The sequence below is a fragment of the Pseudomonas sp. PDM15 genome (assembly GCF_014851565.1).
Lineage (GTDB): Bacteria > Pseudomonadota > Gammaproteobacteria > Pseudomonadales > Pseudomonadaceae > Aquipseudomonas.
In genome coordinates this window covers 392559-449131 of record NZ_JACVAA010000004.1, presented here as the reverse complement: position 1 = coordinate 449131, position 56573 = coordinate 392559, and the positions used below count along the sequence as shown (strand labels likewise).

Sequence of the window (56573 nt, the reverse complement as noted above, 5' to 3'; positions counted from 1 at the left end):
AGGGCAGCGGCACCCTGGAGCACAAGGCGGCACCCAAGACCACCGAGCAGGCACCGTTCCAGGACAGCAAGGTCAACAAGGTCACCCCAGCCACCGCGCCACAGCCGACCCAGCGCAAGGAGGCGGTCGCCAGCAAGACGTCGCTGACCACCACCAAGCAGCAACAGCAGAAGGCCGCAACCAAACAGAAGGAAGAAGAGCCGCAGCCCGACGCCCAGCCAGCGCCAGTGTTCGACACCGCCCAGCTGTCCGCCGAGATCGCCAGCCTGGAGGCCGAACTGGCCCAGGAGCAGCAGCTCTACGCCAAGCGCCCGAAGATCCACCGCCTCAATGCCGCCTCGACCATGCGCGACAAGGGAGCCTGGTACAAGGACGAGTGGCGCAAGAAGGTCGAGCGGGTCGGCAACCTGAACTATCCAGAAGAGGCTCGCCGCCAGCGCGTCTACGGCAGCCTGCGCCTACTGGTGTCGATCAATCGCGACGGCACCCTGTATGAAGTGCAGGTACTAGAGCCCTCCGGCCAGCCGGTGCTGGACCAGGCCGCCTTGCGCATCGTGCGTCTGGCCGCGCCCTTCGCGCCCTTCACCGGCGACCTGGCCGACATCGACCGCCTGGAAATCATCCGCACCTGGCGTTTCGAGCGCGGCGACCGCCTGTCCAGCAACTGATCGGCACTGCGGCATTTCCGCCCGACGCTTGAAGCCGGCGCCGTCAGGGTCGAAACTAGCGACCATGAAAACCGCCGTCAGCTACCTCAAGCATCACTTCCTGATCGCCATGCCGCACATGGCCGATCCCAACTTCGCGCAGACCGTCACCTACCTGGTGGAGCACAATGAACAGGGTGCCATGGGCCTGGTGATCAACCGCCCCAACGGCCTCAACCTGGCCGATGTGCTGGAACAACTGCGCCCCGACGAGACGCCCCCCGCCCTCTGCCAGAGCCTGCCGATCTTCGCCGGCGGCCCGGTGCAGACCGATCGCGGCTTTGTCCTGCACCCGGCGGGACAAAGCTTCCAGGCCACCCTGGAGCTGGGCGAGCTGGCCCTGTCCACCTCTCAGGACGCGCTGTTCGCCATTGCCGATGGCAGCGGCCCGGCCAAGCACCTGATCACCCTCGGCTACGCCGGCTGGGAAGCCGGTCAGCTGGAGACCGAGCTTACCGACAACGCCTGGCTGACCTGCCCGGCCGACGCCGCCATCCTCTTCGACACCCCCGCCGAGCAGCGCCTGGGCGCCGCAGCCGCACGTCTGGGCATCAACCTCAGCCTGCTTACCGCCCAGGCCGGCCACGCATGAGCGTCACGCCGCGTCTGCTGCTGGGCTTCGACTACGGCACCAAACAGATCGGCGTCGCCGTCGGCCAGGCCATCACCGGCCAGGCCCGCGAACTCTGCGTGCTCAAGGCGCAGAACGGCGTGCCGGACTGGCAGAAGGTCGAGGCGCTGATCAAGGAATGGCAGCCGGACGCCATAGTCGTTGGCCTGCCACTGAACATGGACGGCACCAAGAGCGAGATGAGTGAACGCGCCGAGAAGTTCGCCCGCCGCCTCAACGGCCGCTTCAACCTGCCGGTGCATACCCACGACGAACGCCTGACCACCTTCGAGGCCAAGGGCCAGCGCCTGGCCCAGGGCCAGCGCGGCGGCTATCGGGACAACCCGGTCGACGCTCTGGCCGCCGCTCTGCTTCTGGAAGGCTGGCTGGAACAGAATCTTTCGAACTGATTGCGAGGAACGCCATGACTCTGCCCGATCCCCAACAGCTGCTGCCGCGCATGGCTGGCGACCTGCAGGCGCTGCTCAAGCGTCGCGGTGTCGAGCAGGTGCACTTCATCGGCATTCGCACCGGTGGCGTCTGGGTCGCCGAGGCGCTGCTGCGCGAGCTGGGCCTGGAGCAACCGCTCGGCACCCTCGACGTATCCTTTTACCGCGACGACTTCACCCGCAGCGGCCTGCACCCCCAGGTGCGCCCCTCCGAGCTGCCGTTCGAGATCGAGGACCAGCACCTGGTCCTGGTCGACGACGTACTGATGAGCGGCCGCACCATCCGCGCCGCGCTAAACGAACTGTTCGACTACGGCCGCCCGGCCAGCGTGACCCTGGTCAGCCTGCTCGACCTCGATGCTCGCGAGCTGCCGATCCACGCCGACGTGCTCGGCGCGACCCTCGCCCTGGCCCCCGAGCAACGGGTAAAATTGTCCGGCCCCGCGCCGCTCACCCTCGAGCTGCAAAGCCTTTCCGCCTAGGAATACCCCATGCCCACCGACGCCAAGCGCTCGCTGCAGCTCAACGACCAGGGCCAGCTGCGCCACTTCCTCTCGCTCGACGGCCTGCCCCGCGAGCTGCTGACGGAAATCCTCGACACCGCCGACTCCTTCCTCGAAGTCGGCGCCCGCGCGGTGAAGAAGGTCCCGCTGCTGCGCGGCAAGACCGTGTGCAACGTGTTCTTCGAGAACTCCACGCGCACCCGCACCACCTTCGAGCTGGCGGCCCAGCGCCTGTCGGCCGACGTGATCAGCCTCAACGTGTCGACCAGCTCGACCAGCAAGGGCGAGACCCTGTTCGACACCCTGCGCAACCTGGAAGCCATGGCCGCCGACATCTTCGTCGTGCGCCATGCCGACTCCGGCGCCGCGCACTTCATTGCCGAACACGTGTGCCCGAACCTGGCGATCATCAACGGTGGCGACGGCCGCCACGCACACCCGACCCAGGGCATGCTCGACATGCTGACCATCCGCCGCCACAAGGGCGGCTTCGAGAATCTCTCGGTGGCCATCGTCGGCGACATCCTGCACTCGCGGGTGGCGCGCTCGAACATGCTGGCGCTGAAGACCCTGGGCTGCCCGGACATCCGCGTGATCGCGCCGAAAACCCTGCTGCCGGTCGGCATCGAGCAGTACGGGGTGACCGTCTACAGCGACCTGGCCGAAGGCCTCAAGGACGTCGACGTGGTGATCATGCTGCGCCTGCAGCGCGAGCGCATGCAGGGGGGCCTGCTGCCCAGCGAAGGCGAGTTCTACCGTCTCTACGGCCTGACCGAGCAGCGCTTGAAACTGGCCAAGCCGGACGCCCTGGTGATGCACCCGGGGCCGATCAACCGCGGCGTGGAAATCGAATCGGCGGTGGCCGACGGCCCGCAATCGGTGATCCTCAACCAGGTCACCTACGGCATCGCCATCCGCATGGCCGTGCTGTCGATGACCATGAGCGGCCAGAACGCCCAGCGCCAACTGAATGCCGAGGAGCACAACTGATGCGCATGCGAATCCTCGGAGCCCGGGTGATCGACCCAGCCAGCGGCCTGGACCAGGTCCGCGACCTTTACCTGGACGGCGGCAAGATCGCCGCCTTCGACCAGGCGCCGGCCGGCTTCGTCGCCGACCAGGAACTGGACGCCCGCGGCCTGATCGCCAGCCCCGGCCTGGTCGACCTGTCCGTGGCCCTGCGCGAGCCGGGCTACAGCCGCAAGGGCAATATCGCCAGCGAGACCCTGGCCGCCGCCGCCGGTGGCATCACCAGTCTGTGCTGCCCGCCGCTGACCAAACCGGTACTGGACACCCCGGCCGTGGCCGAGCTGATCCTCGACCGCGCCCAGGAGGCCGGGCACACCAAGGTCTTCCCCATCGGCGCGCTGACCAAGGGCCTGGCCGGCGAGCAGCTTGCAGAGCTCGTTGCATTGCGTGACGCCGGCTGCGTGGCCTTCGCCAACGGCCTGGCGCCGCTGGCCAACAACCGCACCCTGCGTCGCGCACTGGAATACGCGGCCACCTTCGACCTGACGGTGATCTTCCATTCGCAGGACGCCGACCTCGCCGACGGCGGCCTGGCCCACGAAGGCGCCACCGCCAGCTTCCTCGGCCTGGCCGGCATTCCGGAAAGCGCCGAGACCGTGGCCCTGGCCCGCGACCTGCTGCTGGTCGAGCAAAGCGGCGTGCGTGCGCATTTCAGCCAGATCACCAGCGCCCGCGGCGCCGAGATGATCGCCGCCGCCCAGGCCCGCGGCCTGCCGGTGACCGCCGACGTGGCCATGTACCAGCTGATCCTCACCGACGAGGCGCTGCTCGGCTTCTCCAGCCTGTACCACGTGCAGCCGCCGCTACGCACCGCGTTCGACCGCGACGGCCTGCGCGAGGCAGTGAAAAACGGCGTGATCGGCAGCATCGCCAGCCACCACCAGCCCCATGAGCCGGATGCCAAGCTGGCGCCGTTCGGTGCCACCGAGCCGGGCATCAGCAGCGTCGAGTTGCTGCTGCCGCTGGCCCTGACCCTGGTGCAGGACGGCCTGCTCGACCTGCCGACCCTGCTCGCCCGCCTCACCAGCGGCCCGGCCAAGGCCCTGCGCCTGCCCGCCGGCCGCCTGGCCGTGGGCGCCCCGGCCGACCTGCTGCTGTTCGATGCAGAGGGCCAGACCCTGGCCGGCGAGACCTGGCGCTCCAAGGGCGGCAACTGCCCGTTCATCGGCCATTGCCTGCCGGGCCAGGTGCGCTACACCCTGGTGGACGGGCGTCTCAGCTATCAGGGCTGAACGCCCGGCCATGAAAAAAGCCCGCCGATTGGCGGGCTTTCTTCTATGTGAACAACAACCTGCTTGAAGGCTCGCGAGCTAGAGAAAAACAAGGCGGAAGTGGGCTGAGGAAGCGGACTGAGCTCGCACTCGAGTTTACGAAATGGTAAATGAGCATTCCGACCGGGCTGGCGATCCAGGCCACCTCCAACGCAGTTTTTTCCGACGCGCAGCAGGCTTTAAGCAGGTTCTCAGGCGCGCGAGGCGTTCTTGATCGAGACCTGGGTATTCAGGGTCCAGAAGTCGTAGAGCACGCCGAGCAGGAACAGGCCGCCGGTGAGCAGGTAGATGATCCCGGTGATCCACTTGCCCTGGTACATGCGGTGCACACCGAACACGCCGAGGAAGGTCAGCAGGATCCAGGCCACGTTGTAGTCGGTGTCGCCGGCGGTGAAGCGCAGATCGGCCTCGCGATCCATGGCCGGGATCAGGAACAGGTCGATGATCCAGCCGATAAAGAACAGGCCCAGGGTAAGGAACCAGATGGTCCCGGTCACCGGCTTGCCATAGTAGAAACGATGCGCACCGAGGAAGCCGAAGATCCACAGCAGATAGCCGATGACCTTGCTGTGGGTGTCCTGTCGTTGCATGTGAACTCCTTGCGTGATGAAAAACCGCGTTGCCGACAACCGGCCGCCGCGAGCGCTTGCGCCCGCAAGCGATTGAACAAATACTGTATGCAAATACAGTATTTGGCTATCCATGGAACTCATCGACAAGCTAACCGTATTGGCCGACGCGGCCAAGTACGACGTGTCCTGCGCCAGCAGCGGCGCCCCCAAACGTGACTCGCGCGGCAAATCCGGCCTGGGCGCCACCAACGGCATGGGCATCTGCCACAGCTTCACCCCGGACGGCCGCTGCGTGGCGCTGCTGAAAATCCTGCTGACCAACTTCTGCCTGTACGACTGCCAGTACTGCGTCAACCGCCGCTCCAGCGACGTGCCGAGGGCTCGCTTCACTCCCGAGGAAGTGGTGCGCCTGACCCTGGATTTCTACCGGCGCAACTGCATCAGCGGCCTGTTCCTCAGCTCCGGCATCATCCGCTCGGCCGACTACACCATGGAACAGCTGGTGCGCGTCGCCAAGTTACTGCGCGAGGAGCACGAGTTCCGCGGCTACATCCACCTGAAGACGATTCCCGACGCCTCCCCCGAACTGATCGCCGAGGCCGGCCGCTATGCCGACCGCCTCAGCGTCAATATCGAGCTGCCCAGCGAGGCCAGCCTGATTCGCCTGGCGCCGGAGAAGAAGGTCGGCACCATCAAGCAGGCGATGGGCACGATCCGCCTCGGCGTCGACGAGGCCAGCGAGGAAACCCGTGGCCCGGCGTTCGCACCGGCGGGGCAGAGCACGCAGATGATCGTCGGCGCCGACGACACCGACGACCGCACCATCCTCGACACCGCGCAAACCCTGTACGGCGCCTACAAGCTCAAGCGCGTCTACTATTCGGCGTTCAGCCCGATCCCGCACAGCCCAAAGAGCGTGCCATTCCAGGCCCCGCCACTGTTGCGCGAACACCGCCTCTATCAGGCGGATTTCCTGTTGCGCGGCTACGGCTTCAACGTCCAGGAACTGATCGCCACGCCGGGCAACCTGGCCCTGGATATCGACCCCAAGCTGGCCTGGGCGCTGGCCAATCGCGCGCAGTTCCCGCTCGACCTCAACCGCGCAGAGCCGGCGATGATCGCCCGGGTACCCGGCATCGGCATGCTCAGCGCCAAGCGCCTGATCGACCTGCGCCGCCAGCGGCGCATCCGCTACGCCGACGTGGTGCGCCTGCGCTGCGCGATGGACAAGGTCAAACCCTTCATCGTCACCCAGGACTACCGCCCGCAGCAGGCCACCCTGGAGTCCGCCGTGCTGCGCCGCCAGCTCAGCGACACGCCAGCACAGATGGCCCTGTGGTGATGCACGCAGCGCGCTTCGATGGCAGCTTCGGCGGCTGGCGCAGCGAGGCCCGCCGTCTGCTGCAGGCGGGCGTCCCACCGCATGCGGTGAACTGGCAAGCGGGCAAGGATGACGGCAACCTGTTTGCCAGCCTTGTGCCAGAGCCGGTACAGGCTTCGTCGCCGCCCGCACTGCTCATCCCACGTGAGCTGCCCGAGCTGCTGGAAAACGCCGCACGCTTTCGCGCCGAAGACCGTTGGGCGCTGCTGTACCGGATTCTCTGGCGCGTCAGCCAGGGCGACCGCGCCGCCATGCTGGCTGGCGACAGCGATGGTAGCGTGCTGCAGCGCCGCCTCAAGAGCGTGTATCGCGAAGCCCACCATATGCATGCCTTCCTGCGCTTTCGCCAGCGCCCGGCCGAAGCCGGAGCGCCGGCCTTCGTCGCCTGGCACGAACCGGCCCACGACATTCTGGAAATCGCCGTCGAGCATTTCGCCGAACGCCTGGGCCGCGCCACCTGGCTGATCGCCACACCGGATGCCGCAGCGCTGTGGGATGGCTCGCAGATGCGTATCCTGCGCCCCTGCCCTATTGAGCTGCGCGAACTGGCGCGGGGCGCAGAAGACCCCGGTGCCGAGCTGTGGCTGGCCTACTACGGCGCCACCTTCAACCCGGCGCGACTCAACCGCGATGTACTGGAAAGCAACATGCCGGTACGTTTCTGGAAGGACCTGCCCGAGGGCCCGCTGATCCCGCAGCTGATGAGCCAGGCACGCGCCGGCCAGCAGCGCCTGGCACAGACCGCCAGCGTCGGCGAGCGCGCGGGCAAGGAGGTACTGATCGCCAGCGACAGAGCCCAGCCGCAGCGCGCGCCCAGCACCTCACTGGAGGATTGCCGTGGCTGTGACATCTGGCGTGGCGCTACCTGTGTGGTACCCGGCGAGGGTCCGCACGATGCCCGGATCATGCTGGTCGGCGAGCAGCCGGGCGATCAGGAAGACCTGGCCGGGCGCCCCTTCATCGGCCCCGCCGGCCAGGTGCTGCAGCGCGCGCTGGCCGAGGCCGAACTACCTCGCGAGAGGGTCTACCTGACGAACGCGGTGAAGCACTTCAAGTGGCTTCCGCGCGGAGGACCGAACAGCCGCGCCGCCACGCGCCTGCACGCGACGCCGAAACCGGGAGAGATAAAGGCCTGTCGCCGCTGGCTCGGCGAGGAGCTGGAACAAGTGGCACCGCAGGTGGTGGTGGCCCTCGGCAAGACGGCACTGGCAGCACTGCTGCAGACGTATGAGCCGCAACGCCTGCGACTGGCGGACTTCGCCGAGCCGTTCAGGCACGAGGAGCACTGGCTGGTGGTGGCGCCGCATCCCGCAGCAGTGCTGCGGGCGGGCGATGGCGGCGAACAGCGTTTCGATGAGCTGGTCGCCGCCTTGACTCGGGCGCGCCAGCTCGCGCCGGCGGCAGGCTGATCAGCGGAAGCGCCGACCGGGATCTTCCTCGCTCGCCTGCAGGCTGAGGCCTTCGCTCATGCTGGTCAGGTGATCGCCGTCGGTTTCCGAGCCCAGCTTGATCAGCAGGCGCAGGTCGTTCGCTGAGTCGGCGTAGAGCAGGGCGTCCTCGTAGGTGATCTCGCCCTGGGTGTAGAGGTTGTACAGCGCCTGGTCGAAGGTCTGCATGCCCAGCTCGGTGGAGCGCTTCATCAGGCCCTTGAGCTCGTGCACCTCGCCCTTGCGGATCAGGTCGGCAGCCAGCGGGGTGTTGATCAGCACCTCGATCACCGCGCGGCGACCCTTGCCATCCGGGGTCGGCACCAGTTGCTGGGCGACGATGGCCTTGAGGTTGAGCGACAGGTCCATCCACACCTGGTTGTGTCGATCCGGTGGGAAGAAGTTGATGATCCGGTCCAGCGCCTGGTTGGCGTTGTTGGCGTGCAGCGTGGCCAGGGCCAGGTGACCGGTCTCGGCGAAGGCCACGGCGTAGTCCATGGTCTCGCGGGTACGGATCTCACCGATCAGGATCACGTCCGGCGCCTGGCGCAGGGTGTTCTTCAGCGCCACCTCGAACGACTCGGTATCGATACCCACTTCGCGCTGGGTGACGATGCAGCTCTGGTGCTGGTGGATGTATTCGATCGGGTCTTCGATGGAGATGATGTGGCCGCTGGTGTTCTTGTTGCGGTAACCAATCATCGCCGCCAGCGAGGTGGACTTGCCGGTACCGGTAGCACCGACGAACAGCACCAGACCGCGCTTGGTCAGGGCCAGCTTCTTCAGCACCTCGGGCAGCTTGAGGTCGTCGATGGTCGGGATATTGGTCTCGATGCGACGCAGCACCATGCCGGCCAGGTTGCGCTGGTAGAAGGCGCTGACCCGGAAGCGGCCGACGCCGCGGGCGCTGATGGCGAAGTTGCACTCGTGGTTCTCGGCGAACTCGCGGCGCTGCTGCTCGTTCATCACCGAGTGCACGGTCTCGCGGGTCTGCTCCGGCGACATGGGGTTCTTGGTCACCGGCATGATCTTGCCGTTGACCTTCATCGACGGTGGCACGCCAGCGGTGATGAACAGGTCGGAACCGCCCTTCTCCACCATCAAGCGCAACAGCTTTTCAAATTCCATCGTTCCCGCCCCGCATCTCTCGTATGCGGCGACCGCTTAGGCGGCCGCCTCTTTGTTGTTAGAAGTTTTCCGGCGTCTTGGCCTTCTCGCGGGCCGCCTCGCGGCTGACCAGGCCCTTGGACACCAGGCCCTTGAGGCAGTTGTCGAGGGTCTGCATGCCCAGCGCGCCACCGGTCTGGATCGACGAATACATCTGCGCCACCTTGTCCTCGCGGATCAGGTTACGGATCGCCGGGGTACCGATCATGATCTCGTGGGCCGCCACGCGGCCGCCGCCGATCTTCTTCAGCAGGGTCTGCGAGATCACCGCCTGCAGCGATTCGGACAGCATGGAGCGAACCATGGATTTCTCCTCGGCCGGGAACACGTCGACCACGCGGTCGATGGTCTTGGCGGCGGAGGTGGTGTGCAGGGTGCCGAACACCAGGTGACCGGTTTCCGCTGCAGTCAACGCCAGGCGGATGGTCTCGAGGTCACGCATCTCACCGACCAGAATGATGTCCGGGTCTTCCCGCAGGGCCGAACGCAGGGCTTCGGAGAAGCCGTGGGTATCGCGGTGCACCTCGCGCTGGTTGACCAGGCACTTCTTCGACTCGTGAACGAATTCGATCGGGTCTTCGATGGTGAGGATGTGGTGGTATTTGTTGCAGTTCAGGTAGTCGAGCATCGCCGCCAGGGTGGTCGACTTGCCCGAGCCGGTCGGACCGGTGACCAGCACCAGGCCGCGCGGCACGTCGGTGATCTTCTTGAACACCTCACCCATGCCCAGGTCTTCCATGCTCAGGACCTTGGAGGGAATGGTCCGGAACACGGCGCCGGCGCCACGATTCTGGTTGAAGGCGTTGACCCGGAAGCGCGCCACGCCAGGCACTTCGAAGGAGAAGTCGGTCTCGAGGAATTCCTCGTAATCCTTGCGCTGCTTGTCGTTCATGATGTCGTAGATCAGCGCGTGGACCTGTTTGTGGTCCATCGCCGGCAGGTTGATCCGCCGTACATCGCCATCGACACGAATCATCGGCGGCAGACCCGCCGAGAGGTGCAGGTCCGACGCGCCTTGCTTGGCACTGAAGGCAAGCAGCTCGGTAATATCCATGGGACTCCCCAATCACATGCAAGCAGGTAGAATGCCGCAGACCCCTGACGGGCGGGCTATAGAGCGCGAGTAATGTCCACGATAGCAGAGAATATTGCAAAGGTTCGCGAGCGTATCCGTGAGGCGGCGCAAGCCTCGCAGCGCGATCCGCAGGCAATCGGCCTGCTCGCCGTGAGCAAGACCAAGCCGGCGCAGGCAGTGCGCGAGGCGCATGCCGGCGGGCAGATCGACTTCGGCGAAAACTATCTGCAGGAGGCTCTGGCCAAGCAGGCCGAGCTGGCCGACCTGGATCTGGTCTGGCACTTCATCGGCCCCATCCAGTCGAACAAGACCAAACCGATCGCCGAGCACTTCCACTGGGTGCACTCGGTGGACCGCCTGAAGATCGCCCAGCGCCTGTCCGAACAACGCCCCGCCCATCTGCCACCGCTGAACATCTGCCTGCAGGTGAATGTCAGCGGCGAAGCCAGCAAGTCCGGCTGCGCCCCCGAAGAACTGTCCGAGCTGGCACAGGCGGTTACACAACTGCCAAGACTGCGCCTGCGCGGATTGATGACAATCCCCGAACCGAGCGACGATCCGCAGGCCCAGCGCGCGCCCCTGGCCCGTCTGCGCCAGCTGCGCGACGCGCTGAACCCGGACCTCGACACCCTGTCCATGGGCATGAGCCAGGACCTGGAGGCCGCCGTCGCCGAAGGCGCCACCTGGGTGCGCATCGGTACCGCGCTGTTCGGTGCCCGCGACTACGGCTCGTCCTCCCTATAAAGGAAGCATGTACATGACTCATCCGCGTATCGCCTTCATCGGCGCCGGCAACATGGCCGCCAGCCTGATCGGCGGCCTGCTGGCCCAGGGCATCCCGGCCGGCCACATCCGCGCCAGCGATCCGGGTGCCGAGCAGCGCGCCAAGGTCGCCGCCGAATACGGCATCCAGCTGTTCGAGAGCAACGCCGAAGCCATCGCCGGCGCCGACGTGGTGGTCCTGGCGACCAAACCGCAGGCGCTCAAGGGCGTATGCCAGGCCCTGGCGCCCAGCCTGCAGCCGGGCCAGCTGATCGTCTCCATCGCCGCCGGCATCACCTGCGCCAGCCTGAGTGCCTGGCTCGGCGACGTGGCCATCGTGCGCTGCATGCCCAATACCCCGGCGCTACTGCGCCAGGGCGTCAGCGGCCTGTACGCCAACTCGCAGGTTTCCGCCGCCCAGCGCCAGCAGGCCGAGCAGTTGCTGGCCGCCGTGGGCCTGGCCCTGTGGCTGGACGAAGAGCAGCTGATCGACGCCGTCACCGCTGTCTCCGGCAGCGGCCCGGCGTACTTCTTCCTGCTGATCGAGGCGATGACCGCCGCCGGCGAGAAACTCGGCCTGCCGCGTGACACCGCCGCTCAGCTGACCCTGCACACCGCCCTTGGCGCCGCGCGCATGGCCACCGAGAGCGACGTCGAGGCTGCCGAGCTGCGTCGCCGCGTCACCTCGCCCAACGGCACCACCGAGGCGGCGATCAAGACCTTCCAGGCCGGCGGTTTCGAAGCCCTGGTGCAACAGGCCCTGGACGCCGCCGCCAGGCGCTCCGCCGAACTCGCCGAACAACTGGGTCAATAAGGAACTTCCATGTCCGGATTCGCTGAAGCCCTCATCTATATCATCCAGACGCTGGGCAGCCTGTATCTGCTGATCGTCCTGCTGCGCTTCATCCTGCAGCTGGTACGCGCCGACTTCTACAACCCGCTCAGCCAGTTCACGGTGAAGGCCACCCAGCCGCTGCTCAAACCGCTGCGGCGAATCATCCCCGGCTTTGGCGGCCTCGACCTGGCCTCGCTGATCCTGGCGATCCTGGTGCAACTGGTGCTGATGGTGGTGGTCGTGCTGATCGCCGGCGCCAACCCGGTCGCTATCGGCCTGCAGCTGCTGGTGTGGGCAATCATCGCGGTGACCTCGCTGTTCCTGAAGATCTTCTTCTTCGCCATGATCATCAGCGTGATCCTTTCCTGGGTCGCCCCCGGTAGCTACAACCCGGGCGCGCAGCTGGTCAACCAGATCTGCGAGCCGCTGCTGGCGCCGTTCCGCAAGCTGATCCCCAACCTCGGCGGCCTGGATATCTCGCCGATCTTCGCCTTCATCGCACTGAACCTGCTGGACCGCTTCGTGATCGGCAACCTGGCCACCATGACCGGCATGCCGGCAATCCTCAGCCCCTTCATCTGAGGTGGGCTGGTTCCGCTGGGACGGCGACGACCTGCTGCTCGACTGCCATCTGCAGCCCAAGGCGAGCAAGGACGAGTTCGCCGGGCTGCACGGCGAGCGCCTGAAGATCCGCCTCACCGCGCCGCCGGTGGAGGGCAAGGCCAACGCCCAGCTGCTGGCCTTCCTCGCCAGCGCCTTCGGCGTCGCCAAGAGCCAGGTCAGCTTGGAAAGTGGCGAGCTGAACCGCCAGAAGCGCGTGCGCATCCGCGCTCCGCGCCAGTTGCCGGATCTGCCAGGCATGACCGCCCGGTCGTCCTGAGCGACCTTCGGGCCGAAGTTGTGAAGCACAGCGGTTGACGCGAACGCCTCTCATCGCATAATGCCGCCATCTCCGGCAAAGCCGCGGGCTTTTCCTGCCGTTGCGCGCCAACCCAACCGACCTTCGAAGCAGGAGTGCCCGGGATGAGCATGGAACGTCTCAGCCAGCAGGTGGATGCCTACGTCGCGTGGAAGCGCGAGCTGATGCGCGAGATCACCCGCTATCGCAGCTGGCTGGCGCACAACCGCCTCGGCTCCGAGGCGATGGACGCCCGTCTGGAGCGCGCCCTCAAGCTGCTGCGCACCGACCACATCACCCTGGCCTTCGTCGGCGAGTTCTCCCGCGGCAAGACCGAGCTGATCAACAGCCTGTTCTTCTCCGAGTACGGCCAGCGCATGCTGCCGTCCCACGCCGGGCGCACCACCATGTGCCCCACCGAGCTGTTCTTCGACCCGCGCTCGGAACGCTCCTACATCCGCCTGCTGCCGATCGAGACGCGCATGGCCGACGCCAGCGTGGCGCAGTTCAAGCGCATCCCGCGGCACTGGGTGAATATCCCGCTGGACCCGAGCGATCCGGACAACATGGCCCTGGCCTTCGCCCAGGTCGCCAAGACCAAGCCGATGCTGGTCGAGCAGGCGATCCAGCTCGGCTTCCTGCCGGACATGCTGGAGCCCGCCGGCAAGCCCGGCCAGGTACTGGTCCCGGCCTGGCGCCACGCCATGGTCAACTTCGACCACCCGTTGCTGCGCCAGGGCCTGCGCATCCTCGACACCCCCGGCCTCAACGCCTTGGGCAGCGAGCCGGAACTGACCCTGTCGATGCTGCCCAGCGCCCAGGCGATCATCTTCCTGCTGGCCGCCGACACCGGCGTCACCGCCAGCGACATGGCGATCTGGAAGGAACATATCCGTCAGCTCGACGAGGACACCCAGGCCAGCCTGTTCGCCGTGCTGAACAAGATCGACGTGCTGTGGGACGACCTGGCCGGCGAGGAATACGTCAACAAGGCCATCGGCCTGGTACAGAACACCACTGCCAAGCAGCTCGGCATTCCCGCGGCCAGCGTGCTGCCGCTGTCGGCCAAGCAGGCACTGATCGCCAAGGTGCGCAAGGACGAGGAACTGCTCGCCCGCAGCCGACTGGCCAATCTGGAGCAACTGCTGTGCGAGCGCATCGTGGCGCAGAAGGAACGCCTGCTCGAGGAGCGCGTGGTCAACCAGGTGCTGGCTCTGCTCAACAACAGCCAGCACGTGCTCAGCCTGCGCCTGGACAAGGTGCGCGAGCAGCAGAACCTGCTCAACAACCATCAGCACGACAACGGCCAGCTGCTGTTCGAGCTGACCGCCAAGACCAAGGAAGACCACAGCCTGCACCACAAACGGCTGCTCGGCCTGAAGACCAACCAGCGCCTGCTCAAGCGCCAGGGCGATCTGCTGCGCACCGCGGTGCGCCCGGAGCGCCTGGAGGAGCACCTGTCCCAGGCGCGCCACGGCCTGACCGGCAGCTGGACGACCCTGGGCATCAACCAGGCTATCGTGCAGTTCTTCCGCTCGGTGGAGCACGACCTCGGCAACCTGGCTCATGAAGCGGAGATGGCCAACAAGATGGTCGCCGCCATCTACCGCCGGCACAACGAAGAGAACCCGCTGCACGGCGTCGATGCGCCGCAGTTCAACAGCCAGCGCTACCTGCGTGAGCTCAAGCAGTTGCGCGGCAAGGCCGACCAGTTCCGCCTGCACCTGAAGACCCTGCTCACCGAGCAGCGCAGCCTGACCAAGCGCTTCTTCGCCACCCTGGTTCAGGAAGTCATCGGCATGCACCAGCGCCTGCGCACGGACGCCGAGCAGTGGGCCAACGACGCGTTGATGCCGCTGATGCAGCACACCCTCGAACACAAGCAGATGCTGGAAACCCACATGCTGCGCCTCAAGGCCCTGGCCCAGGAAACCCAGCAGGCGCGCCAGCGCGGCCAGCAACTGAGCGGCTACTGCTCGCAACTGGAGACCCAGTTGGCTCAGGCCAACGAAATGCTCCGCGCCCTGCGCCGCCCAGCGCCGATCCAGCGCCAGGGCAAGGTCGTCACCCTGCCCGCGGCACCGCGCCAGCACAGTGCCGCCGACCCGGCCTGAGCCTAGATAAATCAGCCGCTTAGCCACGGCCCCCGCGCTTGCTGCCGGGGGCCGTGCTCTTTAGACTGCTGCACTTTCCTGGATCGAGAGCAGGGTCGATGCCGACTGTTTTCCCCGCCGACTCCGTTGGCCTGGTCACCCCGCAGGTCGCCCATTTCAGCGAGCCGCTGGCGCTGGTGTGTGGCCGCAGCCTGGCCGACTACCAGCTGGTCTACGAGACCTACGGCACGCTCAACGCCTCCGCCAGCAACGCCGTGCTGATCTGCCACGCCCTCTCCGGCCATCACCACGCCGCCGGCTTCCACAGCGCCGAGGAGCGCAAGCCCGGCTGGTGGGACAGCTGCATCGGCCCCGGCAAGCCGATCGACACCAACAAGTTCTTCGTCGTCAGCCTCAACAACCTCGGCGGCTGCAATGGCAGCACCGGCCCGTCCAGCCTCAACCCGGCCAATGGCAAGCCCTACGGCGCCGATTTCCCGGTGATGACGGTGGAAGACTGGGTCAACAGCCAGGCCCGCCTGGCCGACCAGCTCGGCATCCGCCAGTGGACCGCGACCATCGGCGGCAGCCTTGGCGGCATGCAGGCCCTGCAGTGGACCATCAGCTATCCGGAGCGCGTGCGCCACTGCCTGTGCATCGCCTCGGCGCCCAAGCTGTCGGCGCAGAACATCGCCTTCAACGAGGTCGCGCGCCAGGCCATTCTCACCGACCCCGAGTTCCATGGCGGCCACTTCCAGGAACAGGGGGTAATCCCCAAGCGCGGCCTGATGCTGGCACGCATGGTCGGCCACATCACCTACCTGTCCGACGACGCCATGGGCGAGAAATTCGGCCGCGAGCTGAAGACCGACAAGCTCAACTACGACTTCCATAGCGTGGAATTCCAGGTCGAGAGCTACCTGCGCTACCAGGGCGAAGAGTTCTCCGGACGCTTCGATGCCAACACCTACCTGCTGATGACCAAAGCGCTGGATTACTACGACCCGGCCGCGGCCCACGGCGGCGATCTGGCCAAGACCCTGAGCGTGGCCAAGGCCGACTTCTGCCTGATGTCCTTCACCACCGACTGGCGCTTCTCGCCGGCGCGCTCGCGGGAGATCGTCGACGCCCTGCTCGCCGCCAAGAAGAACGTCTGCTACCTGGAGATCGACGCTCCCCAAGGCCACGACGCCTTCCTCATGCCGATCCCGCGCTACCTGCAGGGCTTCAGCGCCTACATGAAGCGGATCGAGGTCTAATATGCGAGCGGATCTGGAAATCATCCAGGAATGGATTCCGGCCGGCAGCCGCGTGCTCGACCTGGGCTGCGGCGACGGCGAGCTGCTGGCCCACCTGCGCGACCACAAGCAGGTGGGCGGCTACGGCCTGGAAATCGACCCGGAGAAGATCGCCAAGTGCATCGAGCGCGGCGTCAACGTGATCGAGCAGAACCTCGACGAGGGCCTGGGCAACTTCGCCGACAACAGCTTCGACGTGGTGGTCATGACCCAGTCGCTGCAGGCCCTGCGCTACCCGGACAAGGTTCTGGCGGAGATGCTGCGGGTTGGCAAGACCTGCATCATCACCTTCCCCAACTTCGGCCACTGGCGCTGCCGCTGGTACCTGACCACCAAGGGCCGCATGCCGGTCTCCGACTTCCTGCCCTACACCTGGTACAACACGCCGAACATCCACTTCTGCACCTTCGAAGACTTCGAACGCCTGTGCCACGCCCAAGGCGCGAAGGTGGAAGAACGCCTGGCCGTCGATCACGAACATCGCCACAACCTGGGTAGCCGTCTTTGGCCTAACCTGTTGGGTGAGATCGGCATCTATCGCGTCAGCGGGTCCGGCCTGGCCGATCACCGCGTAGCCGTCTAACCCGCGACGCACCGGAGGACCTCTCAATGCGCCGTTTCGCATCCCTGCTGCTCTGCCTGCTCTTCGCCCTGCCAGCGTTCGCCGAACGCAAACAGACCTTCGGCGAACTGGACGTGCACTACAGCGTGTTCAACTCCAGCTTCCTGCAGCCGGACATCGCTGCAGCCGCCGGCCTGACCCGCAGCAAGACGGTGGGCGTACTCAACATCGCCGCGCTCAAGGACGGCAAGGGCCAGCCGGCCAAGGTCGGCGGCACCCTGAAGAACCTGCTCGGGCAGACCGTCGAACTGCAGTTCAAGCAAGTGCTGGAGAGCGGCGCCGTGTACTACCTGGCCGAGTTCCCGCTGCGCGAGCGCGAGATCCTCACCTTCAGCGTCAACGTGCAGATCGGCGATGGCGCACCGCACACCCTTACCTTCAATCAGGAAGTGTTCCCGGACGAATGACCATGCCCTTCAAAGAACTGGTGCTGGCCAGCCACAACGCCGGCAAGCTCAAGGAACTCCAGGCCATGCTCGGCGAGCATGTGCGCGTGCGCTCGGTGGGCGAACTCTCCAGCATCGAGCCGGAAGAGACAGGCCTGTCCTTCGTCGAGAACGCCATCCTCAAGGCGCGCAACGCCGCCCGCGTATCCGGCCTGCCGGCGCTGGCCGACGACTCCGGCCTGGCGGTGGACTTCCTCGGCGGTGCGCCGGGCATCTACTCGGCTCGCTATGCCGATGGCCAGGGCGATGCGGCCAACAACGCCAAGCTGCTCGATGCCCTGAAGGACGTGGCGGACGCCGAGCGCGGCGCCCAGTTCGTCTGCGCCCTGGCCCTGGTGCGGCACGCCGACGACCCGCTGCCGATCATCTGCGAAGGCCTTTGGCACGGCAGCATCCTGCGCGAAGCCCGCGGCGCCGAGGGCTTCGGCTATGACCCGCTGTTCTGGGTGCCGGAGCGCGAGTGCTCCAGCGCCGAACTGGCCAGCGACGAGAAGAACCGCATCAGCCATCGCGCCCGCGCCATGGCCCTGCTCAAGCAGCGCCTGGGTCTGCAATGAACACCTCGCCCGGCGGTGGCTTCCAGCTGCCGCCACTCGCGCTGTACATCCACATCCCGTGGTGCGTGCGCAAATGCCCCTACTGCGACTTCAATTCCCACGCCGCCGGGCCGAGCCTGCCGGAAGAGGAGTACGTCGACGCCCTGCTGGCCGATCTGGATGCCGACCGTGAGCACGTCCACGGCCGCGAGCTGACTTCGATCTTCTTCGGCGGCGGCACGCCCAGCCTGTTCTCGGCCAAGGCCCTCGGTCGACTACTGGAAGGTGTGCAGCGGCGCGTGCCGTTCGCCAGCGATATCGAGATCACCCTGGAAGCCAACCCGGGCACCTTCGAGCAGGCCAAGTTCCGCGACTACCGCAGCCTGGGCATCAATCGCCTGTCGATCGGCGTGCAGAGCTTCCAGGAGGCCAAGCTCAAGGCCCTGGGCCGCATCCACGACGGTAATGAGGCCGTGCGAGCCGCCGATATGGCGCGCGCCGCCGGCTTCGACAACTTCAACCTGGACCTGATGCACGGCCTGCCCGAGCAGAGCATCGAGGACGCCCTGTTCGACCTGCGCACCGCCATCGCCCAGGGCCCGACACACCTGTCCTGGTACCAGCTGACCATGGAGCCCAACACGGTGTTCTGGAGCCAGCCGCCCGAGCTGCCCGAGGACGATCTGCTGTGGGACATCCAGGAGGCCGGCCAGGCCCTGCTGGCCGCCGAGGGCTACAGGCAGTACGAGGTTTCCGCCTATGCCCAGGCCGGCAAGGCGGCGCGGCACAACCTCAACTACTGGACCTTCGGAGACTTCCTCGGTATCGGCGCCGGCGCCCACGCCAAGCTGAGCGCGCCGGACGGGCGCATCCTGCGCACTTGGAAGACCCGACTGCCCAAGGACTACCTGGATGCAGCCAAGACCTTCCAGGCCGGCGAACGGGTACTGGACACCGAGGAGCTGCCGTTCGAATTCCTGATGAACGTGCTGCGCCTGAGCGAGGGTGTGCCGGCGGCCCTGTTCGAGCAACGCACCGGCCTGCCGCTGGCCAGCCTGGACGCGGCACGCCGCGAGGCCGAGACGCGCCAGCTGCTACAGACCGACCCGGCGCGCCTGGTCGCCACCCGCGAAGGCCAGCTTTTCCTCAACGATCTGCTGCAGCACTTCCTGCCCTGAGTCGGACCTGGTCGCGCGCAGGCAAATGGCGCTACCTCTGCCGGATGTCCCTTGCCGGGGAGGTCGCGGCCGCCTCGCCTATACTTCCACAGCCCCTCCCATCGACCAGGAGGCAACATGAATCACTCCACTGGTTTGCGTCTCGCGATTTCGGCCCTGCTGCTGGCCTTCGTCGCGCCCCTGCTCAGCCCACCGGCCCATGCCGGCACCTATGGCTCGGAGCGGCGCCAGGACCGGCGCAGTGATCGCTACGATGCCCGCGACAATCGCCAGAGCGGGCGCGAGGAAGCACGCGATCTCAAGCAGGAATGCCTCGACTCGGGGGATAACCGCATGGATTGTCGCCAACTCAAGCGTGGCACCAAGCAGGACACGCGGCAGGAGTCCCGCGAAATCCGCCGGGACGACTGAGATCTGCGCCGGAAGCCGGAAATCTGCTGACCGATGCAACCGCCAGGGCATAAGACGCCCTCTCGATTACGCCACCGCGACCTGTAGCGAAGCCGTTCACCACGCTTTGCATTCGCGCCCGGACTAGGGTGGAATGGCGGCCTCACAATCCGCCCCAAGGACCACCGATGGACCTCGTGCTCGACCTGATCGCCACCCTCTCGCGCTGGTGCCGCGGCAACCTGTACGACATTTCCCTGGCGATCATGGCCACCCTGTTCGTGCTGTTCGGCCCCGGCATCAACGCCTGGGTGCAGCGCTCCATCAGCGGCTTCAACTTCTTCCTGCGCACCCTGGTCTTCGTGCTGGTGTGCGCCGTCGGCTACGGCCTTGCCATCGTCTTTCTCACCCCCTGGCTGGCCCAGGGCCTGGGCTACTTCAACAACTTCACCCTGGCGCCGGTACTGCTACTAGTCTTCTTCCTGATCGGCGTACTGGCCGACCGTAGCTAGAGGCGCCCACGGGGGCGCCCAGGAAGGAGCCCCATGAAGCCACTCAAGCACCTCTATCTGTATTTCCAGGACGGCCAGCGCCTGGCCCTGCGCTTCCCCAAGCAGAGCGAAGACCCGGCGGCCGTCGCCCGCGCCTTGCGCAAACAGCTGGAATCGCCTTTTCTGAGCATCGAGGTGGATGGCGACCTGCTGATGATTCCGCGTGAGAGCATCAAGTATCTGCAGGTCTGTCCGATGCCCGCCGCCCTGCCGGAGCTGACCATCCAGGGCGCAGAGGTGATCGACTGAGCCGTCCGGCTGTCCTCGCTGACCATCAGGAGGCCACCATGAAACGCTTCGCTCCCCTGCTGCTGATCCTCACCAGCCTGCTCAGCCCCGGCGCGCTCGCAGAGTCCGCCGGCCACGACAACCGCCACCTGAATGCCGGTCTGCCATGAAACGGAGCGGCTATTGCCAATCAATCTAATGCACTCCTGCCGTCGAGGATTACAGTAAAGCCAGGCAATTACAGGGAGATGCACTTCTAATGCAAATCAACGGCTACAGCGGCACTCTGCCGCCCTCGACTCAGGTCATCAACAAGTACGGCCCAGCCAATCCCGAACAGGTGAACAAGGTTGTGGACGCTACTTCCGACCGAGTCGCAGAGCGCCAGGAAAGCCGCGAACTGAGCCAGGCCACCAAGCGCGATGCGGCTACGCAGATCTACAGCGCCAACACTCAGCAACGGCAGATCGAAACGTATCTGGCAGTGGCCAGCGAAGGCGAAGTCGAGAGCCAGCCGACACCGTTGGAGACCGCTACGGAGCTACGCGAGGCGCAAGAGCGCAACGACCGGGCACAGAACATCGCAGACATCGCCAGCCGCCCCGAGCGGCCTGAGAACGAGCCGGCCAGGCCGGAGCCCTACGCTGCATCCAGTGCCTGAGCCATCAGGTGGACAGGCACAAAAAAGCCGCCCTCGGGCGGCTTTTTCATTGGCCTGCAGCTTACAGCTGCGGACCGGCGTTGCGGATGGCGTCGGAGACGTCGAACTTCTTGAAGTTGTCGACGAACTGCTGGGCCAGGCCACGAGCGGCTTCATCATAGGCGTTGCCGTCGGCCCAGGTGTTGCGCGGGTTGAGCAGGTTGGTGTCGACGCCCGGAACGGCCTTCGGCACGCTCAGATTGATGATCGGCAGCTGCTCGGTCTCGGCACCGACCAGAGCACCGCTCTGGATGGCGGCGATCACGCCGCGAGTGGTCGGAATGTTGAAGCGCTTGCCGACGCCGTAGCCACCGCCGGTCCAGCCAGTGTTGACCAGGTAGACCTTGGAGCCGAAGCCACGGATGCGCTTGATCAGCAGCTCGGCGTACTCGCCGGCCGGACGCGGGAAGAACGGTGCGCCGAAGCAGGTGGAGAAGGTCGACTTGATGCCGCCGCCCGAACCCATTTCGGTGGAGCCGACCAGCGCGGTGTAGCCGGACAGGAAGTGGTAGGCAGCCTGCTCTTCGCTGAGGATCGATACCGGCGGCAGTACGCCGGTCAGGTCGCAGGTCAGGAAGATCACGGCATTCGGCTCGCCACCGAGGTTCTTCTCGGAGCGCTTCTCGACCAGCTCCAGCGGGTAGGCCGCGCGGCTGTTCTGGGTCAGGCTGTCGTCGGCGTAGTCCGGCACGCGGTTCTCGTCGAGGACCACGTTCTCCAGCACGGCGCCGAACTGAATGGCTTTCCAGATCACCGGCTCGTTCTTCTCGGACAGGTCGATGCACTTGGCGTAGCAACCGCCTTCGATGTTGAACACCACGCCCACGCCCCAGCCGTGCTCGTCGTCGCCGATCAGGTAGCGGCTCGGGTCAGCGGACAGGGTGGTCTTGCCGGTGCCGGACAGACCGAAGAACAGGGTCACGTCGCCTTCTTCGCCAATGTTGGCGGCGCAGTGCATCGGCAGCACGTCGGCTTCCGGCAGCAGGAAATTCTGCACGGAGAACATGGCCTTCTTCATTTCACCGGCGTAGCGCATGCCGGCGAGCAGGACTTTCTTGGCGGCGAAGTTGATGATCACGCAGCCGTCGGAGTTGGTGCCGTCGCGCTCCGGTACGCACTCGAAGTTGGCGACGTTGAGGATCTGCCACTCGGCCTTGCCAGCCGGGTTGTAGGTTTCCGGGTTGATGAACAGGCAACGGCCGAACAGGTTCTGCCAGGCGGTCTGGGTGGTCATCTTCACCGGCAGGTAGTGGGCATCGGCCGAACCTACGTGAACATGGGAAACGAAGTGGCCCTGAGCGGCGTTGAACGCCTCGACGCGATCCCACAGGGCGTCGAACTTATCGGCCGGGAACGGACGGTTGATGTTGCCCCAGGCGATCTTCGCCTCGGTGCTCGGCTCCTGGACGATGAAGCGGTCGGCAGGCGAGCGGCCGGTACGGTGACCGGTACGAACAACCAGAGAACCGTTGGCGGCCAGCTCACCCTCGCCACGACGGATGGCCTCTTCGACCAGTTGGGCAGCGCTGATGTCGGTGTAAACGGTGGTGTTGGCTTGCGTCATTTGGGTCCCCGTCGGCCGGCGGCCGAGTCTTCCGAACATTGTGTAGTGGGCCTGAAGCTTCACTACAGCGATAAAAAAGTCGCGGGAGTATGCCAGAAAAGCCACGAGCTTGGCAGCCTCTTGTCCGCGAATGCCATCAATAGAGTCTGGCTATCACTTTCAGTGCCGAGTCGTCGACGGCGCCTGGCTGTCGCCGGTGGCGAACAGCTGCGCCACGTCGCTGGCATCGAAGAAATAGCGCTCGTTGCAGAACTGGCAGTCGATTTCCACCCGCCCGCCGCTTTCTTCCAGCAGGGCTTCGGCATCGGGCTGACCAACGCTGATCAGGGCGCGCGCCGAACGCTCGCGCGAGCAGCTGCAGCGGAACTGCAGCGGGCTCGGCTCGAACAGGCGCACGGCCTCCTGGTGATAGAGGCGGTGCAATACGGTCTGGTTGTCCAGGCCCAGCAGTTCCTCGGCGCTCAGGGTGTCGGCCAGGGTCAGCACATGATTCCAGCTCTCCTGGCGCTCTTCCAGCTCGGTCTGATGATGCGGCGGCAACTGCTGCAGCAACAGGCCACGGGCGCGCTGGCCGTCGGCATGCAGCCAGAAGCGGGTCGGCAACTGCTCGGAGGTGGCGAAATAAGCGGTCAGGCTGTCGGCCAGGCTGTCGCCCTCCAGCTCGACGATGCCCTGGTAGCGCTGGCCCTTGGCCGGGTCGATGGTCAGGGCCAGCACGCCGTCCGGCATCAGCTCGCGCAGGCCGGCGCCGGCGTCCACCGCCTCGGCACCGTAACGGGCGATACCGCGCACTTCGCGCTCGCTGGAGCACTCGATCATCACCAGCGGTACCGGGCCGGAGGAGCGCGCCTGAAGAATTAGCAATCCCTCGAACTTCAGGGTGCCGACCAGCAGGGCGGCGGCGGCGAGCATTTCGCCGAGCAGCTGGGCCACCGGCTGCGGATAGGGATGCTTGGCCAGCACGTGCTGGTAGCTCTCGGCCAGGCTGACCATCTCGCCGCGGACGTCGTTGTCGTCGAAGATGAAACGCTGGGAATGATCGAAATCGTGCATCGGGGACCGCCTGACGAAGAGGATGACGGGCCACCGACGCCTCTGACGAGTGCGCCGCGCTGGATAGCCCGGGGAATAAGGCGGAATTCTAGGGACAAACGCCGGTGCATCCAAGCCATGCGGCGATGGCCGGCGGCTCAGTCGCCGCGCAGGCCGAGCAGCTGGCGGCGCTGCTTCTTGTTCGGCCGGCCGTCGGTCTGTACACCGAGGGCGCCGGCCTTGCGCAGGGCCGCAGCCTCTTCGCGGCGGGCGATGCTCTCGGCCGTTTCCTCATACAGCAGCTGCGCCTCCGGCGCGCCACGCCGCACCATGGACAGCGCGCGCACCACCACGGTCCGCTCGTCGAAACCGGCGCGAATGACGTACTCGTCGCCGAGCCTCGGCTCCTTGCCCGGTTTGCAGCGCTCGCCGCGGCAATGCACCTTGCCGCCTTCGATAGCCTCCTTGGCCAGGGAGCGGGTCTTGTAGAAGCGTGCGGCCCACAGCCACTTGTCCAGGCGCACCTTGTCGTCTTTGTCGCTCATTTCTCACCCTGGAAAACTCGTCACGCGGCGTGAATCTTGCCTGATGCAGTTGTCACATGGCACATCTAGAATGCTTTCATCGCCGATGGAAACCCGTATTGAAGACCTTCGACCAACTCTCCGTGATCGGTCTGCGCGAATGGATCAATCTGCCCGAGCTGGGCATGATCGGCCTGCGCGCGAAGATCGACACCGGTGCCAGCACCTCGACCCTGCATGCCAGCGACATAGTGCCCTTCGAGCGTGACGGCGTGCGCTGGGTACGCTTCACCGCGCACTTCGGCACCCTGGTGCAGCGCCGCCACCCGTGCGAGGCCAAGGTGGTGACGGTGAAGACCATCAAGAGCTCCAACGGCCAGGCCCAGGCCAGGTACGTGATCAGCACCGCCCTGACCCTGGGCGACCGCAGCTGGCCGGTGGACTTCACCCTGGCCTGCCGCAAGACCATGCGCTATCGCGTACTGCTCGGCGCCCACGCCCTGGTCGACGGCCAACTGGTGGTCAACCCGGCGCTGACCTACGTGCAAGACAAACCGCAGCTCCCCATTCTCTCCGGTGCCCAATGAAGATCGCCATCCTGTCGCGCAATCCGCGCCTGTACTCGACGCGTCGCCTGATCCAAGCAGGCGAGGAGCGTGGCCACGAGGTGGTGGTGATAGACACCCTGCGCGCCTACATGAACATCGCCAGCCACAAACCGCAGATCCACTACCGTGGCCGCCCGTTGGAAGGCTTCGACGCGGTGATCCCGCGCATCGGCGCCTCGGTGACCTTCTATGGCTGCGCCGTGCTGCGCCAGTTCGAGATGCAGGGCGTGTTCCCGCTCAACGAGTCGGTGGCGATCAGCCGCTCGCGTGACAAGCTGCGCTCGCTGCAGTTGCTGTCGCGCAAGGGCATCGGCCTGCCGGTGACCGGCTTCGCCCACTCGCCGGACGACATCCCCGACCTGATTCAGATGGTCAACGGCGCGCCGCTGGTGATCAAGGTGCTGGAAGGCACCCAGGGCATCGGCGTGGTGCTCTGCGAAACGGAGAAGGCGGCCGAGTCGGTGATCGAGGCGTTCATGGGCCTGAAGCAGAACATCATGGTGCAGGAGTACATCAAGGAAGCCGGCGGCGCCGACATCCGCTGCTTCGTGGTCGGCGACAAGGTGATCGCGGCGATGAAGCGCCAGGCCAAGCCCGGCGAGTTCCGTTCCAACCTGCACCGCGGCGGCGAAGCCAGTCTGATCAAGATCACCCCGGAAGAGCGCATGACCGCCATCCGCGCGGCCAAGGTCATGGGCCTGTCGGTGGCCGGGGTCGACATCCTGCGTTCCAACCACGGCCCGCTAGTGATGGAGGTGAACTCCTCGCCGGGCCTGGAAGGCATCGAGACCACCACAGGCAAGGACGTGGCCGGCATCATCATCGAGTACCTGGAAAAGAACGCCATCCCCGGACAGACCCGCACCCGCGGACGCGGCTGAGCAGCTGCCCGCAACCGCTTGCCTATCCGAGAGGCAGGCCAGCTGCTGAGTTAAGTGCCATCCACTCGACAAATTCCCGCTCGCCCAGCGGCAGCCCCAGGAGGAAGCCCTGGCCCAGCGCGCAGTCGTGCCGGCGTAGCCAGTCCAGCTGAACCTCGTTCTCCACGCCCTCGGCCACGCATTCCAGGCCCAGGTTGCGGGCAATCATCAGAATGGTCTCCACCAGCATGCCGCCACTGGCGTCACCTTCCAGGTCGTGGATAAAGCTGCGGTCGATCTTTAACCGGTCCAGCGGCAGGCGCTTGAGGTAAGTGAGCGAGGAGTAGCCGGTGCCGAAGTCGTCGATGGCGAAGCGCACGCCCTGGGCCTTGAGCGCCAGCATGGTGGCGATGCAGTGCTCGACATCCTCCAGCAGCACGCCCTCTGTGATCTCCAGCTCCAGCGCGCCGCTGGGCAGCGCGTGGCGGCGCAGGCAGTCGCCGACGCGCTGGACGCAATCGGCCTGGCGCAGCTCGCGCGGACTGAGGTTGACCGCCAGCACCAGCTGCGGCCAGTCCACCTGCCAGCGCGCCAGGCTGGCACAGGCGTGCTCCAGTACCCAGTGGCCGAGCTCGTGGATCAGCCCGGTCTCCTCGGCCAGCGGAATGAACTGCCCCGGGGGGATATCGCCACGCTCCGGGTGCTGCCAGCGCAACAGCACCTCGGCGCCGGCGATACGCCCGCTGGCCAGTTCCAGCTGCGGCTGGAACACCAGGTACAGCTGGTCGCGGGCCATGGCCAGGCGCAGCTCGCTCTGCAGCTGCAGGCGTTGATCGATCACCGCCTGCATCTCCGGGGCGAAGAAATGCAGGGCGTTGCGCCCGGAATGCTTGGCCCGATACATGGCGGTGTCCGACTGCTTGAGGGCGTCGGCGGCGTCCTGGCCGGCCAGCGGGTGCAGGGTGATACCGATGCTGCCGGTCACCACCAGATCGTGCCCCTGCACCTGAAAACTGCCGCGTAGGCTGGCCAGCAGCTTGTCGCCCACCTCGGCGGCCAGCTCGGCGGCCATGGCCTGGCTCTCGGCCAGGGTCTCCAGCAGCACCACGAACTCGTCGCCACCGAGCCGCGCCAGGGTGTCTTCGGCGCGCAGGCTGTGCCCCAAGCGCGCACTGACTTCGCGCAGCAGGTCATCGCCGACGTGATGGCCGAGGCTGTCGTTGACCGTCTTGAAGTGGTCCAGGTCGATGAACAGCAGCGCGCCGAAGCTGCCCTCGCGGCGTTCGCGGGCCATGGCGTGCTGCAGGCGGTCCTGCAGCAGGCGGCGGTTGGGCAGGCCGGTCAGCTCGTCGCTGTAGGCCAGGCGCTCGATCTCGCGCTGGTAGCGCTGGCGCTCGGAGATATCGGTGACGCTGGCGCGGATCAGCAGCGGCTCGCCGGGCATGCGTACCAGGCGGATCTCGCAGGGCAGCAGGCGACCGCCGAGATCGCGGTGCAGCCATTCGAACACCGGCGTCTCGCCGGCGATGGCAGCATCAACGTGCTGCCGGCCGAGCGGTTCCGACAGGCTGCCATCGGCCTGGTGCGGCGGGCTCAGCTCGGTCGGCTTGCGTCCGATCAGCTCGGCGCGGCTGCAGTGGAACAGGCGCAGGGCGTTGGCATTGGCGTCGATGATGCCGCCGTCGGGGCTGAATAGCAGGATCGCCTCCGGCGCGTGCTCGACCAGGGTGCGGTAGCGCGCCTCGGCCTCGTGGCGCGCGGTGATGTCTTCCACCAGGGCCAGACAGGCCTCCAGCTGGCCATCCGGGTCGCGCACCGCACGCAGGCTGAGACGGGCGTAGACGATGCTGCCGTCCTTGCGCAGGAAGCGCTTCTCCAGCTCGTAGTCGTCGCGCTCGCTGCTGCAGATGGCGGCGAACAGCGCCTCCTCGCGCTCGATATCCTGCGGATGGGTGATCTCCAGCCAGTGGCTGGCGCGCAGTTCGTCGCGGTTGCGGCCGAGGATCTGGCACAGCTTGAAGTTCACCTCCAGCCACTGGCGCTGCGGGCTGACCATGGCCATGCCGATCAGTGGCGCCTCGAAGAACAGGCGCAGCCACTCGTCGCGCTCGCGCAGGCGGCGCTCGGTGCGGCGCCGCTCGCTGATGTCCTGGATCGCTCCGTACAGGCGCACCACCTGTTCGCCGTCGCGCTCGGCGAAGCCCTTCAGGCGCACCCAGCGCGCAGTGCCGCGGGCACCGAGCAGGCGCACTTCGATGTCGAACGGCTCGCCGGTCTGCAGCACCCGTTCCAGGGTCTCGTTCATCAGCTTCTGGCTGGGCGCGTCGTAGCGATCCAGCGAGCCCTGCATGTCCGGCGCGCCGCCAGCCGGATCCAGCTCGTTGAGGCGGAAGCAGCCCTCGGTCCAGTACATGCGCTGGGTCACCAGGTCCAGCACCCAGCCGCCGATATCCGCCACCTCCTCGGTCTGGGTCAGCAGATGGGCCTGGCGCAGCAGTTCCTCGCGGCGCTGGGCCAGCTCGGCGCCGAGGCGCTCGCGCTCGCTGACGTCGTTGTTCAGCGCCACCAGGTGGCTGACCTCACCATGCTCGTCGAGCAGCGGCGCCACCGTTATCTCGTTCCAGAACTGCTGGCCGTTCTTGCGGTAGTTGCGCAGCACTTCCTGGTGCGCCACGCCGTGACGCATGGCATGGCGCACCCGCAGCAGGCCGCTCTGCGACTCGTCCTGGTCGATCAGCAGACGGCTGGAGGTGCCGATGATCTCCTCGCGGGAATAGCCGCTGATGCGCTCCAGTGCCGGGTTGCAGTAGATGAAGGGCACGCCGGGCTGGCGCAGGTCGGAGATCGAGACGCCGAGCGGGCAGGACTGCAGCGCCAGGTTGGCCAGGGCCAGCTCCTTCTGCATTTCCGCCGTACGGCGCAGGGTGCTGCGCAGGTCACCGAGGGCCCTCCCCACCAGGAGCGCGGCGAGCATCATCATCAGCACGCTGAAGTGCACCTCCAGGCGCTGCGGCGCGCCCCACTCCAGCTCGCTGCCGAGGCGCCCGGCCAGCGGCAGGAGGAGCACCGCAAGCGCCGTTAGCGCCGTGCCCCAGAGCGCGCCGGCGAAGCCCCAGAGCAGGGCCAGCGCCAGCAGCATGACGCCGATCAACGGCAGGATCAGCAGCAGCGGCAGGAAGCACAGCGACAGTGGCAGCACGGCCAGCAGAACCGGCAGCAGCCACCAGGGCAGCACGCGCACGCCGACACCCTCCTCATCCAGAGCCGGCCCGACCAGCAGGGCCCAGCCACGCCGCTGCAGACGTCGGGTCAGCAGGCACAACAGCGGCAAGGCCACCGCAAGCGCGGTTAGACTGTCCAGCAACCAGAACTCGAGGATCGCCTCCCGCCACTGGCCCTCCAGGCGGCCGCTGAGCAACAGACCGCCCTGGATCAGCAAGGCACTGAGCAGCGCGGGGGCCAGCAAGCCGAGCAGGACAAAACGCAGCAGACTGGCGACATCCGGCAGCGCGGCATTGCCACGCCGACCGAAGGCCAGCCAGGCAAAGCCGATGGCGAGGGTTTCCGGCAGCGCATGCAGCGGCGCCCACTGCCAGTCCAGGCCCCACAGCGGCGCGCTGAACATGGCGTTGAGATAAAGCGCCAACAGCACGCGCGGCCCCCACCAGAGCACGGCGCACAGGCCGAGGGCGAATGGCAGGTAGCACAGCGCCGCACCCGAGGCGAACTGGGTCGACAGCGACAGCCAGGTGGCCAGGTGCAGCAGCGGCAGTGGCAACCACCAGGTCCATCGCGGCAGAGGAGCGGAATCTACGGCCATGCTGACCTCGTGCGGATCACCAGAGCAGCATAGATCAGGCCTGCTAGAGCGGTCGGCGGAAGCCCGAGGCGCTAAGTCGAGAGACGCCGCGCGCCGTCAGTTGGCGTCGCGCGGCAACAGCAGGCCCAGCGGCAGGCAGATGCGCGCCTCCAGGCCGCCGCCGGAGCGGTTGCGCAGCTCCACGCTGCCGCCGTGCAGGGCGGCGATGCGCTTGACGATGGCCAGGCCCAGGCCGGTGCCCTTGCCGCCACGGGCGCGGTCGCCACGGATGAACGGATTGAAGATTTCGCCCATCTCTTCCGCAGCGATGCCCGGGCCACGATCCAGCACGCTGAGCACCACGTAGGGCGCGCTCTCGTCGCCGGCCACGTTGGCCACCACCTCCACGCCCTGGCCGCCATAACGCAGGGCGTTGTCGAGCAGGTTGACCAGCAGGCGCTTGATCGACACCCGGCGCAACGGGAAGGCCGGCACCTGCTCCACGCACAGGCGCACCAGCGGCTCGTGCTGGTTGTAGGGCGCCACCGTTTCGCGCACCAGCTCGTCGAGCAGCACCGGCTCGGGCTTCTCGTCGCGGCCGTCGCGGATGAAGGCGAGGAACTGGTCGAGGATGGTGTCCATGTGCTCGATGTCGCGGACCATGTCCTCGGTCATCTCGGCATCGCCGCCGAGCATCTCCAGCGACAGGCGCAGGCGCGTCAGCGGCGTGCGCAGATCGTGCGAAACACCGGCCAGCATCAGCTCGCGCTCTCGGGCACCCTGCTCGATGTTCTCCGCCATCTGGTTGAAGGCGCGATACACCTCGGTCATCTCGCTCGGCGTGTCGCTCACCGGCAGGCGCACGCTGCGGCCCTGGCCGAACTGGCGGGCGGCGAACACCAGGCGCTTGAGCGGCGCATTGAGCTGGCGCACGAAGATCCAGGCGGCGGCGGTGGACAGCAGGCCGATGCCGAGGAACCAGCCGAGCACGCTCCAGATCTTCTGTCCGCGCAGCGGGTGCGGATAGAGCGGCACCTTGAGCCAGTCCGGGCCCAGGCTCGGTGCCCGCACCCACAGCGCCGGCGGGCTCTGCACCCGTACCCGCACCTCGGTGTCGGGGCCCAGCTCGGCCTGCATCTGGCGCAGGAAGATTTCCGAATAGGGCCAGTGCTGCTCGGTAGCCGGCACCTTGTCCTGCGCCACCCGGCTCAGGGTCGCCGCCTCGGCGATATGTGCACGGTCCTCCGGCTCCGCCGCCCAGTAGGCGCGCAGGGTCAGCGCCGCGCCGTGGCTGTACTGGCGGTCGACCAGCATGTCCTCGTTCATCATCAGGTAGACCAGGGTCAGCGCCTTGGAAAACAGCACGACGATGAGCACCAGCCAGAGGGTGCGGGCGAAGAAGCTCTGCGGGAACCAGACAGGGGTTTTCATCAGGATTGGGCTTACTTGTTACCGTCCGGCACGAACACATAGCCCACGCCCCAGACAGTCTGGATATAGCGCGGCTTGGACGGGTCCGGCTCGATCAGCCGGCGCAGACGGGAAATCTGCACGTCGATGGAGCGTTCCAGGGCGTCCCACTCGCGGCCGCGGGCGAGGTTCATCAGCTTGTCCCGGGTCAGCGGCTCGCGGGCGTGCTGGACCAGGGCCTTGAGCACGGCGAATTCGCCGGTGGTGAGCATGTGTACTTCCTCACCCTTCTTCAGCTCGCGGGTGGCCAGGGACAGCTCGTAGTCGCCGAAGGTGACGGTCTCGTCCTCGCTGGCCGGCGCGCCGGGTACCACCGGCGCCTGGCGACGCAGCACAGCCTTGATACGCGCCAGCAGTTCGCGCGGGTTGAAGGGCTTGGCCAAGTAGTCGTCGGCGCCGCCTTCCAGCCCCTGAATGCGGCTGGCCTCGTCGCCCTTGGCGGTGAGCATGATGATCGGCATCTGGTTGTTCGCCTCGCGCAGGCGGCGGCAGGCGGACAGGCCGTCCTCGCCCGGCAGCATGAGATCGAGCACCAGCAGTTGGAACAGCTCGCGGGCCAGCAGGCGGTCCATCTGCTCGACGTTCTCCACGGCGCGTACGCGGTAGCCCTGCTCGCTGAGGAAACGCTCCAGCAGGCGGCGCAGGCCGGGGTCGTCATCGACGATGAGGATCTTTTCGCCTTCGACTGCGGGTGTACTGCTCATGTTCTCTCCTGTCCGGGTGGCGCGGCATTATCGCCCAGAGCCGCAGCGCGGCGGCTCGTCCATTGTTAGCAGATTTTTCCCCGAACGGTTCCCAATGCTTTCCGACCCGGTGTTTATAATGCGGCGCTTTCGCGTCGGTACCGGCGTGGTTTTTCTGTCAGGTAGGGTTCATGGATAGCATCAACAAGCGTATCGCCGCCGAGCTCGGCGTCCTCCCGCAACAGGTCGCCGCCGCCGTGGCCCTGCTCGACGAAGGCTCCACCGTGCCCTTCATCGCCCGCTACCGGAAGGAAGTCACCGGCAGCCTGGACGACACCCAGCTGCGCCACCTGGAAGAGCGCCTGCGCTACCTGCGCGAGATGGACGAGCGTCGCGCGGCGATCCTCGCCAGCATCGAGGAGCAGGGCAAGCTGACCCCCGAGCTGACCCGCGAGATCAACGAGGCCGACACCAAGACCCGTCTCGAAGACCTCTACCTGCCATACAAGCAGAAGCGCCGCACCAAGGGCCAGATTGCCCTGGAGGCCGGCCTCGGCGAACTGGCCGATGGCCTGTTCAACGACCCGACGCTCAACCCGGAAGAACAGGCCGCGCGCTTCGTCGACGCCGAGAAGGGCTTCGCCGATGTGAAGGCGGTGCTGGAAGGCGCCAAGTACATCCTGATGGAGCGCTTCGCCGAGGACGCCAGCCTGCTCGACAAGTTGCGTTCCTTCCTGAAGAACGAGGCCACCCTCAGCGCCCGTGTGGTCGCTGGTAAAGAAGCCGAAGGCGCCAAGTTCAGCGACTACTTCGAGCACGACGAAGCCCTCAAGGGCGTGCCGTCGCACCGCGCACTGGCGATCTTCCGCGGCCGCAACGAGGGCATCCTCGGCGCCAGCCTCAAGGTCGGCGACGAGGCGCCGGGTACCATGCACCCGTGCGAATTGATGATCGCCGAGCGCTTCGGCATCGAGCAGCGCGGCCGCGCCGCCGACAAGTGGCTGGGCGAAGTGGTGCGCTGGACCTGGAAGGTCAAGCTCTACACCCACCTGGAAACCGACCTGCTCGGCGAGCTTCGCGAGAAGGCCGAGGACGAGGCGATCACCGTGTTCGCCCGCAACCTGCACGACCTGCTGCTGGCAGCCCCGGCCGGTCCGCGCGCCACCTTGGCGCTGGACCCGGGCCTGCGCACCGGCTGCAAGGTGGCCGTGGTCGACGCCACCGGCAAGGTGCTGGAAACCGCCACCGTCTACCCGCACGCCCCGCGCAACGACTGGGACGGCACCCTAGCGATCCTCGCCAAGCTGTGCGCCAAGCACGCGGTGGACCTGATCTCGATCGGCAACGGCACCGCCAGCCGCGAGACCGACAAGCTGGCCATCGACCTGATCAAGAAGCTGCCCGCGCTCAAGCTGACCAAGGTAATGGTCTCCGAGGCCGGCGCCTCGGTGTATTCCGCCTCCGAACTGGCCGCCCGCGAATTCCCGGACATGGACGTATCGCTGCGCGGTGCAGTAAGCATCGCCCGTCGCCTGCAGGACCCGCTGGCCGAGCTGGTGAAGATCGACCCGAAATCCATCGGTGTCGGCCAGTACCAGCACGACGTGTCGCAGCTGAAACTGGCGCGTTCGCTGGACGCAGTGGTCGAGGACTGCGTGAACGCCGTCGGCGTGGACGTCAACACCGCCTCCGCCGCCCTGCTGGCGCGCATCTCCGGCCTCAACAGCACCCTGGCGCAGAACATCGTGCAATTCCGCGACGCCAACGGCGCGTTCAAGAGCCGCAGCGACCTGAAGAAGGTGCCGCGCCTGGGCGAGAAGACCTTTGAGCAGGCCGCCGGCTTCCTCCGCGTGATGAACGGCGACAACCCGCTGGACGCCTCCGCCGTGCACCCGGAAACCTACCCGTTGGTGCAGCGTATCGCCCAGGACACCGGCCGCGACGTGCGCTCGCTGCTCGGCGACTCCAGCTTCCTGCGTAGCCTTGATCCCAAGCGCTTCACCGACGAGAGCTTCGGCCTGCCGACCGTCACCGACATCCTCAAGGAACTGGACAAGCCGGGCCGCGACCCGCGTCCGGAATTCAAGACCGCCGAGTTCCAGGAGGGCGTCGAGAGCCTCAAGGACCTGCAGCCGGGCATGATCCTCGAAGGCGTGGTGACCAACGTCACCAACTTCGGCGCCTTCGTCGACATCGGTGTGCACCAGGACGGTTTGGTGCATATTTCGGCCTTGTCGGAGAAGTTCGTCAAAGACCCCTATGAAGTGGTCAAGGCCGGCGATATCGTCAAAGTCAAAGTCATGGAAGTGGACATCCCGCGCAACCGCGTCGGCCTGACCATGCGCATGAGCGACACCCCCGGCGAGAAGGTCGATGGTCCGCGTGGCGGGCAATCCCGTGGCGGGCAGAACCGCGGTGGCAACCAGCCACGCAGCGAGCGTCATTCCAGCCAGGACAAGCCGGCCCCGGCCAACGCGGCCATGGCCTCGCTGTTCGCCAACGCCAAGCAGCTGAGGAAGTGAGCCATGAGTGACGCGCCCGTCGGCAAGCAAAGCAACTTCAGCCGCCTGCTCGGCATCCGCATCCTGCGCGCCGAGAACGGTGAATCCGAGCTGCGCATGGACATGCAGGAGCAGATGCTCAACCTGCACGGACGCATGCACGGCGGCGCGCTCTACTCGCTGATCGACACCGCCCTCGGCCAGGCCAGCCACAGCCTGTTCGGCGGCGAGGCCGGCAGCATGACCCTGGAATGCAAGGTCAACTACATCCGCGGTGTCGAGTCCGGCGAAGTGGTCTGCCACGCCCGCGTGCTGAACGGCGGGCGCAAGGTGCATGTGCTGGAGGCCAAGGTGGAACAGGGCGACAAGCTGATCGCCACCGCCCAGGCCACCTTTATCTGCAAGTGATGTCAGCGCGGCGGGCTTCCTGAGCCACCTCGCCCTTCGACTCCCCACCCGCTTTCTCGGGATTGCGCCGAGCACCTCGCTCGGCGCATCCTCCCCTTCCGGTCAGGCGACAGCGTCCGTCCGCGTACCCGACTTGCAGTGAGGCGGCTCCACCCCCATATAGGGGCGACCGTCGAGTGAAGGAACAAGAATCTTGAGCGATCTCCTCTCCCGCCGCCTGGCTCTGCTCGGCGATGCCGCCCACCTGTCCCTGCTCACCCAGTGCCTGCACGGCATCGAGCGCGAGACCCTGCGCGTGACCGAACAGGGTGAGCTGGCACAGACCGGACACCCGGCCGCACTCGGCTCGGCGCTGACCCACGCGCAGATCACCACCGACTATTCCGAGGCCCTGCTGGAATTCATCACCCCGGCCGAGCCGGACCCGGCCGATACCCTGGCCGAGCTGGAGCGCATCCATCGCTTCGCCGCCAGCCAACTGGACGGCGAATACCTGTGGAGCCCGTCCATGCCCGGTCTGCTGCCGGACGAGGCGGACATCCCGATCGCCCGCTACGGCAGCTCCAATATCGGTCGTCTCAAGTACGTCTACCGCCAGGGCCTGGCCCTGCGCTACGGCAAGACCATGCAGTGCATCGCCGGCATCCACTACAACTTCAGCCTGGCCGAGGGCCTGTGGCCGCTATTGCAGCAGCTGGATGGCGACACGCAGAGCGCGCGCGACTACCAGTCGGCCAGCTACATCGCACTGATCCGCAACTTCCGCCGCTACAGCTGGCTGCTGATGTACCTGTTCGGTGCCTCACCGGCACTGGACGCCAGCTTCCTGCGTGGCCGCCCGCACCAGCTGCAGCCGCTGGATGCCGACACTCTGCACCTGCCGTACGCCACCAGCCTGCGCATGAGCGACCTGGGCTACCAGAGCAGCGCCCAGTCCGGCCTGACGCCCTGCTACAACGACCTGGCCAGCTATACCGAGAGCTTGCGCGCGGCAGTGGCCACGCCCTACCCGGCCTACGCCGAGATCGGCACCAAGGACGCCAATGGCGAGTGGCTGCAGCTCAACACCAACATCATCCAGATCGAAAACGAGTACTACTCGAGCATCCGCCCCAAGCGCGTCACCTATTCCGGCGAGCGCCCGATCCAGGCCCTGATGAGCCGCGGCGTGCAGTACGTGGAAGTGCGCTGCCTGGACATCAACCCCTACCTGCCCATGGGCATCGATCTGGACCAGGCGCGCTTCCTCGACGCCTTCATCCTGTTCTGCGCCCTGCAGGACAGCCCGCTGCTGGCCAGCGGCGTGTGTCGCGCCAGCACCGAGAACTTCCTCAAGACGGTCAAGGAAGGTCGCCGTCCCGGCCTGCACCTGCAGCGCGACGGCGAGCAGGTCGAACTGCGCACCTGGGCCGGCGAACTGCTCGACGCCTTCGCCCCGATCGCCGCGCTGCTCGACCGCGCCTACGGCGGCGATGCCTACCAGACCGCCCTGCACCTGCAACGGCGCAAGGTAGAAGACCCGGCGCTGACCCCGTCGGCCCGCGTGCTGGCCGAGCTGAAGGACACCGGCGAAAGCTTCCGCGAGTTCGCCCTGCGCCAGAGCAAGGCCCACGCCGCCACCTTCCGCGCCCAGCCACTGAGCGCAACGGAGCAGGCGCAGTTCGAGGCAGCCGCGCGCCAGTCCCTGGCCGAACAGGCCGAACTGGAGCGTGCACCGGCCGGCGACTTCGACACCTTTGTCGCGGCCTATCAGGCGAGCATTCTCGGCATCAGCGTGTGAGCCGCGCCGGGCCTGCGGCCTAGACCTCGCCGGGCGACCCGGTCAACGAACCGTCGTTTTAGCGGCAATTCGTCACAATTCCGCCACTTCGACCGTTCGCCCCTGACCGACGGCACGCCGCTGACGCCGGCAGGGGCTAGCCTGTGGGGAAACCCGCATTGGCGAACAGCCATGACGCCCGACGCAGACAACCACGACTGGAGTCTGGAAAGCCTGAACAAGGCCTACCAGCAAGGCTACATGGCCGGACTCACCGGCCAGCCACAGCACGCGCAACCCTACCCCATGGAAGTGCTGGCCGCCGCCTGGGAAGCCGGCTGGGACGATGGCAACGAGCAGTTCAAGCTGCACCAGCGGCGCAGCGCCTGATCCCCCCAAACAAAAGGGCCGCAAACGCGGCCCTTTTTTATTGCACCATCCAAAGACGCGCGAGCTAGAGATAAACGGTGGCGAAACGGCTGAGGAAGCGGAGTTTACGAGTTGTAAATGAGCATTCCTAAGCCGTTTTCAACGCCGTTTAGCCGACGCGCAGCAGTCTTTACAACAACTTTTCGAAGATCTTCGAGTTGCGCTGGTAGTTGTACAGCGAGGCCCGCGCCGCCGGCAGGCGTTCGACGCCGCTGGGCTCGAAGCCGCGCTCCTGGAACCAGTGCGCGGTACGCGTGGTGAGCACGAACAGGGTCTTCAGACCCAGCGCCTTGGCCCGCTCCTCGATGCGTTCCAGCAGCTCGTCACCACGGCCGCCATGGCGGTATTCGGGGTTCACCGCCAGGCAGGCCAGCTCGCCGGCGTCCGAGTCGGCGATGCGGTACAACGCGGCGCAGGCGATGATCAGACCATCGCGCTCGACGATGCTGAACTGCTCGATCTCGCGCTCCAGCACCTCGCGCGAGCGGCGCACCAGGATGCCCTGATCTTCCAGCGGAGTGATCAGGTCGATCAGCCCGCCGACGTCCTCGATGGTCGCCTCGCGCAGCGACTCGAACTGTTCCTGATCGACCAGGGTGCCGCCACCGTCGCGGGTGAACAGCTCGGTCAGCAGCGAGCCGTCCTCCATGTAGCTGACGATATGGCTGCGCTTGACCCCGCCACGGCAGGCCTGGGCCGCAGCATCCAGCAGTTCGGCCTGGTAGCAGCTGCCGAGCCGAGCCAGGTGCGCCGGCACCTGCTGCGGACGCAGCTCGCGCACCAGCTTGCCGCTCTCGTCGAGCAGGCCACGCTCGGCGCTGAACAGCAGCAGCTTGTCGGCCTGCAGGTCGATGGCGGCGCGGGTGGCGACGTCCTCGCAGGCCAGGTTGAAGATTTCCCCGGTGGGCGAATAGCCGAGCGACGACAGCAGCACGATGCTGCGCTCGTCGAGCAGGCGGCCGATGCCCTTGCGGTCGACCCGACGTACTTCGCCGGTGTGGTGATAGTCGATGCCGTCGACCACGCCGATCGGCCGCGCGGTGACGAAATTGCCGCCGGACACGCGCAGGCGCGAGCCCTGCATCGGCGAGGCGGCCATGTCCATCGACAGGCGCGCCTCGATGGCGATACGCAGACGGCCGACGGCATCGATCACGCAGTCCAGGGTCGGGCCGTCGGTGATGCGCAGGTCGCGGTGATAACGCGGGGTCAGCCCACGCTCGGCCAGGCGCGCCTCGATCTGCGGGCGCGAGCCGTGCACCAGCACCAGGCGTACGCCGAGGCTGTGCAGCAGCACCAGGTCGTGGACGATATTGCCGAAATTCGGGTGTTCCACACCCTCGCCGGGCAGCATGACCACGAAAGTGCAGTCACGGTGGGCGTTGATATAGGGCGAAGCGTGGCGGAGCCAGTTGACGTAGTCGTGCATGCAGGAGCCTGTGAGCGGGGACGGACGAGCGATGGTTTGCCTCTCCGCAAGCGGAGAAGGAAGGTCGGTCTAGCGTCGTCGCAACATCGGTGCTCCCCTTTGACTGAACGGGTTACAGGCAGTAGTGCTGAATCAGTTGGCGCAGCAGGCTCACCGTCGGCTCGATGCGCGACAGTTCGAGGAATTCCCCCGGCTGGTGGGCGCAGGCGATGTCGCCCGGGCCGAGGACGATGGTCTCGCAGCCAAGCTGCTGAAGATACGGGGCTTCGGTACCGAATGCCACCGACTGCGCCGCATGTCCGGTGAGCTTTTCCGCCAGGCGCACCAGCTCGCTGTCGGCGCTCTGCTCGAAGGGCGGCACATTGGCGAACAGCGGCGCGTAGTCGATCTTCACCTGGTGCCGCTCGGCCAGCGGCCGCAGCTTGCCGCGAATGGCCGCGCGCAGCTGCTCCGGGTCCATGCCCGGCAGCGGGCGCAGGTCGAACTCCAGGGAGCACTGGCCACAGATGCGGTTGGGGTTGTCGCCGCCGTGGATGCAACCGAGGTTGAGGGTCGGCTGCGGCACGCCGAACTGCGGGTTGTTGAACTCGCGCTGCCACTGGCTGCGCAGCTCGCGCAGCGCGCCGATGGCATCGTGCATCGCCTCCAGGGCGCTGTGACCGAGACTCGGGTCGGAGCTGTGGCCGCTCTGCCCGAGGATATCGATGCGCTCCATCATCACGCCCTTGTGCAGGCGGATCGGCTTCAAGCCGGTCGGTTCGCCGATCACCGCGGCCCGCCCGAGCGGCCGACCGGCCTCGGCCAGGGCGCGGGCGCCGGCCATCGAGCTTTCCTCGTCGCAGGTGGCCAGCACCAGCAGCGGCTGACGAAACGGCTGGTCGAGCAGGCCGCGCACCGCCTCGATCACCAGCGGGAAGAAGCCCTTCATATCGCACACGCCGAGGCCGACCCAGCGATTGCCTTGCGCCGTCAGCTTGAGCGGATCGCTCTGCCACAGGGCGGCGTCGAACGGCACCGTGTCGCTATGCCCGGCCAGCACCAGCCCGCCGGGGCCATTGCCGAGGGTGGCCAGCAGGTTGGCCTTGCCTGGAGCCACGTCCTGGATCTCGCAGGAGAAGCCGAGGTCGCTCAGCCAACCGGCCAGCAAGTCGATCACCGCGCGGTTGGACTGATCCCAGTGCGGCTGGGTACAGCTCACCGAGGGCGCGGCGATCAGCGCGGCGAACTGGTCCTGCAGAGAGGGAAGCGGCATGGGGATTCTCCGTGGCATGCGGCCCATCATAGAGAGGCCGGCGCCCGCTGCCTACGCTGCGGCGGGATGACCTTTCGTCCGGCTGACATGACTGGAAACGACCGTTCGAGCAGAACTTGCTGTCATCTGGCATACTTCGCGCCCCTTTTTCCGGTCACGAAAACGTCATGTTCGAGATATTCAGCGGGCTCGATGCCTGGGTCGCCATCGGTCTGGTGCTAGCCCTGGCCTTTGTCCTGACCTTCGAATTCATCAACGGTTTCCACGACACCGCCAACGCGGTGGCCACGGTCATCTACACCAAGGCGATGCCGCCGCACCTGGCAGTGATCGCCTCCGGCATCTTCAACTTCCTCGGCGTGGTTCTCGGCGGTATCGGCGTGGCCTATGCCATCGTTCACCTACTGCCGGTGGAGCTGCTGATCAACGTCAACACGGCCCACGGCCTGGTGATGGTGTTCTCCCTGCTGACCGCTGCCATCGCCTGGAACCTGGGCACCTGGTATTTCGGCATTCCGGCCTCCAGCTCGCACACCCTGATCGGCTCGATCCTCGGTGTCGGTCTGGCCAACGCCCTGCTCACCAACATCTCCCTGGCCGACGGTGTGAACTGGCAGAAGGCGATCGACATCGGCCTGTCCCTGCTGCTCTCGCCACTGGCCGGCTTCGCCGTGGCCGCGCTGATCCTGATCGCCCTGCGCCGCGCCTTCGCCGACTCGAAGATGCACGAGACCCCCGAGAGCCGCATGGAGGTCAAAGGCAAGAAGAAGCCGCCGTTCTGGAACCGCGTGGTGCTGATCGCCTCCGCCATGGGCGTGAGCTTCGTGCACGGCTCCAACGACGGGCAGAAAGGCATCGGCCTGATCATGCTGGTGCTGATCGGCATCGTCCCGGCCAAGTTCGTGTTGGACCTGAACAGCACCACCTACCAGATCGAGCGCACCCGCGACGCCGCTTCGCACCTGCAGCAGTTCTATACCCGCAATCACGACGCGCTGAGCGACTACCTGGCCCTGGGCAAGAACGGCACCACCGAGCTGCCGGCCAAGTTCCGTTGCGATGCCAAGCTGACCGAGGTGACCATCTCCACCCTGCTGCAAGACCTGCAGGGCGTCACCGACTACAACCAGATGGACCAGGAGAAACGCACCCAGGTGCGCCGCTACCTGCTGTGCCTGGACGACACCGCGAAGAAGGTCGGCAAGCTGGAAAGTCTGCCCAAGCGCGAAAAATCGGACCTGGAGAGGCTGCGCAAGGACCTCACCGCTACCACCGAATACGCCCCGCTCTGGGTGATCTTCGCCGTGGCCTTGGCTCTGGGCATCGGCACCATGGTCGGCTGGAAGCGCGTGGTACTGACCGTCGGCGAGAAGATCGGCAAGCAGGGCATGACCTACGCCCAGGGCATGAGCGCGCAGATCACCGCATCCATCGCCATCGGCCTGGCCAACGTCTACAGTCTTCCGGTGTCGACCACCCACGTACTGTCGTCCGGCGTCGCCGGCACTATGGTCGCCAACAAGAGCGGCCTGCAATTCGCTACAGTGCGCAACATCCTGATGGCCTGGGTACTGACCCTGCCAGCCACCGTCATGCTGTCCGCAGGTCTGTTCTGGGTGGGCGTAAAACTGTTCGTCTGAACGCCGCCCGCCGCATGACAAGGCCGCCCACGGGCGGCCTTGTTGTTTCCCGAATCGCTCCGAGAGTCCCGACATGGCCAAAGAAACCGAGATCAAGCTGCGCGCCAGCCGCGAAACCCTCGCTGCACTGCGCGACCATCCGCTGCTGAAGAAGCGCAACAAATCCGGCTGGCAGACCCACGAGCTGTTCAACCAGTACTACGATACGCCTGCCCGCGATCTGGCCGACGCCCGCGTCGCGCTGCGTCTGCGCCGCGATGGTGAGCAGTTCATCCAGACCCTGAAGAGCCGCGGCCAGAGCGTGGCCGGGCTGTCCGAACGCAACGAGTGGGACTGGCAGCTGAAGAAGGCCAAGCTCGACCTCAAACTTCTCGGCGATGATTGCTGGCCGGCCAGCCTGGCCGAGTTGGACAAGAAGAGCCTGCAGCCACTGTTCACCACCGACTTCGTCCGCGAGAAAGCGGAGATCGCCTGGGGCCGCGGCAAGGCCAAGACGGTGATCGAGGCGGCCCTGGACCTCGGCAAGGTGGTCGCCGGCGAGGGCGAGGAAGAAATCTGCGAGCTGGAACTGGAGCTGCGGGAAGGCGAGCCCGCCGCCCTGCTGGAGCTGGCCTGCGAGCTGGCCGCCGACCTGCCGCTGATGCCCTGCGACATCAGCAAGGCCGAGCGCGGCTATCGCCTGTTCGACTCCGGCAGCTACAGCCTCAGCCTGCCGGCGCCGGAGTTGAACGCCGAGATGACGCTGGACGATGCCTTTGCCGCGCTGGCCTGGCACCTGCTCGGCAGCAGCCAGCGTCTGGCCGAACAGTACCGCTGGAACGGTCACTGGAAACTGCTGGAGCAGTGGCTGCAACAGCTGATCGACCTGCGCGCCCTGCTCAGCAGCCTCGGCCAAGCCGCACCGCGCGCCTCCAGCCGCGAACTGCGCGAAGGCCTCGACGCGCTGCTGGCCGACTGGCGTCCACGCCTGGCCGCGGGCCGCGACGACGAGGCACTGCGCCACAACGCGCCGGCCATGTTCGCCGGTGAGCTGCAAGGCAATCGCTGGGGCCTGCTGTCCCTGCAGTTGTCGCGCTGGCTGCTGCAACGCGGCTGGACGGTCGGCCGCAACCCACGGGGCGATCGCCAGGGCGCAGCGACGCTGGGCAACTGGCTGCCGACTTTGCTCAGCGAGGAAGCCGAGGGCCTGCGCCTGAAGCACTACCAGCAGTTTCCCGAAGGGCTGGCCGAGCAGCTGCCGCGCCTCGAGCGCATCCAGGCCTGGCTGCGCCTGGCCCGTCAGGTGCCGGAGCTGCCCGAGCTGGATCGCCTATACGGCGAGCTGGGCAAGCTGCAAGCGTTGTTCGCCCCGGCCAACGACCCCGACGCGCTGGCCGCACGCGTGGCACAGGCCCATACTGTGGCGACGCTCAAACCCTGGAAGCTGCTGCTGAAATAAGCTGCTCACCCCGTCATCCAGAACAAAGGGAGCTCCATGTCCGCCCTCGCCTCGCCCGCCCAGGACCGCTGGCTCGATCTCAACGACATCCTCCGTGAACTGGTGGCCCAGGGCCGGGTCTCCCAGGAAAGCGCGGAGCAATGCATGGTGCTGCGCCGCGCCTCGGCTAACGCGCAGATGCACCCGCTGGAGTTCCTCGCCGCCCAGCAGCTCGACGATCTGCAGCGGCCGGGCAAGAAGCATGATCTGGAAGGCCTCACCGTGTGGCTGGCCAACCATGCCGGGCAGCCGTACCTGCGCATCGATCCGCTGAAGATCGATGTGGCCGCGGTGACCCCGCTGATGTCCTACGCCTTTGCCCAGCGCCACAAGATCCTGGCGGTGGCTGTAGACAGCGAGGCGGTGACCATCGCCAGCGCCCAGCCCTTCGTGCATGGCTGGGAGAGCAACCTGACCCATGTGCTCAAACGCCCTATCAAACGGGTGGTGGTCAACCCGGTCGATCTGCAGCGCTTCACCACCGAGTTCTATCGCCTCGCCCGTTCGGTAACGGGGGCCAATGCTCAGGACATCAAGCTCAGCGGCGTCGGTAACTTCGAGCAGTTGCTCAACCTCGGCGCCAGCGACCAGGAGCCGGATGCCAACGACGCGCATATCGTCAATATCGTCGACTGGTTGTTCCAGTACGCCTATCAACAGCGCGCCAGCGATATCCACATCGAGCCGCGCCGTGAGACCGGCACCGTGCGCTTCCGCATCGACGGAGTGCTGCACAACGTCTACCAGTTCCCCATCCAGGTGACCATGGCGGTGGTCAGTCGCCTGAAGAACCTCGGGCGGATGAACATCGCCGAGAAGCGCAAACCGCAGGACGGCCGAATCAAGACCAAGACCCCGGACGGCGGTGAAGTGGAACTGCGCCTGTCGACTCTGCCCACCGCCTTCGGCGAGAAGATGGTGATGCGTATCTTCGACCCGGAAGTGCTGCTGAAAAACCCAGATCAGTTGGGCTTCTCTCCGGACGACCTGCGCCGCTGGGAGAGCATGACCTGCCAGCCCAACGGCATCATCCTCGTCACCGGCCCCACCGGCTCCGGCAAAACCACCACCCTGTACACCACGCTCAAGCAGCTGGCGACCGCGGAGGTCAATGTCTGCACCATCGAGGACCCGATCGAGATGATCGAGGGCGCCTTCAACCAGATGCAGGTGCAGCACAACATCGACCTGACCTTCGCTAGCGGCGTACGCGCCCTGATGCGCCAGGACCCGGACATCATCATGGTCGGCGAAATACGCGACCTGGAAACCGCCGAGATGGCCATCCAGGCGGCACTCACCGGCCACCTGGTGCTGTCCACCCTGCATACCAACGATGCCCCCAGCGCCATCACCCGCCTGCTGGAGCTGGGTGTACCGCACTACCTGCTCAAGGCAACCATCCTCGGCGTCATGGCCCAGCGCCTGGTGCGCACCCTGTGCCCGCACTGCAAGGCGCCGGTGGAGATGAACGAGGAAGACTGGCAGAGCCTGACCAAACCCTGGAGCGCGCCGCTGCCGACCCAAGCGCACCGCGCCGTCGGTTGCCTGGAGTGCCGCGAGACCGGCTACCGAGGCCGTGCCGGCGTGTACGAGATCATGCTGCTGAACGACAGCATCAAGCCGTTGATCACCCACGACACCGACCTCATTGCCCTGCGCCGGGCGGCGTTCAAGGACGGCATGCGCAGCCTACGCCTGTCCGGCGCGCAGAAGGTCGCCGCCGGCCAGACCACCATCGAGGAAGTGCTGCGGGTCACCCCGCAGAGCGAGCAGAAGTAAGCACCGGGCTGGCGCCGACGCCCGCCCGCGACTGACCAGCAAAAAGGAGTTTCTATGGAAATCGGTGGTGTGATCTTTCTCTTCGTCGCCCTGGCCGTGGCCGTGGTGTTCATGGGCTTCAAGGTGGTGCCGCAGGGCTACGAGTGGACGGTGGAGCGCTTCGGTCGCTACACCAACACCCTCACCCCAGGCCTGAACATCATCGTGCCGGTAATGGACCGCATCGGCCGCAAGCTCAACGTCATGGAGAGCGTGCTGGACATCCCGCCGCAGGAAGTGATCAGCGCCGACAACGCCATCGTGCAGATCGACGCGGTGTGCTTCTTCCAGGTGATCAACGCGGCCCAGGCGGCCTACGAGGTGAACAACCTCGAGCACGCCATCCGCAACCTGGTTATGACCAATATCCGTACCGTGCTCGGTTCCATGGAATTGGACGCCATGCTCAGCCAGCGCGACGCGATCAACGAGCGCCTGCTCAAGACCGTGGACGAGGCCACCGCGCCCTGGGGCATCAAGATCACCCGCATCGAGATCAAGGACATCAGCCCGCCGGCCGACCTGGTCGAGGCCATGGCCAGCCAGATGAAGGCCGAGCGCCTCAAGCGCGCGCAGATTCTCGAGGCCGAAGGTTCGCGCTCTGCCGCCATCCTCACCGCCGAGGGTCACAAGCAGGCGGAAATCCTCAAGGCCGAGGGTGAGCGCCAGGCCGCCTTCCTCGAGGCCGAGGCCCGCGAGCGTGCCGCCCAGGCCGAAGCCGAGGCGACCCGCATGGTCTCTGACGCCATCGCCAGCGGTAACGTGCAGGCGGTCAACTACTTCGTCGCACAGAAATACGTCGAGGCCCTGGGCCAGCTGGCCTCGGCCAACAACAGCAAGGTCATCCTGATGCCGCTGGAAGCCAGCCAGGTGATCGGCGCGGTTGGCGGCATCGGCGAGATCGTCCGCGCCACCTTCGACAAGGGCGGCAAGCCAGCATGATCGCCTACCTACAGCACCTGTCGTTCTGGGACTGGCTGGCCTTCGGCACCGTGCTGCTGATCCTCGAGGTGTTCGGCGCCGGTGGTTACCTGCTGTGGATCGGCGTCGCCGCTGCCGCAGTGGGCGTGCTCACCTACCTGTTCCCCGAACTGCCCTGGGCCTTGCAGTTCCTTATCTTCGCCCTGCTCTCGGTGCTCACGGCGGTGTTCTGGTGGCAACGCCAGCGCAGCGCGGCCAAGCCTTCCGATGCGCCGGGCCTGAATCGCCGCGGCAGCGAGTTCGTCGGCCGCCACTTCGTCCTGCACGAGGCAATCGTTGGTGGGCGCGGCAAGATCAAGGCCGGCGACAGCCTGTGGCTGGTCAGCGGACCGGACCTGCCAGCCGGCAGCGCCATTCAGGTGACCGGGCAGGATGGCGTGCTGCTGATCGTCAAGCCGCTCGACGAAGTCATCGTATAACACTTCGCTCCAGCTCGGCATCCTGCGCCGAGCCTTCCCTGCCCCGCATATGACTAAAATCGAGCATCCTGGCGATTGACAGGGCGCTCGACGCTTGCCAATAATCGATCCATAGTTGTACGACAACATATAACAAGAACAATGAGGCGATTCCGGGTATGGCCACGACCTGCACCTCCTCCCTCCATCGACGCATGATCCTCACCAGCGACTGCCAGGCACCGCCGCTGTCGCGCCACCGTTCCCCCGCCGGATTCGCCGACAGCTAGTCGGCTGATAGCCGGCCGCTGCCCGCAACCGCCGGCTCCCATCCCGCCCTATCACCGCATGCGCGCTCACCGCCCGCAGGGGGGCGGCTACCCCAGAAAAGGAGCACAACAACAATGAAAGCTCGCTACACCGCCCTCAGTGCCGCGCTGCTCGCTGCCGGTTTCACCGCGCTTCCCGGCGCCGCACAGGCCGCCGGCTTCGTCGAAGACGCCAAGGTCAACCTGAACCTGCGCAACTACTACATGAACCGCAACTTCGTCGACGACTCCACGCAGAACTACGCCGAAGAGTGGACGCAGAACTTCATCCTCGACGCCAAGTCCGGCTTCACCGAAGGCACCGTCGGCTTCGGCCTGGACGCCCTGGGTCTGCTGTCGATCAAGCTCGACGGCGGCCGTGGCACGGCGGGCACCCAGCTATTGCCGGTGCATGACGACGGTCGGCCGGCCGATGACTGGGGACGCCTGGCCGTGGCCGGCAAGGCGCGCGTATCGAAGACCGAGCTGAAGGTCGGCGAGTGGATGCCGGTATTGCCGATCCTGCGTTCCGACGACGGCCGCTCGCTGCCGCAGACCTTCCGCGGCGGCCAGATCACTTCCCAGGAGATCGCCGGCCTCAACCTGTATGGCGGCCAGTTCCGCCAGAACAGCCCGCGCAACGACGCAAGCATGGAAGACATGACCTTCGCCGGCGGTGCCTCGGACCGCTTCAACTTCGCCGGCGGCGAATACAGCTTCAACGACACCCGCACTCTGGTCGGCGCCTGGTACGCCGAGCTGGAGGACGTGTATCAGCAGCGCTTCTTCAACCTGGTGCACAGCCAGCCGGTGGGTGACTGGGTACTGGGTGCCAACCTCGGCTACTTCATCGGCGAGGAGGACGGCAGCGCCCTGGCCGGCGACCTGGACAACAAGACCGCCTACGGCCTGTTCTCCGCCAAATATGGCAGCAGCACCTTCTACGTCGGCCTGCAGGACCTCAGCGGTGACAGCGCCTGGATGCGGGTCAACGGCACCAGCGGCGGCACCCTGGCCAACGACAGCTTCAACAACAGTTACGACAACGCCGAGGAACGCTCCTGGCAGGTTCGCCACGACTTCAACTTCGCCGGCCTCGGCGTGCCCGGGCTGACCCTGATGAACCGTTACATCAGCGGCGACAATGTGCACGTCGGCAGCATCGATGATGGCGAGGAGTGGGGCCGCGAGTCGGAGCTGGCCTACGTGGTGCAGTCGGGGCCGCTGAAGAGCCTCGGCATCAAGTGGCGCAACTCGTCCCTGCGCAAGGACTGGGACGGCGCCAAGAGCTTCGACGAGAACCGCCTGATCTTCAACTTCCCGCTGGGCATCCTCTGACTAGCCGGCCCGCCGATTCGCGGCGGGCCGGCTCCTCTGGTCACGTGTGCTATTCCTCGGCTGCTTCGGCAGTCCCTCGGCCCGTCCTCGCGACGGGTCATTTTTTTGTTACCCGGTCCCGCGATCGGCTACCCTCCTGCGCAAGCCGCGCCCGCGGTGCCCGCCCCGGATCGATGAAGCCCCATGCGCCACAGGAACAGCCGCCACACCGGCCTCGAGGACAGCGCCAGACGCTCGCTGATGAGCCTGATCTTCGCCGCTACCGGCCTGACCATCGGCGGCTTCTCGATCCTCCAGTTCTTCGCCGGCAACGCCCTGTTCGCCAGCCTCGAGCTGCTGGTCTGCGCGGCGCTGCTGTGGGCCTCGCGCGGCATCTACAAGACCCATCGCCTGGAGCTGTGGATCTACCTCTATCTGGTGCCGGTGTGCGCCTTCCTGGTCTACATCACCCTGATGCCGCAGGCCTCCTCCAGTGCCTTCGTCTGGACCTACCTGATTCCGCTGCTGTCCTACCTGCTGCTCGGCAAGCAGCGCGGCCTGCGCCTGGCCGTGCCGTTCCTCGCCACCGCCCTGCTGCTGTACTACTGGCGCTATCCTCTGCCGCAGAACGCCCACGAGATGATCGACGCGGGCAACGCCATCCTCTGCGGTGCGCTGATCCTGGTCTTCGTCCATCTCTACGAGACCCGCCGCGCGGTGACCTTCTCGCAGATCGAACACCAGGCGCAGACCGACCCGCTGACCGGCGTGGCCAGCCGCGGCCACTTCAAGCAGGAGCTGCTGCGCGCCCTGCAGGAGGCGCAGCGGAGCGACAGCCCGCTGGTGCTGGTATTGATGGACATCGACCACTTCAAGGCCGTCAACGATCGCTGGGGGCATGAAGCCGGCGACCATGCCCTGCGTCATATCTGCGACCTGCTGCTGGAGCGCCTGCGCGTCACCGACACCCTCGGCCGCCTCGGCGGCGAGGAGTTCGGCCTGCTGCTGCGCGGCACCGACCTCGACAGCGCCAAGCCGCTGGTGGAAGCTCTGCGCGAGCTGATCAGCAGCCACCCGCTGCACTATGGCGAGCAACCCATCGCCCTCTCGGCCACCTTCGGCCTGGCCCAGTGGCCGCAGGATGGCGTGACCACCGACGAGCTGTATCGCTGCGCCGACGCCCGCCTCTATGTCGGCAAGCAGCAGGGACGCAACTGCCTGGTCAGCGGCAACCTGGAGATGCGCATCTCCGACACCCTGCCCTAGCAAAAAAACGGCGCACTCGTGGTGCGCCGCTACTGCAAGATTTCAGTACAACTTCGTGGGAGGCCGGATCGGCGCTTGTGGCGGCGATCCGGATATGGCGGTGCGCCCATGGGGCGAACCCCCATATTCGTCGGGGTCAGAGCGGCGTCAGCAGCTCCCCCTTGTCGATGAAGGCCTGCAGGTTGGCGAGCACCAGCTCTTCCATCTGCAAACGGGTTTCCTCGGTACCACTGCCGACGTGCGGCAACAGCACCACATTGGGCAGAGCGAACAGCGCCTCGGGCACCTGTGGCTCGGCCTCGAATACATCCAGCCCGGCGCCGCCGAGCGTGCCCGCCAGCAGCGCCTCGACCAGCGCCGTCTGGTCGACCACGCTGCCGCGGGCGATGTTGACCAGGATGCCCTGCGGTCCCAATGCGGCCAGCACCTCGGCGCCGATCAGATGGTGCGTGGTCGCACCACCCGGACAGGCCAGCACCAGGAAGTCCGCCCAGCGCGCCAGCGCCAGCAGGTCCGCCTCGTAGCCATGCGGACTGGCCGGATTCTCTTTTCGCTGGTGGTAACGCACCGGCATGGCAAAGCCCTCGGCGCGCCGGGCGATGGCCTGGCCAATGCGGCCGTAGCCGACGATGCCGAGCTTCTTGCCACTGACCTTGCGCGTCAGCGGAAAGCTGCTGCCGAGCCAGCTGCCGGCACGCACGAAGCGGTCGGCCGCTGCCAGCCGGCGCGCGCTGTCGATCATCAGCCCCAGGGCCAGGTCGGCCACGCAGTCGTTGAGCACATCCGGCGTGGTGCTGAGGGCGATGCCACGGTCGCGCAGCAGGTCCAGTGGATAGGGGTCGTAGCCCACGCCGAAACTGCAAATCGCCTTCAGGTTCGGCAGACAGGCCAGCTGCTCGGCGCTGCAACCGAAACGCGCCGACGACACCAGCAGTTCGAACTCGCCGCCATGCTCGCGCAGAAACGCCTGCGGGTCGGCCTGCAGCCACAACGCGACGGCGCCATGGCGCTCGGCCAGGGCGCGGTTGAAGCGCTCGCTCAGCGGGCCGAGGTGCAGGATGCGGGGTGTACTCATCACAGTCTCCAGGTCGACTCAGGTCACCGGTGCCGGATTGAACAGGGTCAGGTCGTTGTGCAGCTTATGCCGTTCGGCCCAGGTCTGCTGCCGGCCGCTGGCCACGTCCAGGTACAGCTGGAAGATGTGCCAGCCCATCTCCTCCAGGCTCATGCGCCCCGAGGTGATCTGCCCGGCGTCGACGTCGATCAGGTCCGGCCAGCGCTCGGCCAGTTGGGTGCGGGTCGAGACCTTGATCACCGGCACCATGGACAGGCCGTAGGGCGTGCCGCGGCCGGTGGTGAAGATGTGCAGGTTCATCCCGGCGGCGATCTGCAGGGTGCCGCAGATAAAGTCGCTGGCCGGCGTGGCGCAGAACCATAGGCCCTTGCCGCGAATCCGCTCGCCCGGCGACACCACCCCGGCGATGGCGCTGGAGCCGGACTTGGCGATCGAGCCCATGGCCTTCTCGACGATGTTGTTCAGCCCGCCCTTCTTGTTGCCCGGCGTGGTGTTGGCGCTGCGGTCCGCCATGCCGCGGGCCAGGTAGGAGTCGTACCAGTCCATCTCGCGGATCAGCGCATCGGCCACTTCCACCGAGGCCGCACGCGGGGTGAGCAGGTGGATGCCATCGCGCACCTCGGTGTTCTCCGAGAACATCACGGTGGCACCGGCGCGCACCAGCAGGTCGGCGGCCACGCCCAGCGCCGGGTTGGCGGTGATGCCGGAAAAGGCGTCGCTGCCGCCGCACTGCATGCCGACCACCAGTTCGCTGGCCGGTACCGTCTCGCGGCGGCGCTGGTCGAGCACCTTCAGGCGCTCCTCGATCATCACCATGATCTGCTCGACCATGCCGGTGAATCCGCTGCCGGAATCCTGCAGGCGGAACAGCCACTCCTCCTCGTCCATGCCATTGGTCAGCGCATCACCATCCATCAGCTGGTTGGCCTGCAGCTTCTCGCAACCGAGGCCGATCACCAGTGCCTGGCCGCCCAGGTTGGGGTTGCGGCTGATGTTGTACAGGGTACGGATCGGCACCACCGCGTCCGGCGCGTTGATCGCCACGCCGCAGCCGTAGCTGTGCGACAGGGCGACCACGTCGTCAACGTGCGGGTAGCGCGGCAGGATCTCCTTGCGCACGCGATCCACGCAGTGATCCAGCACGCCGACCACGCACTGCACGGTGGTGGTCACGCCGAGGATGTTGCGCGTGCCCACCGTGCCATCCGGATTGCGGAAGCCCTCGAAGCTGTAGCCCTCCAGCGGCTCCACCGCGGGAACCGGCAGGGTCGCCTTGGGCAGGTTGTCCAGCGCCGGTGGCTCGGGCATGCGCAGGTGCGCCTCGGTGACCCAGGTGCCGGCGGCGATAGGCCGCAGGGCGTAGCCGATCACCTCGCCGTAGCGCACCACCTCGGCACCCTCGGCGAGATTAAGCAGGGCCACCTTGTGGCTCTGCGGAATCCCCTCGACGGCTTCCAGGCCATCGTCGAAACGGCCGCCAGCGGCCACCCCCTGTTCGTTGACCACCACGCCGACGTTGTCGGCGGGGTGCAGGCGGATGTAGCGCGGCGAATCCTGATGGGCAATCAACTGCATGTTACGTACTCCTCGCGAACTCAGGCCGAGGCCAGCTTCTGCGGCTGTCCAGGCGCCGGTTCGGGCTTGCCCTGCGGGCTCGGACTATCGTCCAGCTCCACACGCTGGATCTTGCCGACGATCACCAGGTAGCTGAACACCGCCACCAGGGCGTTGGCGCCGACGTAAACCAGGGCCCACTTGAACGAGCCGGTGGCGGCGATGATGTAGCCGATGACGATCGGCGTGGTGATCGAGGCGACGTTGCCGAAGGTGTTGAACAGGCCACCGGAGAGACCGGCGATCTGCTTCGGCGAGGTGTCCGCCACCACCGCCCAGCCCAGCGCACCGATGCCCTTGCCGAAGAAGGCCAGGCTCATGAAGCCGATCACCATCCACTCGGCCGACACGTAGTTGCAGAACACCATGCTGGTCGACATCAGCAGGCCGACCACGATCGGCAGCTTGCGGGCGAAGGTCAGCGAGTGGCCGCGACGCAGCAGCCAGTCGGAGATCAGGCCACCGAGCACGCCACCGATGAAGCCGCAGATCGCCGGCAGGGAGGCGACGAAGCCGGCCTTGAGGATGGTCATGCCGCGCTCCTGCACCAGGTACACCGGGAACCAGGTGAGGAAGAAGTAGGTGATGCCGTTGATGCAGTACTGGCCCAGGTACACGCCGAGCAGCATGCGGTTGGTCAGCAGCTGCTTGATGTAGCTCCACTTGGGGCCGCCGCCGGCCTTCTTCTGGTCCATGTCGACCAGGCCGCCGTTGCTCTCGATGTGCGCCAGCTCGGCGGCATTGATGCGCGGGTGGTCCTTGGGGTTGTAGATGGTCTTCATCCAGATCATCGAGAACACGATGCCCAGCGCGCCCATCACCACGAACACGTGCTCCCAGCCGAAGGCATGGACGATCCAGCCCATCAGCGGGGCGAACAGCGCGGTGGCGAAGTACTGCGCCGAGTTGAAGATGGCCGAGGCGGTGCCGCGTTCGGCAGTGGGGAACCAGGCCGCGACGATTCGCGCGTTACCGGGGAACGACGGCGCCTCGGCGAAGCCGACCAGGAAGCGCATGACGAACAGGGTGACCACGGCCCAGGCCATCGGCATCACGCCGACGAAGCCCTGCAGCATGGTGAACAGCGACCAGATGAAGATGCCCGCCGCGTACACGCGCTTGGAGCCGAAACGGTCGAGCAGCCAGCCGCCCGGGATCTGCCCGATTACGTAGGCCCAGCCGAAGGCGGAGAAGATGTAGCCGAGGGTCACGGCGTCGAAGCCGAGGTCCTTCTGCATGCTGGAGCCGGCGATGGAAATGGTCGCGCGGTCGGCGTAGTTGATCGTGGTCACCAGGAACAGCATGAGCAGGATCAGGTAACGCACGCGGGTCTGCTTGAGTTCTTGCATGGTTGTTTCCCCACTTGTTCTTGTCGGGGTGAATACAGGCTAACGGCGCGCGGCCCGGGCCGCGCGCCGGGGCGCTCAGCGCACCAGGGCCGGGCGCTTGTTGTCGAAACTCCAGCCGGGAATCAGGTACTGCATGGCGATGGCATCGTCACGCGCGCCCAATCCCTTGGCCTGGTACAGCTCGTGGGCACGCGCCAGGGCATCCCAGTCCAGTTCCACGCCCAGTCCCGCGCGCGTCGGCACCTTGACCTTGCCGCCGACGATCTGCAGCGGCTCGCGGGTCAGGTACTGGCCGTCCTGCCAGATCCAGTGGGTATCGATGGCGGTGATGCGCCCCGGCGCGGCTGCCGCCACCTGGGTGAACATCGCCAGCGAGATGTCGAAGTGGTTGTTGGAGTGCGAGCCCCACGTCAGGCCCCAGTCGTTGCACAACTGGGCCACCCGTACCGAACCGCTGAGGGTCCAGAAGTGCGGGTCGGCCAGGGGAATGTCCACCGACTGCTGCTGCACCGTGTGCACCATCTGCCGCCAGTCGGTGGCGATCATGTTGGTGGCGGTGGGCAGCCCGGTTGCGCGACGGAACTCGGCCAGCACCTCGCGGCCGGAATAGCCGTTCTCGGCGCCGCACGGGTCTTCGGCATAGGCCAGCACGCCATGCAGGTCGCGGCACAGGCCGACGGCCTGCTTGAGCGACCAGGCGCCGTTGGGGTCGAGGGTGATGCGCGCCTGCGGGAAGCGGGCGGCCAGGGCGCGGATCGCCTCGACTTCCTGTTCGCCAGGCAGCACGCCGCCCTTCAGCTTGAAGTCATGGAAGCCATAGCGCGCATGGGCCGCCTCGGCCTGGCGGACGATCGACTCGGCGTCCAGCGCCGTACGGTTGCGTTCGCGGAACCAGGCATCGTCGGCGTTCGGCTCGTCGCGATAGTCGAGGTCGGTGCAACCCTTGTCGGCGATGAAGAACAGGTAACCGAGCATCTCCACCTCGGCGCGCTGCTGACCTTCGCCGAGCACCGCGGCCATCGGCACTTCGAGGAACTGGCCGAGCAGGTCGAGCAGCGCCGACTCCAGCGCCGCCACCGCGTGGATGGTGATGCGCAGGTCGAAGGTCTGCAGGCCGCGGCCGCCGGCATCGCGCTCGGCGAAGGTCTGGCGCACCTGGTTGAGCACGGCGTTGTAGTTGCCGATCGGCTGACCGAGCACCAGGCTGCGGGCGTCTTCCAGGGTCTGGCGGATGCGTTCGCCGCCAGGCACTTCGCCCAGGCCGATGCGGCCGGCGTCGTCCTTGAGAATCAGGATATTGCGGGTGAAGTACGGGCCGTGGGCGCCGCTGAGGTTGAGCAGCATGCTGTCCTGGCCGGCGACCGGGACCACTTGCAGCTCGACGATGCGCGGGGTGCGCGCAGATGATTCTGTGTTCATTGCCTTTCCCTTTTATTGTTGTGCGGGAGTGGATCAATGCTGGGGTAAACACCCGGCCGGCCGCAGGCACGGCCAGCCGGGGCGACGGATCAACCGATGTAAGTGGTCTTCACCGTGGTGTAGAACTCGGACGCGTAGCGACCCTGCTCGCGCGGGCCGTAGGACGAGCCTTTGCGACCGCCGAACGGCACGTGGTAGTCGACCCCGGCAGTGGGCAGGTTGACCATCACCATGCCGGCCTGGGCGTGGCGCTTGAAGTGGTTGGCGTACTTCAGCGAGGTGGTGGCGATGCCCGCGGACAGCCCGAACTCGGTGTCGTTGGCCATGGCCAGCGCCGCCTCGTAGTCCGCCACGCGCACCACGTTGGCCACCGGGCCGAAGATTTCCTCGCGGCTGATGCGCATGTCCGCCGAGCTGTCGGCGAACAGGGTCGGCGCCAGGAAGTAGCCCTCGGTATCGCAGGTCACCAGACCGCCGCCGCTGACCAGGCGTGCGCCCTCGTCCTGGCCGATGCCGATGTAGCGCAGGTCCTGCTCGAGCTGGGCCTGGGACACCACCGGGCCGACGTCGATGCCGGACTTGAGCGCGTGGCCGACCTTGATCGACTGCATGCGCTCGGCCATGGCCTCGACGAACTTGTCGTGGATGCCGGCGGTGACGATCAGGCGGCTGGACGCGGTGCAGCGCTGGCCGGTGGAATAGAAGGCGCTCTGCACGGCCAGCTCGACGGCGACCTTGAGATCGGCGTCGTCGAGGATGATCTGCGGGTTCTTGCCGCCCATCTCCAGCTGCACCTTGGCGCCACGGACCACGCACTTGGCGGCGATGGTACGGCCGACACCGACCGAGCCGGTGAAGCTGATGCCGTCGATCGCGGCGTTTTCCACCATGGCCTCGCCGACCACGCGACCGGAACCCATCACCAGGTTGAACACCCCAGCCGGGAAGCCGGCGCGGGAAATGATCTCGGCCAGGGCCCAGGCGCAGCCGGGCACGAGGTCGGCCGGCTTGAACACCACGCAGTTGCCGTAGGCCAGGGCCGGGGCGATCTTCCATGCCGGGATGGCGATGGGGAAGTTCCACGGGGTGATCAGGCCGATCACACCCAGCGGCTCGCGAGTGACTTCCACCGATACGCCGGGGCGTACCGACGGCACGATTTCACCGGCCAGGCGCAGGCACTCGCCAGCGAAGAACTTGAAGATGTTGCCGGCGCGGCTCACCTCGCCGATGGCTTCCGGCAGGGTCTTGCCCTCCTCGCGCGCCAGCAGGGTACCGAGCTCCTCGCGGCGGGCAAGTATCTCGCTCCCGACCTTGTCCAGCGCATCGCTGCGCGCCTGGATGCCGGAGGTCGACCAGGCCGGGAACGCGGCACGCGCCGCGGCGATGGCCTGGGCCACCTGGGCGGCGTCGGCCTGGGCGTAATCGCCGATGGCATCTCTCAGGTCGGACGGGTTGATGTTGGCCGAGTAATCGGCACCAGTGACCCATTCACCGCCTATGTAGTTGTCGTAACGCACGGGAATTCTCCTGTCGGCCGCAGCCTTACTGCGGGCCGAGTTTGTCCATCAGCGCGGCGAGCTTCGCGACCTCGTCGGGCAGCAGGTCGGTCAGCGGCGCGCGTACCGGACCGGCGTCGTAACCGGCCAGCTTGGCACCGGCCTTGACGATGCTCACGGCATAGCCGGCCTTGCGGTTGCGGATGTCCAGGTAGGGCAGGAAGAAGTCGTCGATCAGCTTGCCCACGGTGACGTGGTCGTCGGCAGCGATGGCGCGGTAGAAGTCCATGGCGGTCTTCGGTACGAAGTTGAACACCGCCGAGGAGTACACCGGTACGCCCAGGGCCTTGTAGGCAGCGGCATAGACTTCCGCGGTCGGCAGGCCGCCGAGGTAGCTGAAGCGCTCGCCGAGGCGGCGGCGGATGGAGACCATCAGCTCGATGTCGCCGAGGCCGTCCTTGTAGCCGATCAGGTTCGGGCAGCGCTCGGCCAGTTGTTCCAGCAGCGTCGGGGTCAGGCGGCAAACGTTGCGGTTGTAAACCACCACGCCGATGTTGACCGCCTTGCACACCTGCTCGACGTGAGCGGCGACGCCGTCCTGGCTGGCCTCGGTCAGGTAGTGCGGCAGCAGCAGCAGGCCCTTGGCGCCCAGGCGCTCGGCTTCCTGCGCCATCTGGATGGCGACGCGGGTCGGGCCGCCGACGCCGGCGAGGATCGGCACCGACTTCTCGCAGGTGTCCACGGCAGTCTTGATGATCTGGCTGTACTCGCGGCTGTCCAGCGAGAAGAACTCACCGGTACCGCCGGCGGCGAACAGGGCGGAGGCACCATATGGGGCCAGCCACTCCAGGCGGCGCACATAGCCCGCCTGATGGAAATTGCCGGCAGCATCGAAGTCGGTGACCGGGAAGGACAGCAGGCCGGACGAGAGGATGGACTTGAGTTCTTGTGGATTCATTATTCGAACACCCTGATAAAACCGTTGGGGAGAGAAGTCGCCTGGGGCGATCTGAGAGATACGTTATCGTACAACTAACAAGCTTGCCAACCACGAGAAGCACCTTCGGTCGCTGAAGGGTCTTTTGCCCCTTCGCTGCTCGATCTCGTCAAACCGCTCAAGCAAGCAGTGTTTCATTGGAAAAACGTGGCCTGAAAGCATCATACCGGCACTCAATGCGCCGACATTTTCTACTTTAGTCACGTTGACAAGGCGATTGTGTGCTGCTCAAATCGCCCTCCAGTCATACGACAACTAACAACAACGACTCGAGATTCAAGTCATGACCGATCATCCAATCCTGCCTCGCCTGCTGCTCACCGGCGCCGCTGGCGGTCTCGGCAAAGTCCTGCGTCAACGCCTGCG

The 56573-nt window shown here is 66.4% G+C and carries 53 protein-coding genes (2 of these 53 cut by a window edge); 36 read left to right on the top strand and 17 right to left on the bottom strand.

What is annotated here, in order from left to right:
- The 6 genes from IB232_RS13515 to IB232_RS13490 all read left to right on the top strand — a co-directional run.
- Positions 1-668, top strand: partial view of an energy transducer TonB gene (locus IB232_RS13515; RefSeq protein ID WP_192399142.1) — the 3' portion only. 235 nt of this gene lie to the left of the window's left edge; only the last 668 of its 903 coding nucleotides appear in the window; the start codon falls outside the window, past its left edge; it ends in the stop codon at positions 666-668.
- A 64-nt stretch (positions 669-732) separates the two neighbouring features.
- A complete protein-coding gene (locus IB232_RS13510) occupies positions 733-1299 on the top strand; it encodes a YqgE/AlgH family protein (protein WP_192399141.1) in 567 nt (188 codons plus the stop codon).
- A complete protein-coding gene (ruvX, locus tag IB232_RS13505) occupies positions 1296-1727 on the top strand; it encodes a Holliday junction resolvase RuvX (protein WP_192399140.1) in 432 nt (143 codons plus the stop codon). Before IB232_RS13510 ends, ruvX begins: the two co-directional genes overlap by 4 nt.
- Before the next feature lie 14 nt (positions 1728-1741).
- Positions 1742-2248: a bifunctional pyr operon transcriptional regulator/uracil phosphoribosyltransferase PyrR gene (pyrR, locus tag IB232_RS13500; RefSeq protein WP_192399139.1), complete on the top strand. Its 507-nt coding sequence runs from the start codon at positions 1742-1744 to the stop codon at positions 2246-2248.
- Between the two features lie 9 nt (positions 2249-2257).
- On the top strand, positions 2258-3259 hold the full coding sequence (locus tag IB232_RS13495; RefSeq protein WP_192399138.1) for an aspartate carbamoyltransferase catalytic subunit: 1002 nt from the start codon (positions 2258-2260) through the stop codon (positions 3257-3259).
- On the top strand, positions 3259-4530 hold the full coding sequence (locus tag IB232_RS13490) for a dihydroorotase (protein WP_192399137.1): 1272 nt from the start codon (positions 3259-3261) through the stop codon (positions 4528-4530). The genes IB232_RS13495 and IB232_RS13490 overlap by 1 nt, the downstream gene beginning before the upstream one ends.
- Before the next feature lie 230 nt (positions 4531-4760).
- On the opposite strand, the gene IB232_RS13485 is transcribed toward IB232_RS13490, so the two are convergent.
- Positions 4761-5159, bottom strand: a complete 399-nt coding sequence (locus IB232_RS13485) for an NINE protein (RefSeq protein WP_192399136.1) — start codon at positions 5157-5159, stop codon at positions 4761-4763.
- Positions 5160-5271: 112 nt separating this feature from the next.
- Between IB232_RS13485 and IB232_RS13480 the strand changes: the two genes are divergently transcribed.
- Both IB232_RS13480 and IB232_RS13475 read left to right on the top strand, forming a co-directional pair.
- The gene (locus tag IB232_RS13480) at positions 5272-6483 is read left to right on the top strand and encodes a putative DNA modification/repair radical SAM protein (protein ID WP_192399135.1); all 1212 of its coding nucleotides are present in this window, start codon (positions 5272-5274) and stop codon (positions 6481-6483) included.
- Positions 6483-7931 (top strand): UdgX family uracil-DNA binding protein, encoded by a 1449-nt coding sequence (locus tag IB232_RS13475; protein ID WP_192399134.1) that lies wholly within the window; start codon positions 6483-6485, stop codon positions 7929-7931. The genes IB232_RS13480 and IB232_RS13475 overlap by 1 nt, the downstream gene beginning before the upstream one ends.
- Here IB232_RS13475 and IB232_RS13470 read toward each other — a convergent pair whose 3' ends face one another.
- Complete coding sequence (locus IB232_RS13470) at positions 7932-9077, bottom strand: PilT/PilU family type 4a pilus ATPase (RefSeq protein ID WP_192399133.1); 1146 nt, start codon at positions 9075-9077, stop codon at positions 7932-7934.
- A 58-nt stretch (positions 9078-9135) separates the two neighbouring features.
- On the bottom strand, positions 9136-10170 hold the full coding sequence (locus IB232_RS13465) for a type IV pilus twitching motility protein PilT (RefSeq protein ID WP_192399132.1): 1035 nt from the start codon (positions 10168-10170) through the stop codon (positions 9136-9138).
- Positions 10171-10242: 72 nt separating this feature from the next.
- On the opposite strand from IB232_RS13465, the gene IB232_RS13460 reads away from it, so the two are divergent.
- The 14 genes from IB232_RS13460 to IB232_RS13395 all read left to right on the top strand — a co-directional run bounded on the left by IB232_RS13460 (position 10243) and on the right by IB232_RS13395 (position 20689).
- Entirely contained in the window at positions 10243-10935 is a 693-nt protein-coding gene (locus IB232_RS13460) for a YggS family pyridoxal phosphate-dependent enzyme (protein ID WP_192399131.1), read from the top strand.
- Positions 10936-10948: 13 nt separating this feature from the next.
- The gene (proC, locus tag IB232_RS13455) at positions 10949-11767 is read left to right on the top strand and encodes a pyrroline-5-carboxylate reductase (RefSeq protein ID WP_192399130.1); all 819 of its coding nucleotides are present in this window, start codon (positions 10949-10951) and stop codon (positions 11765-11767) included.
- 9 nt (positions 11768-11776) lie between these two features.
- A complete protein-coding gene (locus tag IB232_RS13450; protein WP_192399129.1) occupies positions 11777-12370 on the top strand; it encodes a YggT family protein in 594 nt (197 codons plus the stop codon).
- A 1-nt stretch (position 12371) separates the two neighbouring features.
- Positions 12372-12668: a DUF167 domain-containing protein gene (locus IB232_RS13445; protein ID WP_192399128.1), complete on the top strand. Its 297-nt coding sequence runs from the start codon at positions 12372-12374 to the stop codon at positions 12666-12668.
- Positions 12669-12811: 143 nt separating this feature from the next.
- On the top strand, positions 12812-14800 hold the full coding sequence (locus IB232_RS13440) for a dynamin-like GTPase family protein (protein WP_192399127.1): 1989 nt from the start codon (positions 12812-12814) through the stop codon (positions 14798-14800).
- A gap of 98 nt (positions 14801-14898) precedes the next feature.
- On the top strand, positions 14899-16038 hold the full coding sequence (gene metX / locus IB232_RS13435) for a homoserine O-succinyltransferase MetX (protein WP_192399126.1): 1140 nt from the start codon (positions 14899-14901) through the stop codon (positions 16036-16038).
- A gap of 1 nt (position 16039) precedes the next feature.
- On the top strand, positions 16040-16660 hold the full coding sequence (metW, locus tag IB232_RS13430) for a methionine biosynthesis protein MetW (protein ID WP_192399125.1): 621 nt from the start codon (positions 16040-16042) through the stop codon (positions 16658-16660).
- Between the two features lie 26 nt (positions 16661-16686).
- A complete protein-coding gene (locus tag IB232_RS13425; RefSeq protein ID WP_192399124.1) occupies positions 16687-17106 on the top strand; it encodes a DUF4426 domain-containing protein in 420 nt (139 codons plus the stop codon).
- Between the two features lie 2 nt (positions 17107-17108).
- Positions 17109-17702 (top strand): RdgB/HAM1 family non-canonical purine NTP pyrophosphatase, encoded by a 594-nt coding sequence (rdgB, locus tag IB232_RS13420; protein ID WP_192399123.1) that lies wholly within the window; start codon positions 17109-17111, stop codon positions 17700-17702.
- Positions 17699-18859, top strand: coding sequence for a radical SAM family heme chaperone HemW (gene hemW, locus IB232_RS13415; RefSeq protein ID WP_192399122.1), 1161 nt, complete (start codon positions 17699-17701; stop codon positions 18857-18859). Before rdgB ends, hemW begins: the two co-directional genes overlap by 4 nt.
- A 117-nt stretch (positions 18860-18976) precedes the next feature.
- Positions 18977-19270 (top strand): hypothetical protein, encoded by a 294-nt coding sequence (locus IB232_RS13410; RefSeq protein WP_192399121.1) that lies wholly within the window; start codon positions 18977-18979, stop codon positions 19268-19270.
- Between the two features lie 167 nt (positions 19271-19437).
- The gene (locus IB232_RS13405; protein WP_192399120.1) at positions 19438-19761 is read left to right on the top strand and encodes a DUF3392 domain-containing protein; all 324 of its coding nucleotides are present in this window, start codon (positions 19438-19440) and stop codon (positions 19759-19761) included.
- Positions 19762-19794: 33 nt separating this feature from the next.
- On the top strand, positions 19795-20049 hold the full coding sequence (locus IB232_RS13400; RefSeq protein ID WP_021699018.1) for a hypothetical protein: 255 nt from the start codon (positions 19795-19797) through the stop codon (positions 20047-20049).
- Between the two features lie 238 nt (positions 20050-20287).
- The gene (locus IB232_RS13395) at positions 20288-20689 is read left to right on the top strand and encodes a hypothetical protein (RefSeq protein ID WP_192399119.1); all 402 of its coding nucleotides are present in this window, start codon (positions 20288-20290) and stop codon (positions 20687-20689) included.
- A gap of 61 nt (positions 20690-20750) precedes the next feature.
- On the opposite strand, the gene IB232_RS13390 is transcribed toward IB232_RS13395, so the two are convergent.
- The 3 genes from IB232_RS13390 to IB232_RS13380 all read right to left on the bottom strand — a co-directional run bounded on the left by IB232_RS13390 (position 20751) and on the right by IB232_RS13380 (position 23869).
- Positions 20751-22292, bottom strand: a complete 1542-nt coding sequence (locus IB232_RS13390) for a phosphoenolpyruvate carboxykinase (protein ID WP_192399118.1) — start codon at positions 22290-22292, stop codon at positions 20751-20753.
- A gap of 159 nt (positions 22293-22451) precedes the next feature.
- A complete protein-coding gene (gene hslO / locus IB232_RS13385; protein ID WP_192399117.1) occupies positions 22452-23345 on the bottom strand; it encodes an Hsp33 family molecular chaperone HslO in 894 nt (297 codons plus the stop codon).
- Between the two features lie 137 nt (positions 23346-23482).
- Positions 23483-23869, bottom strand: coding sequence for an RNA-binding S4 domain-containing protein (locus tag IB232_RS13380; protein WP_192399116.1), 387 nt, complete (start codon positions 23867-23869; stop codon positions 23483-23485).
- A gap of 98 nt (positions 23870-23967) precedes the next feature.
- On the opposite strand from IB232_RS13380, the gene IB232_RS13375 reads away from it, so the two are divergent.
- Both IB232_RS13375 and rimK read left to right on the top strand, forming a co-directional pair.
- A complete protein-coding gene (locus tag IB232_RS13375) occupies positions 23968-24435 on the top strand; it encodes an ATP-dependent zinc protease (protein ID WP_225592288.1) in 468 nt (155 codons plus the stop codon).
- Positions 24432-25337, top strand: coding sequence for a 30S ribosomal protein S6--L-glutamate ligase (gene rimK / locus IB232_RS13370; RefSeq protein ID WP_137973662.1), 906 nt, complete (start codon positions 24432-24434; stop codon positions 25335-25337). Before IB232_RS13375 ends, rimK begins: the two co-directional genes overlap by 4 nt.
- Positions 25338-25359: 22 nt before the next feature.
- Here the strand turns inward: rimK and IB232_RS13365 are convergent, their stop codons facing one another.
- The 3 genes from IB232_RS13365 to ompR form a co-directional block, all read right to left on the bottom strand.
- The gene (locus IB232_RS13365; RefSeq protein WP_192399114.1) at positions 25360-29136 is read right to left on the bottom strand and encodes an EAL domain-containing protein; all 3777 of its coding nucleotides are present in this window, start codon (positions 29134-29136) and stop codon (positions 25360-25362) included.
- Between the two features lie 96 nt (positions 29137-29232).
- Positions 29233-30546, bottom strand: a complete 1314-nt coding sequence (locus tag IB232_RS13360; RefSeq protein ID WP_192399113.1) for an ATP-binding protein — start codon at positions 30544-30546, stop codon at positions 29233-29235.
- An 11-nt stretch (positions 30547-30557) separates the two neighbouring features.
- Complete coding sequence (ompR, locus tag IB232_RS13355) at positions 30558-31289, bottom strand: two-component system response regulator OmpR (protein ID WP_192399112.1); 732 nt, start codon at positions 31287-31289, stop codon at positions 30558-30560.
- 170 nt (positions 31290-31459) lie between these two features.
- Between ompR and IB232_RS13350 the strand changes: the two genes are divergently transcribed.
- The 4 genes from IB232_RS13350 (at position 31460) to rmf (ending at position 36326) form a co-directional block, all read left to right on the top strand.
- On the top strand, positions 31460-33790 hold the full coding sequence (locus IB232_RS13350) for a Tex family protein (protein WP_192399111.1): 2331 nt from the start codon (positions 31460-31462) through the stop codon (positions 33788-33790).
- 3 nt (positions 33791-33793) lie between these two features.
- On the top strand, positions 33794-34177 hold the full coding sequence (locus IB232_RS13345; protein ID WP_192399110.1) for a PaaI family thioesterase: 384 nt from the start codon (positions 33794-33796) through the stop codon (positions 34175-34177).
- Positions 34178-34370: 193 nt separating this feature from the next.
- Positions 34371-35957, top strand: a complete 1587-nt coding sequence (gene gshA, locus IB232_RS13340) for a glutamate--cysteine ligase (RefSeq protein ID WP_192399109.1) — start codon at positions 34371-34373, stop codon at positions 35955-35957.
- A gap of 171 nt (positions 35958-36128) precedes the next feature.
- The gene (gene rmf / locus IB232_RS13335; protein WP_192399108.1) at positions 36129-36326 is read left to right on the top strand and encodes a ribosome modulation factor; all 198 of its coding nucleotides are present in this window, start codon (positions 36129-36131) and stop codon (positions 36324-36326) included.
- A gap of 169 nt (positions 36327-36495) precedes the next feature.
- On the opposite strand, the gene argA is transcribed toward rmf, so the two are convergent.
- Together argA and argE are read right to left on the bottom strand one after the other, a co-directional pair.
- The gene (gene argA / locus IB232_RS13330) at positions 36496-37794 is read right to left on the bottom strand and encodes an amino-acid N-acetyltransferase (RefSeq protein ID WP_192399107.1); all 1299 of its coding nucleotides are present in this window, start codon (positions 37792-37794) and stop codon (positions 36496-36498) included.
- Positions 37795-37906: 112 nt separating this feature from the next.
- The gene (argE, locus tag IB232_RS13325) at positions 37907-39046 is read right to left on the bottom strand and encodes an acetylornithine deacetylase (RefSeq protein WP_192399106.1); all 1140 of its coding nucleotides are present in this window, start codon (positions 39044-39046) and stop codon (positions 37907-37909) included.
- 167 nt (positions 39047-39213) lie between these two features.
- On the opposite strand from argE, the gene IB232_RS13320 reads away from it, so the two are divergent.
- From IB232_RS13320 to IB232_RS13290, 7 genes are all read left to right on the top strand, one after another.
- Positions 39214-40686, top strand: coding sequence for an inorganic phosphate transporter (locus IB232_RS13320; RefSeq protein ID WP_192399105.1), 1473 nt, complete (start codon positions 39214-39216; stop codon positions 40684-40686).
- A 73-nt stretch (positions 40687-40759) separates the two neighbouring features.
- A complete protein-coding gene (locus tag IB232_RS13315; protein WP_192399104.1) occupies positions 40760-42124 on the top strand; it encodes an inorganic triphosphatase in 1365 nt (454 codons plus the stop codon).
- A 36-nt stretch (positions 42125-42160) separates the two neighbouring features.
- Positions 42161-43945, top strand: a complete 1785-nt coding sequence (locus IB232_RS13310; protein WP_192399103.1) for a GspE/PulE family protein — start codon at positions 42161-42163, stop codon at positions 43943-43945.
- A gap of 54 nt (positions 43946-43999) precedes the next feature.
- Positions 44000-44926, top strand: a complete 927-nt coding sequence (locus tag IB232_RS13305) for an SPFH domain-containing protein (RefSeq protein ID WP_192399102.1) — start codon at positions 44000-44002, stop codon at positions 44924-44926.
- A complete protein-coding gene (locus tag IB232_RS13300) occupies positions 44923-45384 on the top strand; it encodes an NfeD family protein (protein ID WP_192399101.1) in 462 nt (153 codons plus the stop codon). Before IB232_RS13305 ends, IB232_RS13300 begins: the two co-directional genes overlap by 4 nt.
- 383 nt (positions 45385-45767) lie before the next feature.
- A complete protein-coding gene (locus tag IB232_RS13295) occupies positions 45768-47009 on the top strand; it encodes an OprD family porin (RefSeq protein WP_192399100.1) in 1242 nt (413 codons plus the stop codon).
- Positions 47010-47192: 183 nt separating this feature from the next.
- Positions 47193-48254 carry a GGDEF domain-containing protein gene (locus IB232_RS13290; RefSeq protein WP_192399099.1) on the top strand — a complete coding sequence of 354 codons (1062 nt, stop codon included), beginning with the start codon at positions 47193-47195 and terminating at the stop codon, positions 48252-48254.
- Between the two features lie 136 nt (positions 48255-48390).
- Here the strand turns inward: IB232_RS13290 and IB232_RS13285 are convergent, their stop codons facing one another.
- From IB232_RS13285 to kdgD, 6 genes are all read right to left on the bottom strand, one after another.
- Positions 48391-49329: a 2-hydroxyacid dehydrogenase gene (locus tag IB232_RS13285; RefSeq protein WP_192399098.1), complete on the bottom strand. Its 939-nt coding sequence runs from the start codon at positions 49327-49329 to the stop codon at positions 48391-48393.
- A gap of 18 nt (positions 49330-49347) precedes the next feature.
- The gene (gene garD, locus IB232_RS13280; protein WP_192399097.1) at positions 49348-50904 is read right to left on the bottom strand and encodes a galactarate dehydratase; all 1557 of its coding nucleotides are present in this window, start codon (positions 50902-50904) and stop codon (positions 49348-49350) included.
- Positions 50905-50924: 20 nt separating this feature from the next.
- Entirely contained in the window at positions 50925-52292 is a 1368-nt protein-coding gene (locus IB232_RS13275; RefSeq protein WP_192399096.1) for an MFS transporter, read from the bottom strand.
- Positions 52293-52367: 75 nt separating this feature from the next.
- A complete protein-coding gene (gene gudD / locus IB232_RS13270) occupies positions 52368-53711 on the bottom strand; it encodes a glucarate dehydratase (protein WP_192399095.1) in 1344 nt (447 codons plus the stop codon).
- 89 nt (positions 53712-53800) lie between these two features.
- Positions 53801-55237: an aldehyde dehydrogenase family protein gene (locus IB232_RS13265; protein WP_192399352.1), complete on the bottom strand. Its 1437-nt coding sequence runs from the start codon at positions 55235-55237 to the stop codon at positions 53801-53803.
- A 19-nt stretch (positions 55238-55256) separates the two neighbouring features.
- The gene (gene kdgD / locus IB232_RS13260; protein ID WP_192399094.1) at positions 55257-56168 is read right to left on the bottom strand and encodes a 5-dehydro-4-deoxyglucarate dehydratase; all 912 of its coding nucleotides are present in this window, start codon (positions 56166-56168) and stop codon (positions 55257-55259) included.
- 322 nt (positions 56169-56490) lie between these two features.
- On the opposite strand from kdgD, the gene IB232_RS13255 reads away from it, so the two are divergent.
- Positions 56491-56573, top strand: the 5' end (the start) of a protein-coding gene (locus IB232_RS13255) for an NAD-dependent epimerase/dehydratase family protein (protein ID WP_192399093.1). It continues 727 nt past the right edge of the window; only the first 83 of its 810 coding nucleotides appear in the window; the start codon lies at positions 56491-56493; the stop codon falls past the right edge of the window.

Coding starts and splice junctions, on each gene's coding strand:
- IB232_RS13510 (WP_192399141.1), top strand. CDS start 733: ATGAAAACCGCCGTCAGCTACCTCAAGCATCACTTCCTGATCGCCATG.
- ruvX (WP_192399140.1), top strand. CDS start 1,296: ATGAGCGTCACGCCGCGTCTGCTGCTGGGCTTCGACTACGGCACCAAA.
- pyrR (WP_192399139.1), top strand. CDS start 1,742: ATGACTCTGCCCGATCCCCAACAGCTGCTGCCGCGCATGGCTGGCGAC.
- IB232_RS13495 (WP_192399138.1), top strand. CDS start 2,258: ATGCCCACCGACGCCAAGCGCTCGCTGCAGCTCAACGACCAGGGCCAG.
- IB232_RS13490 (WP_192399137.1), top strand. CDS start 3,259: ATGCGCATGCGAATCCTCGGAGCCCGGGTGATCGACCCAGCCAGCGGC.
- IB232_RS13485 (WP_192399136.1), bottom strand. CDS start 5,159: ATGCAACGACAGGACACCCACAGCAAGGTCATCGGCTATCTGCTGTGG.
- IB232_RS13480 (WP_192399135.1), top strand. CDS start 5,272: ATGGAACTCATCGACAAGCTAACCGTATTGGCCGACGCGGCCAAGTAC.
- IB232_RS13475 (WP_192399134.1), top strand. CDS start 6,483: ATGCACGCAGCGCGCTTCGATGGCAGCTTCGGCGGCTGGCGCAGCGAG.
- IB232_RS13470 (WP_192399133.1), bottom strand. CDS start 9,077: ATGGAATTTGAAAAGCTGTTGCGCTTGATGGTGGAGAAGGGCGGTTCC.
- IB232_RS13465 (WP_192399132.1), bottom strand. CDS start 10,170: ATGGATATTACCGAGCTGCTTGCCTTCAGTGCCAAGCAAGGCGCGTCG.
- IB232_RS13460 (WP_192399131.1), top strand. CDS start 10,243: ATGTCCACGATAGCAGAGAATATTGCAAAGGTTCGCGAGCGTATCCGT.
- proC (WP_192399130.1), top strand. CDS start 10,949: ATGACTCATCCGCGTATCGCCTTCATCGGCGCCGGCAACATGGCCGCC.
- IB232_RS13450 (WP_192399129.1), top strand. CDS start 11,777: ATGTCCGGATTCGCTGAAGCCCTCATCTATATCATCCAGACGCTGGGC.
- IB232_RS13440 (WP_192399127.1), top strand. CDS start 12,812: ATGAGCATGGAACGTCTCAGCCAGCAGGTGGATGCCTACGTCGCGTGG.
- metX (WP_192399126.1), top strand. CDS start 14,899: ATGCCGACTGTTTTCCCCGCCGACTCCGTTGGCCTGGTCACCCCGCAG.
- metW (WP_192399125.1), top strand. CDS start 16,040: ATGCGAGCGGATCTGGAAATCATCCAGGAATGGATTCCGGCCGGCAGC.
- IB232_RS13425 (WP_192399124.1), top strand. CDS start 16,687: ATGCGCCGTTTCGCATCCCTGCTGCTCTGCCTGCTCTTCGCCCTGCCA.
- rdgB (WP_192399123.1), top strand. CDS start 17,109: ATGCCCTTCAAAGAACTGGTGCTGGCCAGCCACAACGCCGGCAAGCTC.
- hemW (WP_192399122.1), top strand. CDS start 17,699: ATGAACACCTCGCCCGGCGGTGGCTTCCAGCTGCCGCCACTCGCGCTG.
- IB232_RS13410 (WP_192399121.1), top strand. CDS start 18,977: ATGAATCACTCCACTGGTTTGCGTCTCGCGATTTCGGCCCTGCTGCTG.
- IB232_RS13405 (WP_192399120.1), top strand. CDS start 19,438: ATGGACCTCGTGCTCGACCTGATCGCCACCCTCTCGCGCTGGTGCCGC.
- IB232_RS13400 (WP_021699018.1), top strand. CDS start 19,795: ATGAAGCCACTCAAGCACCTCTATCTGTATTTCCAGGACGGCCAGCGC.
- IB232_RS13395 (WP_192399119.1), top strand. CDS start 20,288: ATGCAAATCAACGGCTACAGCGGCACTCTGCCGCCCTCGACTCAGGTC.
- IB232_RS13390 (WP_192399118.1), bottom strand. CDS start 22,292: ATGACGCAAGCCAACACCACCGTTTACACCGACATCAGCGCTGCCCAA.
- hslO (WP_192399117.1), bottom strand. CDS start 23,345: ATGCACGATTTCGATCATTCCCAGCGTTTCATCTTCGACGACAACGAC.
- IB232_RS13380 (WP_192399116.1), bottom strand. CDS start 23,869: ATGAGCGACAAAGACGACAAGGTGCGCCTGGACAAGTGGCTGTGGGCC.
- rimK (WP_137973662.1), top strand. CDS start 24,432: ATGAAGATCGCCATCCTGTCGCGCAATCCGCGCCTGTACTCGACGCGT.
- IB232_RS13365 (WP_192399114.1), bottom strand. CDS start 29,136: ATGGCCGTAGATTCCGCTCCTCTGCCGCGATGGACCTGGTGGTTGCCA.
- IB232_RS13360 (WP_192399113.1), bottom strand. CDS start 30,546: ATGAAAACCCCTGTCTGGTTCCCGCAGAGCTTCTTCGCCCGCACCCTC.
- ompR (WP_192399112.1), bottom strand. CDS start 31,289: ATGAGCAGTACACCCGCAGTCGAAGGCGAAAAGATCCTCATCGTCGAT.
- IB232_RS13350 (WP_192399111.1), top strand. CDS start 31,460: ATGGATAGCATCAACAAGCGTATCGCCGCCGAGCTCGGCGTCCTCCCG.
- IB232_RS13345 (WP_192399110.1), top strand. CDS start 33,794: ATGAGTGACGCGCCCGTCGGCAAGCAAAGCAACTTCAGCCGCCTGCTC.
- rmf (WP_192399108.1), top strand. CDS start 36,129: ATGACGCCCGACGCAGACAACCACGACTGGAGTCTGGAAAGCCTGAAC.
- argA (WP_192399107.1), bottom strand. CDS start 37,794: ATGCACGACTACGTCAACTGGCTCCGCCACGCTTCGCCCTATATCAAC.
- argE (WP_192399106.1), bottom strand. CDS start 39,046: ATGCCGCTTCCCTCTCTGCAGGACCAGTTCGCCGCGCTGATCGCCGCG.
- IB232_RS13320 (WP_192399105.1), top strand. CDS start 39,214: ATGTTCGAGATATTCAGCGGGCTCGATGCCTGGGTCGCCATCGGTCTG.
- IB232_RS13315 (WP_192399104.1), top strand. CDS start 40,760: ATGGCCAAAGAAACCGAGATCAAGCTGCGCGCCAGCCGCGAAACCCTC.
- IB232_RS13310 (WP_192399103.1), top strand. CDS start 42,161: ATGTCCGCCCTCGCCTCGCCCGCCCAGGACCGCTGGCTCGATCTCAAC.
- IB232_RS13305 (WP_192399102.1), top strand. CDS start 44,000: ATGGAAATCGGTGGTGTGATCTTTCTCTTCGTCGCCCTGGCCGTGGCC.
- IB232_RS13300 (WP_192399101.1), top strand. CDS start 44,923: ATGATCGCCTACCTACAGCACCTGTCGTTCTGGGACTGGCTGGCCTTC.
- IB232_RS13295 (WP_192399100.1), top strand. CDS start 45,768: ATGAAAGCTCGCTACACCGCCCTCAGTGCCGCGCTGCTCGCTGCCGGT.
- IB232_RS13290 (WP_192399099.1), top strand. CDS start 47,193: ATGCGCCACAGGAACAGCCGCCACACCGGCCTCGAGGACAGCGCCAGA.
- IB232_RS13285 (WP_192399098.1), bottom strand. CDS start 49,329: ATGAGTACACCCCGCATCCTGCACCTCGGCCCGCTGAGCGAGCGCTTC.
- garD (WP_192399097.1), bottom strand. CDS start 50,904: ATGCAGTTGATTGCCCATCAGGATTCGCCGCGCTACATCCGCCTGCAC.
- IB232_RS13275 (WP_192399096.1), bottom strand. CDS start 52,292: ATGCAAGAACTCAAGCAGACCCGCGTGCGTTACCTGATCCTGCTCATG.
- gudD (WP_192399095.1), bottom strand. CDS start 53,711: ATGAACACAGAATCATCTGCGCGCACCCCGCGCATCGTCGAGCTGCAA.
- kdgD (WP_192399094.1), bottom strand. CDS start 56,168: ATGAATCCACAAGAACTCAAGTCCATCCTCTCGTCCGGCCTGCTGTCC.